Source organism: Paenibacillus sp. J22P169, from assembly GCF_059691995.1.
The window spans coordinates 115,344-173,014 of record NZ_JCAUAO010000011.1; the positions used below are offsets into that span (position 1 = coordinate 115,344).

General features: G+C 46.6%; 46 protein-coding genes and 1 riboswitch. Of the genes, 32 read left to right on the plus strand and 14 right to left on the minus strand.

Annotated elements, in window-relative coordinates; translation table 11 throughout:
• Positions 1-72: 72 nt before the first annotated feature.
• Positions 73-1,269 (plus strand): aminotransferase-like domain-containing protein, encoded by a 1,197-nt coding sequence (locus AC58QG_RS31450; protein ID WP_497365976.1) that lies wholly within the window; start codon positions 73-75, stop codon positions 1,267-1,269.
• A gap of 524 nt (positions 1,270-1,793) precedes the next feature.
• On the opposite strand, the gene AC58QG_RS31455 is transcribed toward AC58QG_RS31450, so the two are convergent.
• Complete coding sequence (locus AC58QG_RS31455) at positions 1,794-2,480, minus strand: putative endonuclease domain-containing protein (RefSeq protein WP_497365977.1); 687 nt, start codon at positions 2,478-2,480, stop codon at positions 1,794-1,796.
• Between the two features lie 220 nt (positions 2,481-2,700).
• Here AC58QG_RS31455 and AC58QG_RS31460 point away from each other — a divergent pair, with 220 nt between their 5' ends.
• The 5 genes from AC58QG_RS31460 (at position 2,701) to AC58QG_RS31480 (ending at position 6,598) form a co-directional block, all read left to right on the plus strand.
• Positions 2,701-3,537, plus strand: a complete 837-nt coding sequence (locus tag AC58QG_RS31460; RefSeq protein ID WP_497365978.1) for a VanW family protein — start codon at positions 2,701-2,703, stop codon at positions 3,535-3,537.
• A gap of 128 nt (positions 3,538-3,665) precedes the next feature.
• Positions 3,666-4,121, plus strand: a complete 456-nt coding sequence (locus tag AC58QG_RS31465) for a DUF2269 family protein (protein WP_497365979.1) — start codon at positions 3,666-3,668, stop codon at positions 4,119-4,121.
• A 186-nt stretch (positions 4,122-4,307) separates the two neighbouring features.
• Complete coding sequence (gene leuB / locus AC58QG_RS31470; protein WP_056835930.1) at positions 4,308-5,387, plus strand: 3-isopropylmalate dehydrogenase; 1,080 nt, start codon at positions 4,308-4,310, stop codon at positions 5,385-5,387.
• A gap of 274 nt (positions 5,388-5,661) precedes the next feature.
• Positions 5,662-6,210 (plus strand): peroxiredoxin, encoded by a 549-nt coding sequence (locus AC58QG_RS31475; RefSeq protein WP_028554012.1) that lies wholly within the window; start codon positions 5,662-5,664, stop codon positions 6,208-6,210.
• A gap of 79 nt (positions 6,211-6,289) precedes the next feature.
• Positions 6,290-6,598, plus strand: coding sequence for a glycine cleavage system protein H (locus AC58QG_RS31480; RefSeq protein ID WP_497365980.1), 309 nt, complete (start codon positions 6,290-6,292; stop codon positions 6,596-6,598).
• On the opposite strand, the gene AC58QG_RS31485 is transcribed toward AC58QG_RS31480, so the two are convergent.
• From AC58QG_RS31485 to AC58QG_RS31505, 5 genes are all read right to left on the minus strand, one after another.
• Entirely contained in the window at positions 6,595-6,891 is a 297-nt protein-coding gene (locus tag AC58QG_RS31485) for a hypothetical protein (RefSeq protein WP_497365981.1), read from the minus strand. The genes AC58QG_RS31480 and AC58QG_RS31485 overlap by 4 nt on opposite strands.
• Before the next feature lie 294 nt (positions 6,892-7,185).
• The gene (locus AC58QG_RS31490; RefSeq protein ID WP_497365982.1) at positions 7,186-9,147 is read right to left on the minus strand and encodes a glycoside hydrolase family 15 protein; all 1,962 of its coding nucleotides are present in this window, start codon (positions 9,145-9,147) and stop codon (positions 7,186-7,188) included.
• A gap of 179 nt (positions 9,148-9,326) precedes the next feature.
• The gene (locus AC58QG_RS31495; RefSeq protein WP_497365983.1) at positions 9,327-12,359 is read right to left on the minus strand and encodes a 1,4-alpha-glucan branching protein domain-containing protein; all 3,033 of its coding nucleotides are present in this window, start codon (positions 12,357-12,359) and stop codon (positions 9,327-9,329) included.
• Positions 12,356-12,922, minus strand: coding sequence for a DUF4912 domain-containing protein (locus AC58QG_RS31500; protein WP_497365984.1), 567 nt, complete (start codon positions 12,920-12,922; stop codon positions 12,356-12,358). The genes AC58QG_RS31495 and AC58QG_RS31500 overlap by 4 nt, the downstream gene beginning before the upstream one ends.
• Before the next feature lie 263 nt (positions 12,923-13,185).
• The gene (locus AC58QG_RS31505) at positions 13,186-13,398 is read right to left on the minus strand and encodes a KTSC domain-containing protein (RefSeq protein WP_056609144.1); all 213 of its coding nucleotides are present in this window, start codon (positions 13,396-13,398) and stop codon (positions 13,186-13,188) included.
• Positions 13,399-13,590: 192 nt separating this feature from the next.
• On the opposite strand from AC58QG_RS31505, the gene AC58QG_RS31510 reads away from it, so the two are divergent.
• Entirely contained in the window at positions 13,591-14,013 is a 423-nt protein-coding gene (locus AC58QG_RS31510) for a hypothetical protein (protein WP_497365985.1), read from the plus strand.
• A gap of 72 nt (positions 14,014-14,085) precedes the next feature.
• On the opposite strand, the gene AC58QG_RS31515 is transcribed toward AC58QG_RS31510, so the two are convergent.
• Complete coding sequence (locus tag AC58QG_RS31515; RefSeq protein WP_497365986.1) at positions 14,086-14,859, minus strand: LytR/AlgR family response regulator transcription factor; 774 nt, start codon at positions 14,857-14,859, stop codon at positions 14,086-14,088.
• A gap of 186 nt (positions 14,860-15,045) precedes the next feature.
• Between AC58QG_RS31515 and AC58QG_RS31520 the strand changes: the two genes are divergently transcribed.
• Positions 15,046-15,675 (plus strand): hypothetical protein, encoded by a 630-nt coding sequence (locus AC58QG_RS31520; protein ID WP_497365987.1) that lies wholly within the window; start codon positions 15,046-15,048, stop codon positions 15,673-15,675.
• On the opposite strand, the gene AC58QG_RS31525 is transcribed toward AC58QG_RS31520, so the two are convergent.
• A complete protein-coding gene (locus AC58QG_RS31525) occupies positions 15,646-16,287 on the minus strand; it encodes a helix-turn-helix domain-containing protein (protein WP_497365988.1) in 642 nt (213 codons plus the stop codon). The two genes, AC58QG_RS31520 and AC58QG_RS31525, sit on opposite strands and share 30 nt — an antisense overlap.
• 311 nt (positions 16,288-16,598) lie before the next feature.
• Between AC58QG_RS31525 and sigI the strand changes: the two genes are divergently transcribed.
• The 5 genes from sigI (at position 16,599) to AC58QG_RS31550 (ending at position 21,753) form a co-directional block, all read left to right on the plus strand.
• A complete protein-coding gene (sigI, locus tag AC58QG_RS31530; protein WP_497365989.1) occupies positions 16,599-17,387 on the plus strand; it encodes an RNA polymerase sigma factor SigI in 789 nt (262 codons plus the stop codon).
• A gap of 19 nt (positions 17,388-17,406) precedes the next feature.
• The gene (locus AC58QG_RS31535) at positions 17,407-18,810 is read left to right on the plus strand and encodes an anti-sigma factor domain-containing protein (RefSeq protein WP_497365990.1); all 1,404 of its coding nucleotides are present in this window, start codon (positions 17,407-17,409) and stop codon (positions 18,808-18,810) included.
• 63 nt (positions 18,811-18,873) lie between these two features.
• A complete protein-coding gene (locus tag AC58QG_RS31540) occupies positions 18,874-18,996 on the plus strand; it encodes a hypothetical protein (protein ID WP_497365991.1) in 123 nt (40 codons plus the stop codon).
• Between the two features lie 25 nt (positions 18,997-19,021).
• Complete coding sequence (locus tag AC58QG_RS31545; RefSeq protein ID WP_497365992.1) at positions 19,022-20,035, plus strand: aldo/keto reductase; 1,014 nt, start codon at positions 19,022-19,024, stop codon at positions 20,033-20,035.
• Positions 20,036-20,244: 209 nt separating this feature from the next.
• Positions 20,245-21,753, plus strand: coding sequence for a leucyl aminopeptidase (locus AC58QG_RS31550; RefSeq protein WP_497365993.1), 1,509 nt, complete (start codon positions 20,245-20,247; stop codon positions 21,751-21,753).
• 110 nt (positions 21,754-21,863) lie between these two features.
• Here AC58QG_RS31550 and AC58QG_RS31555 read toward each other — a convergent pair whose 3' ends face one another.
• Entirely contained in the window at positions 21,864-22,418 is a 555-nt protein-coding gene (locus AC58QG_RS31555) for a hypothetical protein (protein WP_497365994.1), read from the minus strand.
• A 129-nt stretch (positions 22,419-22,547) separates the two neighbouring features.
• On the opposite strand from AC58QG_RS31555, the gene AC58QG_RS31560 reads away from it, so the two are divergent.
• The 3 genes from AC58QG_RS31560 to AC58QG_RS31570 all read left to right on the plus strand — a co-directional run bounded on the left by AC58QG_RS31560 (position 22,548) and on the right by AC58QG_RS31570 (position 29,556).
• On the plus strand, positions 22,548-23,825 hold the full coding sequence (locus AC58QG_RS31560) for an MFS transporter (protein WP_497365995.1): 1,278 nt from the start codon (positions 22,548-22,550) through the stop codon (positions 23,823-23,825).
• Between the two features lies 1 nt (position 23,826).
• The gene (locus AC58QG_RS31565) at positions 23,827-24,750 is read left to right on the plus strand and encodes a Gfo/Idh/MocA family protein (protein ID WP_497365996.1); all 924 of its coding nucleotides are present in this window, start codon (positions 23,827-23,829) and stop codon (positions 24,748-24,750) included.
• Between the two features lie 378 nt (positions 24,751-25,128).
• Positions 25,129-29,556 (plus strand): OmpL47-type beta-barrel domain-containing protein, encoded by a 4,428-nt coding sequence (locus tag AC58QG_RS31570; protein WP_497365997.1) that lies wholly within the window; start codon positions 25,129-25,131, stop codon positions 29,554-29,556.
• A gap of 106 nt (positions 29,557-29,662) precedes the next feature.
• Here AC58QG_RS31570 and AC58QG_RS31575 read toward each other — a convergent pair whose 3' ends face one another.
• Positions 29,663-31,762: an ATP-binding protein gene (locus tag AC58QG_RS31575; protein ID WP_497365998.1), complete on the minus strand. Its 2,100-nt coding sequence runs from the start codon at positions 31,760-31,762 to the stop codon at positions 29,663-29,665.
• Positions 31,763-31,908: 146 nt separating this feature from the next.
• Between AC58QG_RS31575 and AC58QG_RS31580 the strand changes: the two genes are divergently transcribed.
• The gene (locus tag AC58QG_RS31580; protein WP_497365999.1) at positions 31,909-32,184 is read left to right on the plus strand and encodes a hypothetical protein; all 276 of its coding nucleotides are present in this window, start codon (positions 31,909-31,911) and stop codon (positions 32,182-32,184) included.
• 231 nt (positions 32,185-32,415) lie between these two features.
• Positions 32,416-34,878, plus strand: coding sequence for an S-layer homology domain-containing protein (locus AC58QG_RS31585; RefSeq protein ID WP_497366000.1), 2,463 nt, complete (start codon positions 32,416-32,418; stop codon positions 34,876-34,878).
• 79 nt (positions 34,879-34,957) lie between these two features.
• On the opposite strand, the gene gcvPB is transcribed toward AC58QG_RS31585, so the two are convergent.
• Genes gcvPB through gcvT form a run of 3 tightly spaced genes read right to left on the minus strand, consistent with a single transcriptional unit; the run spans position 34,958 to position 38,900 of the window.
• The gene (gene gcvPB / locus AC58QG_RS31590) at positions 34,958-36,415 is read right to left on the minus strand and encodes an aminomethyl-transferring glycine dehydrogenase subunit GcvPB (protein WP_497366001.1); all 1,458 of its coding nucleotides are present in this window, start codon (positions 36,413-36,415) and stop codon (positions 34,958-34,960) included.
• The gene (gene gcvPA, locus AC58QG_RS31595) at positions 36,412-37,767 is read right to left on the minus strand and encodes an aminomethyl-transferring glycine dehydrogenase subunit GcvPA (protein ID WP_497366002.1); all 1,356 of its coding nucleotides are present in this window, start codon (positions 37,765-37,767) and stop codon (positions 36,412-36,414) included. Before gcvPA ends, gcvPB begins: the two co-directional genes overlap by 4 nt.
• A 35-nt stretch (positions 37,768-37,802) precedes the next feature.
• Positions 37,803-38,900 carry a glycine cleavage system aminomethyltransferase GcvT gene (gcvT, locus tag AC58QG_RS31600; RefSeq protein WP_497366031.1) on the minus strand — a complete coding sequence of 366 codons (1,098 nt, stop codon included), beginning with the start codon at positions 38,898-38,900 and terminating at the stop codon, positions 37,803-37,805.
• Between the two features lie 211 nt (positions 38,901-39,111).
• A riboswitch (glycine riboswitch) is annotated at positions 39,112-39,208 on the minus strand.
• 155 nt (positions 39,209-39,363) lie between these two features.
• On the opposite strand from gcvT, the gene gcvH reads away from it, so the two are divergent.
• The 11 genes from gcvH to AC58QG_RS31655 all read left to right on the plus strand — a co-directional run bounded on the left by gcvH (position 39,364) and on the right by AC58QG_RS31655 (position 51,394).
• Complete coding sequence (gene gcvH, locus AC58QG_RS31605; protein WP_497366003.1) at positions 39,364-39,753, plus strand: glycine cleavage system protein GcvH; 390 nt, start codon at positions 39,364-39,366, stop codon at positions 39,751-39,753.
• 40 nt (positions 39,754-39,793) lie between these two features.
• A complete protein-coding gene (locus AC58QG_RS31610) occupies positions 39,794-40,390 on the plus strand; it encodes a sulfite oxidase-like oxidoreductase (RefSeq protein WP_497366004.1) in 597 nt (198 codons plus the stop codon).
• A gap of 298 nt (positions 40,391-40,688) precedes the next feature.
• Positions 40,689-40,916, plus strand: coding sequence for a spore germination protein (locus AC58QG_RS31615; protein ID WP_477587593.1), 228 nt, complete (start codon positions 40,689-40,691; stop codon positions 40,914-40,916).
• Between the two features lie 119 nt (positions 40,917-41,035).
• Positions 41,036-41,281 carry a hypothetical protein gene (locus AC58QG_RS31620; RefSeq protein WP_497366005.1) on the plus strand — a complete coding sequence of 82 codons (246 nt, stop codon included), beginning with the start codon at positions 41,036-41,038 and terminating at the stop codon, positions 41,279-41,281.
• A gap of 415 nt (positions 41,282-41,696) precedes the next feature.
• Positions 41,697-43,541, plus strand: coding sequence for a cache domain-containing sensor histidine kinase (locus tag AC58QG_RS31625; protein WP_497366006.1), 1,845 nt, complete (start codon positions 41,697-41,699; stop codon positions 43,539-43,541).
• Positions 43,513-45,081 (plus strand): response regulator, encoded by a 1,569-nt coding sequence (locus tag AC58QG_RS31630; protein ID WP_497366007.1) that lies wholly within the window; start codon positions 43,513-43,515, stop codon positions 45,079-45,081. The genes AC58QG_RS31625 and AC58QG_RS31630 overlap by 29 nt, the downstream gene beginning before the upstream one ends.
• A 521-nt stretch (positions 45,082-45,602) precedes the next feature.
• Positions 45,603-47,234: a type 2 periplasmic-binding domain-containing protein gene (locus AC58QG_RS31635; protein ID WP_497366008.1), complete on the plus strand. Its 1,632-nt coding sequence runs from the start codon at positions 45,603-45,605 to the stop codon at positions 47,232-47,234.
• 40 nt (positions 47,235-47,274) lie between these two features.
• Entirely contained in the window at positions 47,275-48,207 is a 933-nt protein-coding gene (locus AC58QG_RS31640) for an ABC transporter permease (RefSeq protein ID WP_497366009.1), read from the plus strand.
• A gap of 15 nt (positions 48,208-48,222) precedes the next feature.
• Positions 48,223-49,095 (plus strand): carbohydrate ABC transporter permease, encoded by an 873-nt coding sequence (locus tag AC58QG_RS31645; protein WP_497366010.1) that lies wholly within the window; start codon positions 48,223-48,225, stop codon positions 49,093-49,095.
• Positions 49,096-49,176: 81 nt separating this feature from the next.
• Positions 49,177-50,769 carry an extracellular solute-binding protein gene (locus tag AC58QG_RS31650; RefSeq protein WP_497366011.1) on the plus strand — a complete coding sequence of 531 codons (1,593 nt, stop codon included), beginning with the start codon at positions 49,177-49,179 and terminating at the stop codon, positions 50,767-50,769.
• Between the two features lie 100 nt (positions 50,770-50,869).
• Positions 50,870-51,394 (plus strand): DinB family protein, encoded by a 525-nt coding sequence (locus AC58QG_RS31655; protein ID WP_497366012.1) that lies wholly within the window; start codon positions 50,870-50,872, stop codon positions 51,392-51,394.
• A gap of 546 nt (positions 51,395-51,940) precedes the next feature.
• On the opposite strand, the gene AC58QG_RS31660 is transcribed toward AC58QG_RS31655, so the two are convergent.
• Positions 51,941-52,372, minus strand: coding sequence for a VOC family protein (locus AC58QG_RS31660; protein ID WP_497366013.1), 432 nt, complete (start codon positions 52,370-52,372; stop codon positions 51,941-51,943).
• Positions 52,373-52,599: 227 nt separating this feature from the next.
• Between AC58QG_RS31660 and AC58QG_RS31665 the strand changes: the two genes are divergently transcribed.
• From AC58QG_RS31665 to AC58QG_RS31675, 3 genes are all read left to right on the plus strand, one after another.
• The gene (locus tag AC58QG_RS31665) at positions 52,600-54,423 is read left to right on the plus strand and encodes a cache domain-containing sensor histidine kinase (RefSeq protein WP_497366014.1); all 1,824 of its coding nucleotides are present in this window, start codon (positions 52,600-52,602) and stop codon (positions 54,421-54,423) included.
• Positions 54,407-56,029 carry a response regulator gene (locus AC58QG_RS31670; protein WP_497366015.1) on the plus strand — a complete coding sequence of 541 codons (1,623 nt, stop codon included), beginning with the start codon at positions 54,407-54,409 and terminating at the stop codon, positions 56,027-56,029. Before AC58QG_RS31665 ends, AC58QG_RS31670 begins: the two co-directional genes overlap by 17 nt.
• Before the next feature lie 140 nt (positions 56,030-56,169).
• Positions 56,170-57,564, plus strand: coding sequence for an ABC transporter substrate-binding protein (locus AC58QG_RS31675; RefSeq protein ID WP_497366016.1), 1,395 nt, complete (start codon positions 56,170-56,172; stop codon positions 57,562-57,564).
• Positions 57,565-57,671: the final 107 nt, after the last annotated feature.

The following is a 57,671-nucleotide window of genomic DNA, read 5'->3' on the forward strand; positions in this document are numbered from 1 at the left end:
CCCGGATAAGCACCTCACCTCCACGATTCGAGGAGGGGTGCTTTCTACAAATGCGAAAGGATGCGTCCCTGTATGAAATATCGATTTTCTAAATCGTTGGAAGGCTTCTCATCGTCGGCTGTAAGAGAAATTCTTAAGCTGACACAAGGGAGCTCGATTATTTCCTTTGCTGGCGGATTGCCTGCTGAAGAGTTTTTCCCGTTAGACGCTGTCAGTGAAGCGTTCACAAGAGTTATTGGCGGTGGTAAGTCTGCGCTGCAATACGGTTTGACAGAAGGCTACAAGCCGTTGCGCGAATCCTTATGTAAGCGGATGGCAGCGAAGAACATGCTGGTTACCCCAGACGAAATGCTGTTGACGACAGGGTCGCAGCAAGCGATTGACCTTTTGACACGTGTATATATTGACGAAGGCGATGTTATTCTCGTTGAAAGCCCGACGTATTTGGCAGCGATCCAAGTGTTCCAAGCCAAAGGCGCGAAAATATATTCCGTTGACAGCGATAGCGACGGGATGATTCTCGATGATTTGTCAGCTAAAATTGCGAAGCATAATCCGAAAATGGTTTATGTAATTCCAACTTTCTCCAACCCTGCGGGTCGTGCATGGAGCTTGGAACGTCGTCAAGGCTTGCTGGATATTTGCCGCGGCGCTGATGTGCTCATTCTGGAAGATGACCCGTATGGGGAAATCCAGTTCGACGAGAGCGAAAGCTATCCGACTGTGTACTCGCTTGGTGGCAAAGCTGAGGGTGGTAACGTTGTTTACACGAGCACCTTCTCCAAAACCGTAGCCCCTGCTTTCCGTACGGGTTGGGTGATGGGCGACGAGTCACTTATTCGTCAGGTTGCACGCTTCAAGCAGTCAGCGGATCTGCACTCCAGTACGATCGATCAGCAAACGCTGTATCACTTGCTTGAGCATTTCAATCTGGACGCTCATATTTCCTTAATCCGTGAGCAGTATCTGGATCGGATGAAGTTCATGTCAGGGCTGCTCACAGAGCTGAACTGGCCAGGTCTGAAATGGGAAGAGCCAAAGGGCGGCATGTTCATTTGGGTTGAGCTTCCTGAGCAAATTAACGCAGCGGACTTGTTGAAAATCGCGGTCAAAGAAGGCGTTGCCTTTGTTCCTGGTGCTACGTTCTACGCGGAGAATCCGCAGTACAACACGATGCGCCTGAACTACACGCACACTGATCGTGAAACGACGATTCTGGGTATGAAGAAGCTCGCGAAGGCGATGGAGTCGTATTTGCAAAACGCATAAGCTTGAGATGCAGCACCCAAGGCCGTTGGCTTTGGGTGTTTTTTTTGTGGCGCGGTCTGGCGTGGATAAGGCCCGAAAAGGGCCTTAAAGGGCAGCGCGCAGGCTGCGTCGTGCGGGAACGGATGAAATAACGCCCTTTTTGGGCCTTATTGCCAGTGATCCGTCGCCAGTGGGCGCGGATAAGGCCCGAAAAGGGCCTTAAAGAGCATCGCGCCTATTGCGTCGGGCGGGAACGGGAGGAATAACGCCCTCTATGGGCGTTATTGCAGTGATCCGTCGCCCGTGGGCGTGGATAAGGCCCGAAAAGGGCAGCGCGCTGACTCCGCCGGGCGGGAACGGATGAAATAACGCCCTTTTTGGGCGTTAAAGCAGTGGTCCGCCGCCCGTGGGCGCAGATAAGGCCCGAAAAGGGCCTTAAAGAGCAGCGCGCCGACTACGTCGGGCGGGAACGGGAGAAATGACGCGTGGGCGCAGATAAGGCCCGAAAAGGGCCTTAAATCACTGCTTCAAATCCCCTCGCCCCCTCATCTAACCATCTGGATGGCAACTGACGGGTGTAATTGATAGAATCTTATCCGCTGCTGCCCTTCAATCGCGGGGATGAGAAGTCGTTTCTCTTTCATCTGGTGAAGGATCTTCCTGGATTTCTTAATTCCGAATTGAAAAAGTTCAGACACATGACGAGGAGAGATCGTTTTTCCATGTGATAGTGCTAGCCGACAAATCGCTTTTTCAATGATACTTAACTCCCCGTACTGTTCTTGCACCCCATGTTGCTCGCTGAAATACTTCCCTATAAATTGCAGGAGTATCTGCTCGCACATACGAGGACGATTCTTCACATCATCATAGGAAAAACACAATATTTTCCATCCATCGATCATCAAGTGATTTTGACGAATGAGTCCATCAGAGAATTGTGTGCGACTGATCTGGCTGGCGTGTGTGGTGTACCCATCAATTTCGATAGCAAGCTTCAGCCCCTGTCGAATGTAGGCAAAATCGATATAACGGGTGCCATCACGGAAATCCTTGACCTCAAACTCTGGATGCAAATATAGAAACTCACCTAAAGCCTTCCACCACACTTGTTTAAGAAATAATCGCTCGGCATGACTATGCCCTTCTATTAATCTTCGTAGTCGTTCGCCTTTACGCCTATCATAATGCCCCTGCATGAATGCCTCATAAGATTTATCGAATGATGACAAAATCCAATCTCGCCCCTTTTTCAGAAAATAAAGAAGCCGCTTCCTAGCATCAGCAAAGGCTGAACTAGAGAAGCGGCGTGTTCTTCACTGCCATTTTTTTACATTATAACACGAGTATAAAGGAGTGATCAAACTTGGAGGCGGTTTTGTGTCCGTTGACTTGGGATTATTTTGAAATTAAGATAGGAACAAGGAACTGAGAAAGGGGACTATTTGACGGATGAATAAGCCGAAACAACCCTTAAAACCGATCCACAGAAGTCGTGCTAGGATTTATCTTGGGATCAAAGCATTCCGATTGAAACGATACTTGGCCTGGTTATTCGATGGCAAAACGTATGCCTCCCATAAACAGAGTGCGATACTTCCTCACCTTGCTTTTACGCATCGTACCCCTCTTTTAAGACAGTTGAAAGATGTAGATATGTGGCTTCAGCATAATAAGGTCATAAATTTGAAACTCGCTGCCAAACAGTTGAATGGCGTGATTATCCAGCCTGGTGAGACTTTTTCCTATTGGCGCTTAATTGGCAGTACAACCCGTAGAAAGGGATATGTCGATGGGATGGTTCTCTTTCATGGGAAGGTGAAGACGGGAGTTGGGGGCGGTTTATGCCAACTTTCGAATTTAATCTACTGGATGACCTTGCATACACCGCTTACCGTAACGGAAAGGTATCGTCATAGTTATGATGTTTTTCCAGATGCGGGAAGAGTTCAGCCTTTTGGGAGTGGGGCAACGTGTTATTATAATTACTTGGATTTGCAATTTCGGAACGAAACGATGGAAGCGTATCAGCTCATCATTCATGTCACGGATACCCATTTGATAGGGGAATGGCGTTCACTCAGCCCTGGCCTTCATAGCTATGAGATTTATGAAAAAAGTCATCGGATTACACGGGAATTTTGGGGCGAGTATGTCAGACATAATGAAATCCATCGAAGAGTAATGAATAGAGAAGGGCAGCTCGTAAGGGATGAATGGGTGACGGATAACCATGCGATTATGATGTACGAACCTTTGCTGACAGCTGGAGAGAGCAATAAAAATTGATGAAATTTTAATCGAAATTATGGTAAAAATATCCACTATTGGTGGTGGACATCATAGAAAATTCTTCCTCTAGATTGTATGTTATAAACTGTGTTGTTTATATATTACGAGTTGAGAGGTGAATTGGCGTGAAGTTCCTTGTTCTCATTCATGTTCTGTCTGCCATTATCGGGGTTGGTCCAACGTTTTTTGCTCATGTGCTGCTCAGAAAAAAACAAACGCTTGAGGAATTGCGGATGTCCTTACGTGTAGGGAGCCGGTTGGAAATTTTCCCGAAAATCGGCGGCACCCTTGCCGTGCTAACGGGTCTATTGTTGATTTGGTTAGGCGATTACGGCTCCATCATGCAAATTTGGCTGATCGGCTCACTTGTGGCTTATGTGATCATTCAAATTATTGCCATCGGCTTCGCAACTCCTAATCAGAAGAAACTCGGAGGCTGGGTATTGGATCCTTCGAATCAGAAGGCGACTACGCTGCCAGGAGAGCAGCTGTTGCAATGGGTGAGGGCGCGTAATTATTTCTATGCGGCATCTACTGTAGGTGTTATTTTGTTCATCTTCATGATCATCAAACCAAGCTAAAGCGCGAACCCTTTCTTGCTAAAACCAAGAGAGGGTATTTTTCATGAATGGTTATAGGAATAAACTATCAAAGCGATAGCTTTTATATCTAAAGTAGGGTGTCATCTTATGGTACAATGAGTTCAGGATATAACGATAGGAATGCTAACAAACTAGGTTTGCTAAAATAAGGAGTGAATGATTGTCATGGCTGATGTTAAAAAAATTGCGGTAATCGCTGGGGACGGTATTGGTCCAGAAGTCGTTGCAGAAGCAGAAAAAGTATTGAAACGTACGGAAGAATTGTTCGGATATCAATTTGAAACAGAACACGCGCTTTTCGGCGGTATCGCGATCGATGAGAAAGGGACACCGCTTCCGGAAGAAACGTTGAAAGTTTGTCAATCCGCAGACGCTGTACTTCTTGGAGCAGTTGGCGGCCCGAAATGGGATAACAATTCCAAAGAGCTTCGTCCTGAAACAGGTCTTCTAGGCATTCGTAAAGCACTTGGCTTGTTCTCGAACATCCGTCCTGCTTTCATCTTCGATTGCTTGAAAGAAGCTTCCACTTTGAAACCAGAAGTTCTTGAAGGCACAGATTTGATCGTTGTTCGTGAGTTGACTGGCGGTATTTACTTCGGTGAGAAATTCCGTCGCGAAACTGCAAATGGTCAAGAAGCGGTTGATACTTGTGCATATAATGTAACTGAAATCGAGCGTATCGCGCGTCAAGCGTTTGAAATTGCGCAAACACGTCGTAAGAAGCTTGCTTCCGTTGACAAAGCAAACGTACTTGAAACTTCCCGTCTATGGCGTGAAACGGTTAACCGTATCGCGGTTGACTACCCAGATGTTGAACTTGAGCACGTATTGGTTGATAACTGTGCGATGCAATTGCTTCGCCGTCCGTCCAGCTTCGATGTTATCGTAACAGAGAACATGTTCGGCGACATCTTGAGCGACGAAGCAGCGATGCTGACAGGCTCCATCGGGATGCTAGCATCTGCTTCCCTAGGCGAAGGCAGCTTCGGCTTGTACGAGCCGGTACACGGATCTGCGCCTGATATTGCAGGTCAAGGTATTTCCAATCCAATCGCAACAATCCTTTCCGTTGCCTTGATGTTCCGTTTGACTTTCGGCTACCACGAAGCAGCGGATTCCATCGAGCGTGCTGTGAAAGAAGTGTTGGACGCTGGTCATCGTACAGGCGACATCGCAGTGGATAAGAGCACAGCGATCGGTACGCTGGCAATGGGTCAATTGATTGTTGACGCTATGCGCAAATAATCAAAATAATAAGCCCGCACTTTCGAAGCAGGATTGCTTCTGGAATGCGGGCTTTTTTTATACAACGAGGGCAATGATGAGCAGTATAAGTCGAATTGGCCGCGAATCTCAGTATCATAGGTTAATCGAATCGGATTCTTGCTCGATATCTTCCTTGGATTAAAATAATTATTATCTAGTACACGATCTAATTATTGACTTTCAAGTAGGGGGATGATACCATTTTATACGGATAATATAGAATTTAGATAGATTTTGAGGAGGAATTATACCCATGGCAGAACGTTTAGTTGGTAAACAAGCTCCTGATTTTACAATGGAGACAGCTACAGGTGACGGTACAGCATTTGGTAAAGCATCTTTGTCCGATTACAAAGGAAAATGGTTAGTTCTTTTCTTCTACCCATTGGACTTCACATTCGTATGTCCAACTGAAATCACAGCACTTAGCTATGCTGCTGACCAATTCAAAGCATTGGACACTGAAATTCTTGGTGTTTCCATTGACAGCATCCACACACACAAAGCGTGGATCAATACACCGGTTAACGATAATGGTCTTGGCAAATTGGCATTCCCACTTGCTGCTGACATTACGAAATCCGTTGCTCGCGATTACGGTGTTCTAATCGAAGAAGAAGGTATCGCGCTTCGCGGTCTTTTCATCATCGATCCAGAAGGCGAATTGAAATACGAAGTTGTTAACCACAACGACGTAGGCCGCAGCGTTGAAGAAACTCTTCGTGTGCTTCAAGCGCTTCAATCCGGCGGATTGTGCCCAATGAACTGGAAACCAGGCGACAAAAACTTGGTTGTTAAATAAGTTTTAACTACATAGAAAGGCCCCTCGGTAAGCATGCGAATGCGGGCGGAGGGGCCTTTCTTCATAAGGAGAACAGACGATGGATAGTATAACGACGGAAGAATTATATTGGATACGTAAAGAAGGCGATGAAGCGGTTATTGGGTTTACTGAGCATGCCTTAGAGAAGTGGGGAATGATTCTGTTCATCGAGCTGCCAGAGAAGGGCGCCGAGTTAACTAAAGGGGCGTTCATGAGCACACTCGAAACCGCTGTTGATGAATATGACTTATTTTCCCCTGTGGCAGGGAATGTGATTGCTGTGAATATGTTGGTAGAACGCGCCACCATGCTGCTGTATGAGTCGCCCTATGATAAGGGCTGGTTGTTTCGAGTAGCCTTGGCTTAGTCCCCGCCGCCGCCATCGCCACCACCAGAATCCCCGCCTCCACTCCCGCCACTATCATTGGAGTGCCCGTGATCGCTATGACTGCCATGACTGCCATGACCGCCATGATGATGACCACCATGATGACGATGATCCTCGTACAGCGAGGAATCGCTAGCAAAGCCGCTATAGCTGGTGTCATGGTTGTCATGTCGGCGTCTGCGCCGATTCCTATTGCGAGACTCATGGGAAAAGGCTGAAAAAAGGAATAGAACAGCAATTGCGAAAATAAAAAAGGTGATAAAAGTACCCATCTACACACCTCCTCGATAAATAACTGGATTTTCTCCCGCTAATTCTGATTATTCCAAGCAAGATTGATGAATAACTGTATACTCTACATCTAATCCCCAATATTTACCCCATAACCTGCCGAATTGCTAAATTTAACTGTAGGAAACCCATCTAATCTTCAAGTATACATAAAAATCCAGGGATTAGATGTATATTTTCCATTTAAAGGACTTCTAGCTTAGGTGGCTACTATAATGGGACTTGCCTGTACTGGAAAAAAGCCGTCCCCCTTAGAGAACGGCCGACACAATTTACTATTTGGCAAGGAGCTTAAATTTGTTCAGATATTTGACCACACTCAGTACATAGGTCGCATGAGACCATGTAAGTGGAGCAACGGACACCGGCTCGCCGGAGAATGGATCTAATTGCTCGGATAACACGCCGCTTTCCATGGCATGTTTGACTACCCACTCCAGCGTTTTGCGCGGAGCTTCGAGATCAGCAATCGTTTTGGCGTACTCAATTTCCCATTCAGCAATCCAAAGTGTACAAATAATCCAAGGATTCCCTGGCACTTTCTCAATATCGGTGGAGCGTTGGAAGTAATAATCATGATGATAACGGGCAGAGCCACCGACTTCGGTTTTGATCATAAGACCTTCTTTGTTCGCTTGCATCGTACTTACCACACGCGGATCGTCAGCAGGCAGTACGCCAAATTCAAAAATACCGTACACGGAGCTTTCCAAGGTCATATCCTTGACCCATTGACCGTCTTCCATATATAAGCCGCGAACGAATCGTTGTTCACCTTCATCCCAAAGATGCTTCAGGATACCTGATTTAATTTTCTCAGCCGTATGCTTGTAGCGATTGCTTCGCTCCTCATCCCCAAACAAGTTGCTGAAGTTCGAGGCAGCGATCAGACCACCGTATACAGCAGAGGCTGTAAAGGTATAGATCCCGTAGCGCTCTTCCCACAGATCGTAGCTCGGCTTCGGTAGATTCAGTTCTTGATCAATGTAGGTGGACATAAATCTGGCCGCTCTACGAATGAGATTGCGATATAACGATTGGGCAAATTCCAAGCTTCCATTTTTCTGGAAATCCTGCCAGAGGGCAAATAGGACAAGCGCCGTTTCATCTTCCTGAATTGGGAGCTGCACGCGACCGGAATGAATGTACGGATGCCAGCTTGAGCCTACGGTGCCGTCGGGGTTGTATTTGTGATGCAAGTAACCTTCAGGCGACAGCACGTTCGCACAGAAGTTAAAGAACGGAATAATCATCCCTTGGTAGCCAGCCATCGACATGGAATAGGCGATTAACGCGCCATCGCGCGGCCACATGTAGCTGTAATGATCTCGGTTGCTTTGCATGATGTCGGAATCATTCGCGGCAATGATTGCACCGTTGACATCGGTTTGCGTGCGGACGAGCAGGAGGCTTTGTTTGAAGAGACGTTGCACTTCAGGTGTGAGATCGAAGTAATCACGATCGATTTTGTTCGCCCAACGCTGCCAATACACCGTCACGCGGTCAAGCAGCTTGCCTGGGTGGCTGTCTTTGACGTAAGAGTCGAGCTTCTTAACTTCCTCCAAATTCTTGCCTGCGCCCATCCAGTAGTAGAGTGTTTGATTTCCGTTAGGTGGGACGAACAGTCGGAAAGATATCGTACTATCGACCGACCCTTGTGCAATGGCATTGCCCATCAGATGGCCATCTTCAGCATCCCGCCATGTGCCTTCGGCGTTATAGAACCTTTTGACACCCGTAGAATATTGATAAATACCCTCCGTGCCGGTACTGCCGTTAAACATGAAATAACGATCCTTTTTATAATGAAAGACGGTATTCGTTGAAGGGTAGTAAGCGGCTGTATCGCCAACCTCTGTCTCATTAATGAGCAGGTCTTGGTTGAAGAACATACGTACTTCACGAACCGTATTCGTGTGATTGGTAATGTGAATTCGTTTCAAATAAATATCCTCACGCTGGTGAACGCCGTCATTCATAAGCAGAGTAACACCGAGGCCGGGATGTGTAGCAGTCACTTCTGTGACGAGGGAATCCTCCACATACGCAAGCTTGAATTGCCACTCAGGGGCATTCAGCCATGCGAAGTTCCCATCTACCCATACACCAACACGGCACTGATAACCGCCAATATGGTTAAGCTGGCCTACGAAAGGATAGTACAGATCTCGCATGTAGGAATGCTGATCGAGGTTAATAAGGAATTTTCCATTTCCGATGACCAGATGTCTTGGCAATACAATCACTTCCCCACTCTTTTGTTTGATCGCGCATTCAGATCAGGCCAGGAGGACTGAACGATGGAGCACAAGTCTTGCCAATAGGTTACCTAATTATGACAAAGGAATCAATGATTCTTTGAAAAAATTCTGAAAATTCTTACTGGTCACGCTTACATTTGGAGGAGATATCCAAATTATTTGATTATTTCCTTTTGATGCGGGGAATGACTGGTTGGAGCAGCCAGATTGGATATTAAAGTCTCGTAAACCTGAGTTGTCAAAGATCCGATTTTCGCCCAGTCATAATGGCTATGAACGTTTCGTAAGGCGGTGGAAGCAAGCTTAGACGCATACAGCGGTTGCTCTAAAAGCTGAATGATTTGTGCGGCTAAAGCATCTTTATCGCCAGGAGGACATGTATATCCATTAATCCCGTGGCTAACGATCTCGGTAAGTCCACCAGTATCAGAGACGATGAGCGGCGTCCCGCTGGCCATTGCTTCCAATGCGACCAAGCCAAAAGGTTCATAGAGACTTGGGAAGATACAAAGCTCTGCCGAGTGTAAAAGTAAGCTTTTGTCAGCATCATCAAGAAAGCCTGTGAAGCTTACCCGATCTCCTAGGCTAGCAGCGAGCTCCTCCAAGGCATCACGCTCAGGACCCGTACCGGCGATGACGAGCTTGGCATCCGGGAATTTAGCGAGTACGAGCGGCATCGCGGCTAGAAGGGTGTGTACACCTTTTTCATAAACAAGTCGTCCTAGAAAAGCAAGAATGCGCTGCGGCATTTCATGAGCAGAAATGGAGTTTGCAAGCTGAACATTCATTGTTGGCAACGAGGGTTCAGGATTCCGGAAGGAAGCAACCCCGTTGGGAATGGGCGATATTTTGTGAATAGGGATATGAAAGAGCGCCTTGATCTCCTGCTGCATGAATAGACTGCAAACGATAAGATGATCGGCCGCTTCTGTTAATTTTCCTTCTAAGGTATGAATCCGCTTCTGTAGTGGTGACTCGAGCTTTCCTAGATTACGTCCTGTTTCTGTCGCGTGAATCGTTGCTAGCAGCGGGAGACACAATTCTTGCTTGGCAATGTGAGCTGTGTAGTAAACAAGCCAGTCATGCGCATGTACCAAATCGAACACGAGGCCCTGCCGTGATAATCCCAACATGAGATCGGTGAACGCCATATTCATTTGGAATACGCGATCCAAGAAATGCAGGGAGTCCGTCGCTGGGAGTACTTCCGCACGGTGAATATGGACGCCTTCTGAAACTTCATAGGGCAGACATCCAGGAGATGCACAGGTGATGACATGAACGGTGTGGCCATCGGAAGCAAGTTGTTTGGATAAATCGCAGACGGCTCTTGCAAGACCGCCTATGACATGTGGCGGGTATTCCCAAGCGAGCATGAGAATGCGCAGCTTAGATGTCTGGCTGCGTTGTACTGCTTCTGTGTAAGAGGCAACGGCAACTTCATTTAATGGGATTACGGTATCTACACGTGATGATGAGCGCTGAATGGCATGCTGAGCAGAAGATGACTGAAAAATGAGATAATGAAGTTCTGGTAAAAAAGGAGATTTCCGTTCTAAAGCATGAACCAGCGTAGACAGCTCTTTATCAGGGACCGCTTTATCTAAGTTGTTCAAAAGGTGATGAAACTGGGATAAATGCGTCTCGATACGCTTCTTCGCATATGAAGTGACTGTATCCGCATCCAAAATGAACGTCCAGTCGCTGCTCTGCGCGAGCATCAGCTCCCGTGCGGCTTGATTCAGCGCGCGTAGCTGCAAGCTGCTAAGCGCTGCCGGGTCAGGGTGCTTCTGCGCAGCCAGCACCATACGATCCTCCGCCGCGTGCAGCCGCGGCGTAACCCACTGGCTGCGCGGCTGCAGCCAGACCTCGGCATAGCCGCCGCGGCCCCAGCTCGACACCGGAAGCGCAGCGATGGTGGTCGGCGGATGGGCGGCGGCGTAGCCGCCAAGCGTAGTCGTCTGCACGACTACGCTTTCATCGCTGCGCGCGGCAAGGCCGCGCAGCACGGCTTCCAACCACTGGTGGCCTTCGTACCACCAGTGCCCGAACAACTCGGCATCGTATGGACATACGATGACTGAGGGCTCTTCAGGCGCAGAAGCACCTTCTGCGCTTAATGCTGTGCGCCGCTCCGCGAGGCGGCGCACCTGCGCGACCCGGCTAGCGATGAAATGCTCAGCGTGCTGCTGAGCTTTCTGAGCGGCGCGCGCCGGGTGGTAGGGCACTTTGGCGTCACCGTCGCCGGTGACGCTGTAGTACTTGAAGCCCGTGTTGATGCGTGCGCCATCTGGCAGCACGTAGGGCTTCAAGTAAGCCCACTCGGCCCCGCCTTCGCGGCCGAGATCATGCCCGATATCGCGATAATACTCGCGATAGTCGGGGTCGCCGGGATACCCGGCCTCGGCGCTCCATACGTTGGCGCCGGCCTTAGGATCCCTGGCGAATGCGCAAGCGCCGCCTGGCGTTCGCAGCGGCAATCCTTCGATGTCCGCATTTCCCTCGATATCCGGCTTTCCGTCGCGGCGTGCTAAGGTGTGCGCATGCGTTTCTACGACGAAATAGCGAAGATCTAGCGCTCGCAGGTGAGGCTCAAGCGCAGGGGAATAGCCGCATTCTGGCAGCCAGATGCCTGCAGGCGCGACGCCAAAATGCCGGCGGAATTCCTGCACTGCCGCTTCGAGCTGCGCGCGTAATGTGGCATCGTGCTTGACCAAAGGCAAAAATGCATGTGTAGCGGCACAGGTTATTAATTCTAAGCAGCCTGAGCTGCTGAGGCTGCGGAACTTCGCAATGAGATCGCCGTGTAAGCGATCATATAAGAGGCTGAGCCGGTGATACTGATCAGCATACAGCTTGGCAAGCGGGCCGAGGTCTTCGTTGCCCCACAGGCGAATAACTTCCCGCTGTCCCAACTCGCATAGCGAGGAAAGGTGCTTGCGAAGTCGCAGGTGCAGCCGTGAATCCTCCAGCATGGCAAGCAGTGGCGGAGATAAGGACAGGGTAAGACGGAAAGGGACATGATCTTCAATGAGTCTCTCCATCATGTCGATGAGAGGTAGGTACGTATCGACAACCGCCTCGAAAAACCAGCGTTCTTCCAACGTAATTTCAGATGCATTATGGCGAACATAAGGGATATGGGCATGCAAGAGCAAAGCAACAAAGCCTTGTACGTTAGTGCTCAATCAGTATCGCCTCCGGATTCCATATCTACAAGGTAAGTGTTCTTCGGGACATACACCGAATAGGCCGAGAAATACGCATGTGCATCGGGCGTTACTTGCGTTAAAAGATGAGATGTCAGCTGGTAGATGTAAGGCTGATCAGATTCGGCTGGATGCTGCGTATTAGATAAGTTTGGCGCTGGAATTTGAATGGTATTGGAATGTAGAAGCGGTAGAAAATAGCCTTGTTCATTCCGGATACCCAGACTTGCAAAGTACGATTGGCTGAAAGCTAACCCGCTTAGAAAGCAGGAATCTCCTGGGGGAAGTAATAGCTCTGAGACCCGCTCGACGGGTTTCCACAGCTCGGTGAAAGACTTGCTGGGAGATGGGACGCTAACTTCATGAAACCGGAGTGTGGGAGTTAATGACCGCCAGTCCTTCTGGAAGTGCTCCTGAAGGAGCATTTGCTTACTGGTTGAGAGCTGCCAATAAATAAATTGAACGCAAGGGGATTGTGCCAGTAAATAAAGGGTATCGCGATCATAGGCAAAGGGACGTGCTTGGATAGAGATCAGACTCACCTTTTCTAGAAATATCAGAATTCAGAGTTCACATAGGAAGGCGTGTATGGCATTAGTCAGAAGACAATTCGTATTAGGGTAACCGAAAAACGTATACTTGCTTATGTTGTAAGAAGGAGTAATTGTGTTAATCCTATGTTTTATTGTAGCATATGCGCCATATAAACCAAAAATCTCCACCCAGTTAGAAAGGGGGGAGATTGCTTGTGTACCACTTACGGTTGCTCATCATGATTGGCCGAGGGTAAAGGTGATCTAATGCCTTACTTGGTCGAGATGTTTTCTTCCATGTACCTACTCTCCGTAAGTCTCATTAGAGAATCATATCGATTCGCCGATGTGAAAATCAAGAGATACTCATCTTGTTTTACATTGGTGTAGGAGGCTCTGAATCCGGTATGATACTGAACTGTCATGCTGGAGGATTGATCGTCATACTGCACAAAGGCTATCTGTCTGGAAACACTCGGAATCATGTTCACGCCGCTCTCCCCTTCATCTTAAGAATTCGGAAAACACGTAATGGATCGATCATTACTATAATTATGCTTATTCAAACACATTTAGAATGATTTGACATAAGCTAGCTCTCTTATGAAAAAGGAATTTCACACATTTGTAACGAATATATTAAATTAATCCGGGATCGACGATTAGGAGGGAATTCCATGAGTTTTTGCTGTGGAGCCAGTATGATTGGAACTAAAGGTACTTTGAAGCACATACGTACACAAATTCACAATGTGCCCATTCTCTTCTGCCCGGTATGTCACCATATTGAGGTCCATTATTTGGTGGAGAACGAATACGAAATTCTCGCTGAATACGCCCATGGGGATGGAGCAGCTGAAGTAGATTTTTTAGAATACGTAGATGGCAAAGATCATTTGCTGCACGACAATTGTGTAAACCACGAAGGTGAAGAGCCGCTCGATATCGTTCGCTGTCAAATTGACATGGCGTTAGATTTACTGGGCTTCGCCAAAACCATTGCCGATCAGGAATGGGAAGATCAGCTTATGAAACGATTGAAAATGCTTAGCGCACGCCGCGACAAGCTGAAAAATAAAAAGACCTCTAAGAATTCCTAGAGGTGTACATTATAGAATTGTCGTATATGTCAGCTCAAAATAAACGCATCCGTCCATGTAGACGGGATGCGTTTATTTGACTTCCTGAAGCAGCTTAGCGAAATCCTTCTGCAGGTCGCGGCTCAAGGGAATCTTGACGGAGGTATGCCTCAAATGAATTATGAATCTCCGAGAAGTGGGAAACCCGCTTTCCTTTACGAAGGAAACGACATGCCGAAGATTGACGAGATAGCCCTTGAAAGGGCTGAACATGTGAGGCGAACTTTGAGCCAGAATCTCAGATAAATTAGAGCTGGATTCCATTTGCGCACCATTCACCAGATGGATTCTGGAAAGACGCTTGTCTTCCTTTTCAACAAAGAGAATGGCGTCTTCGGAAATCGGGAGCTGTGATTTCTGATTTTTCACTGTAATCCATGTTGCTGTGGTAGGCTGTGGTTCTAGCGATATGCGGCTTCGCTCCAGCTGAATTTCAGCAATGGTTTTGCGGATCGCTGCTTGAAATTTCGGCAGTATGACAGGCTTAGAGAGAAAGTAGACAGAATCAAGTTCATGGAAGGCTGTCAAGATATGCTCGGTATTCGTGGTCCCGCTAACCATAATTACCTTCATTTGGTATCCAGAAAGGCGTAAGGCTTGAACAACGCTTATACCATCCAAATTACCTTCAAGGCCAATATCCATGAGCAGTATATCTGGTTGCAGCTTATCGTAATCTCGTAGAAATTGCTCTCCGTCCGACACGATCGAAATGACCTGCAATCCGCATTGCTGACAATAGCTTTCAAGTAATTGACCTACCCAATAGTTATCTTCTACGATGGCGACTGTAAAGCCGTGCTTCATTTGCTGATCTCACTCCAATCCTTTCTAAAAGAATAGCAGGAACTATGTCATCTTGTACGCTTTAACAGCCAACTTAGTCCACATTGAAGGAAAAGGTACGAATATCTTGTATACTTCTAATTGTATTTGGAATCATCAGGATGCTTAAAGAATGATGTCGTCGGATAGAAATGAGGGAAAGCGCAATTGTTTACATGGGTGAAATTGATACTAGGCATTATTCATTTTGTTCCCATGCTCTTATTCTCCTTATTGCTATTTCGGATTCGAATAAAGCCATATTGGAAACAAATAACGCTAGCTGTACTCGCAGGCGCAATGTCCACAATGGTCATTGACTCGCCTTTAATATTGGTTTGCATCATATGTATTTTACTTATGTGTGTCTGGAAATATCGTTTTGTACCCGCATTACTCATTGCGCTCTCTGGCTACATTATGCCTGTACTCGTGTCTACGACTGTCATTGTTTGCGTCAATTTCTCGCAAGAAGAAGCCTATACCGTTGTGAAAGATGACTTCACCAATACGATGGTGACCCGATTCTTAATTGTATTGGGAAAATTCATATTCCTTTATACGCTTTACAAACGGAGATTAGGATTTACTTTTCTTACACATTATACAAGAATTCCGTTCGCTCGAGAAAATGCTGTGGTTTATCTCTACATGATCGTAGTTTTCATCGGAATGATCTACCGACATGCATTTAGGGATAATATGTTCAGTGCAGTGATGCCCATTCAGATATTGAGTATGGCTACGATTCTCTTTATTTATGTCATGTTAAGTAAAGAACTGGGTCTTCAGCGATGAGGGACATCGATGACCCAATGATTCCACTGCGTGTCCATTATTATAAGCGACATAATCAAGAATTGTTTGATGATACTTCTTCTGTGGTATTGCTGCGGCAATAATGAAGGGTGCATTTTCATAGGTATCAAAATAAAGTTTGCCTTCTGAGGAGGCATACTTTTTTATTTTGTTCAGATTTACGAAAAGATGCATATCCAATTTCACAAAATGGTGTTCAGTTAATGTCTCAATAAAGTGTGTAAAGGCGACGAGAGATTCGACCTGCTCTTCTTTCATGCCATCTTCTGAAACGTAGAGAATCGTCTGAATGCCGAATTCAACATACCAGATGTCATCTAGATTCACTTGAGCCGGTTTCGACCAGGTGGAAGTTTCTTCTAGATATCCTGCCTTTTTTAGTAAATCAGTATACGGATATTGATATGCTTGTGCCAACTTCCTTAACGTCTCAGGAGATGGCTTAATGACATCATTGGTCGTTCGATTACGACCGAGCTCCAGATCCCTGATATATGCATGTGATAGGCCGCTTTTGTTAGCTGCTTTGCGCAATGAAGCTTTGCCTCGTAACGTTTCAAGAAACTTACCGAAATGATTGTTTGCTTCCATATGAAACACCCCCCTGTCTTACCTCATAAGATTAGTTTAAGTTTCCAACCTTCGAAACCGTCCATCTCATTGGTAATAAAAGTTACCTCTGTTTGCAGTCGCTCATCTGAGATGACATCGATAGAGGTTTCCTTAATATTATAAAGGATTGATAAAGTAATTGAAACCGTAACCAAGGGTTTATTTGCCAGTAGGTGCTCATTTAGAGATCTATGTTATAATGAATCAGCAAATTATTTGTGATTTTCATCATATGTACCCCCCGAATTGATATACATAAGGACGAAACTACTATACTGTGAGGTGGAAAGGTGCTACTGGTACTATTCAAAAAGTTTCTGGGTAAGAATGAGACCCACGGAAAAAATGAACCGCAAGCCTCTTCACTTGAGGTCACTATACATCAAATCCAATCAGGAGACCTACGACTAAGGAATCAATTTATTTCAGACTATCAGCCGTATGTAGCTAAAGTAACGAGCAGATTTTGCAAGAGATTCATTGATCCCGCACGGGACGATGAATTTAGTATTGCATTAGCCGCTTTTAACGAAGCTATTAACCAATACTCTTCGGTTATGGGAAGGTCTTTCCTTGGTTTCGCAGAGACGGTTATCAGGCGTAGGCTAATTGATTACATTCGTAAGGAACAACGCTTCAAAGGACAGATTCCTTATAGCTCTTTTGATCAGGAAGATGATGAAGATAACTTAATGAATCCGATCGAGGTTCATCAAGCGATTGAAGCCTATGAGAAGCAAAAGGGCTTAGAAGAAAGACGAAGTGAAATTATTGATTTTAATCGCTGCTTAAGTGATTTTGAAATTAGTTTCTCGGAGTTGACGGATGCCTCTCCGAAGCATGACGACTCAAGGCAGATGCTGTTCGGCATTGGCCGTACACTTGCACAGGATTCAGAGCTTATGCGCACTCTGTTGACGAAACGACAGCTGCCGATTAAAGAGCTGCTCGAGCAGGTTCAGGTCTCAAGGAAAACCTTGGAACGAAATCGTAAGTACATCATTGCAATTGCACTTATTTTTAACGGTCCTTATCCGTATCTACGGGATTACTTACATATTCGTGATGACGAAAGTTGAATGAAAGGAAGAACAGCGCATGAACAAGGGGATCGTAATGGAATTAAGCGAAAGCTCCATTATTGTAATGAATTCGGAGGGTCGGTTTGATAAGCTGCCAAGAGGGAAACGCAGCTGTGAGTTGGGTGAAGAGATTCTCTACGCACCCGTGAAGCGTCGGTTACAGGTGCCGCAAATGGCTATCGTGTCAGCATTAGCTGCAGCAATTGTCGTATGCTTCGTTCTGGTCTCAACCTTATCAGGAGGTGTACCAGGCAATAGTGTTGTTGCGTATGTAACGATTGATATTAATCCAAGTATTGAAATTGGCATTGATAGTCAAGAGATTGTTCGTGATCTTCATGGACTCAATACAGACGGTGAGGATTTGATTCAAGCCTTAGTGTTTGAAGGTAAATCCTTGGAGGATGTCACGTCTGCTATTCTTGATAAAGCTGAGCAAGGGGCACTGGCTAAAGGTGAAGGAGATATTATTATTTCCTCAACCGTTGTAGAATCGAAAACAACGATTAGTGATGAAGCCATTGCGACGAAATTGAAAGCACAGGTAGCTAAGCATATCGAAGATAGCCATCCGGACCGAGTGAAGAATTACGAAGTGCAAGCATTTGCTGCCCCGCAAGAGGTAAGGAAGGAAGCACAAGCGAGTGGTGTATCCGCAGGGAAATATGCGATCTATTTAAATGCCGTTGATAATGGTGTGAAATTATCGCTGGATGACATCAAAACGACTTCCATTCATCAACTTGCGAAAGACAACGGTGGTATTCAAACGTTCTTGAAACCAGATAAACCGATTGATAAGTCTTCTTTGCAAAGATTACTTGCTGACGAAAAGTCAGGTAAACTAAGTGAGCGCGCACAACAGACTTCAATTGCTGCCAAATCCGGTTCGGGCAATTCATCCAATAAAGATGACGATAAAAACGGTAAAAATAACAACGGCAAAGGGAATAACTCAGGGAGTAATACCCCGGGCAAAGTAACCAATAAACCAACGCCGACGTCATCATCAAAGAATGATAGAGACAATAATAACAAGAATGACAATAACGGCAGAGATAACAACGGTAGAGATAATAACAATACTAGCAATAATAACAACGCTAAGAACAACGGGAATGATAAGAACAATAACGATAACAACAATAAGGATGATGGTAAATCGACCCCAAAGCCTGATCGTAAGGACGATGACGATGATGATGGGAAGAAACCGACTGTAACGAAGAAACCAACCTCTACGCCGAAGGCTACCCCAACACCTAAGGCTACCGTAAAGCCTACAGTGAAGCCTACAAGCTCAAGTAAACCTACGGTGAGTCCGTTTTCAAATAATAACGGGAGATTCCCAGGTATAAATTGGGGTTGGGGAAACAACGATCGGGACGATAACAATAATCAAAATGAGGGAAGACGATAAAGTCTCCTGAATGTGTATTGAGTTTGGAAGGAAGAGCACCTGAGGCAATCGTCTCAGGTGCTTTTGCATGTAATCCATCTGTCGCACAACATGGAAAGTGGAACAGACTTGTATTACAATATTGAAGTGAAGAATGAAGTTCATGCGGGAGAGCATGATGATGAGCAAGTTATGCTGCTAATGTAGCAGCAAACCTAAGGGGGAATAGGGCTTGAGATATTCGACGTTTGGAAAGTCAGGATATAAAGTATCGTCACTAGGATTCGGCGCAATGAATCTGCCAGGTGTACCACTAGAGCAAGCAAGAGAAGCGCTTAATTATGCCTTGGATCATGGCATTAATTATATAGATACGGCAGCTGCCTATAGGAATAGTGAAGAAATTATTGGGGAGTGCATCTCGCATCGGAGACAGGAGTATTTCTTGGCTACGAAAACGGGAGCACGCGATTACGCAACTGCGAAAGCGGAAATTGAGAGAAGCTTGGTGCGTATGAAGACCGATCATGTTGATTTGCTGCAAATTCACTATGTGAATAATGTGACAGAATACAAGAAAGCGATGGAAGTCGGTGGCGCGTACGAGGCTGCGTTAGAAGCTCAACGAGAAGGGAAAGTACGATTTATCGGTATTTCTGGACACCGGCCAGACCTTCTTGTGAAATGGATTGCGAAAGGGCAATTCTCGCAAATTTTATTCCATCTGAATTTGGCGCAGCCCTTCGCACTTGATGAACTGATTCCCCAAGCAGCCGAGATGGATTTGATGCGGGTAGCGATGAAGCCTTTATCAGGCGGATTCATTCAACCCGTAGATCGGGCGATCCGTTATCCGTATAGCCAAGATGTGCATGTAACCATCTCAGGGATGGTTAGCGTCAAAGAAGTGCAAGAGAATTTAGATGCCCAAAATAAGGAAGTCGGGCCCGAGGAGCGCCGGGAGTTAGAGCAGCTTGCCCTAGAGCTAGGTGAACATGATTGCAGACGGTGTAATTATTGCTCATGCCCATTGGAAATACCGATCCCTGATGTGATGATCGCCAGTAAGTTCAGGGAGAAATTCGGCTTGCTGCCGAAGGGGGATGGATTTTTTGGGCGGCATAAGGAAAAAATAACAAGCTGTGCAGACCATGACCCTTGTAAGGTAGTACCGCTTTGCGAAGCCAAGTGTCCATACCAACTGCCGATGCAGTCAGTTGTGCAGAAGGCCGCTTCGTTTTATTAAGCGTGTAAGTTGTGGGATAACTGGAAAAAATACAGCTAATTTAATCAGATTTCCTCACTTAGGTGGAATAGATGGATTATATGTAGTTAATTTGCCGGGTTTGCGTAGTAAACGAATAGAATGCCAGAAATAGCTGGAGTTTTTCCAGTTAATTAGTAGTGCAGCTGGCAAGAGACTTGAAATTCGGATGAGGGCAGGGACAATTTCCTATGTTTACAAAAATAACAAACATAACGACGGGGGTTTACACCTCTTTGCTAGATAACACCACAGGGGCAGACGTGATTCTTGTCTGCCTCACAGAAGCAGAGCTGCGTCAGGACGGCGTCCTCGGCCTGCCGCAGCTCGACCAGGCCCTTGAGCGCATGCGCGCAAAGGGCTTATTCACGGGCGCCTCAGGCGAGCTCGAGGCGCTGCCGACCCACGGGCTGCTGCCGTACGCGTACGTGCTGGTTGCGGGGCTCGGCCCCGCAACCACGCGCGATACGCTGCGCGCAGCCGCGGTCTTTGCAGCGCGCAAGATGCTCGCGCTGCAGTTCGAACGCTTGGCGCTGAAGCTGCCAAGCGGCATTGAGACCAGGTCAGCCGTCACGGCGCTGACCGAAGGGCTGCTCCTCGGTACGTACCGCATCGCGGCGTACCGCAAGAACGAGCCTGCGCGCGCGGAGCTGCGCCAGGCGGTGTTGCTGACAGAAGCGGCTGCGGATGCAGCGCTTCTGTCAAGTGCGATCGCAGCCGCCGAGGCGGTTGCGGAGGGCACGAACTATGCCCGGGATCTCACGAACCTCCCGGGCAACAAGCTTGTGCCGGCTTCCATCGCAATGGAAGCCATGCAACTCGCCAAGCACTATGGCTTCGCCTGCGAAGTGCTTGATGAGCACGAAATCACCGCCCGCGGGATGGGCGGCCTAGCAGCGGTGGGCGCGGGCAGCGTCCACCCCCCTCGCATGATCACCTTGCGTTACACAGGTGATCCCGACAATGTCGACGTGCTGGGCCTCGTCGGCAAGGGCGTGACCTTCGATACCGGCGGCATCTCGATGAAGAAGCCCGACGGCATGGAAGAAATGATCAGTGATATGGGTGGAGCCGCCACACTGCTAGGAGCTCTGCACGTCGTTGGTCAATTGAAGCCGAAGGTGAACCTTATTGTGGTCATTCCGGCAGCGGAGAATATGACGTCGGGTAGCGCCTACCGCCCAGGAGATATCGTCAAGATGCTTAGCGGACATTCTGTGGAGGTGTTGAATACCGATGCGGAGGGTCGTATTATTTTGGCAGAGGGAATCACCTACGCGAAAGCGCATGGAGCGAACCGTCTGATCGACGTTGCCACGTTAACGGGAGCGATCCTTATCTCATTTGCAGATATTGCGACAGGGGCTGTAACGAATGACGACGAGTTCTTGAAGCCATTATTGCAAGCCGCATCAGCAGCAGGAGAGAAAGTCTGGCAGCTACCTAATTACCCCGAATATCGTGCGATGCTGAAGAGTGATGTAGCAGATATCAAAAACGCGACCTCCTCAGACCGCTGGGCAGGCGCGATTACGGCAGGTCTATTCATTGGTTACTTTGCTGAAGAAACACCTTGGATCCATCTGGATACCGGCGGTACAGCTTGGCTATGGTCGGCCAAAGGCATTGAACCCAAAGGGGCAACTGGTGTGATGGTTCGAACGTTAGCTGCGTATTTGTGCGGCGAGCAGCTCGCTTAGTCATTTTTTAAAATAAAAAATCACCCACGCTTGAGTCGTCTCCTACCTACTTGAATGCGAGTAGGCGGAGATCTCAAATGTTGGGTGATTTTATGCTTTCTGGGGGCCCGTTAAGCGCCGACCTGTTGGCCCATGGAAGCAGGTTGTTTGATGCTGGTTTGCTGCAGCTCTTGAATATCAGAAATACGAATAATTAGACGATTTACTTCATTGGTTGTATAGGAGAGTTGTTCCGTACGTTGTTGCAGCTGTGATAAGGAAATACCGATCCAATTCTTTTTGCGGCGGTGCGGAAGCAGATCGTATTTCAGAACAGTAAGCGTTGCCGCAAAAGGATCTGGCTTTACATACACATCTTTCCTATTATCCGCCAAATTGAAGAAAAGCTTGCCGCCATTCCATTTGATATTGCCTGGTTCAAAAAGGATCACAAGAAATTCAGAGTCCCCGCTGTCCTTACTCTCCATTGATATGACGCGAATAGCGCCGTTAGCTTTGGGCTTAATATATTGATTTGAGCGAATATCAGGTAGAAAAGGAACGACTAGAAGCGGGCAAACACTAGCGATATACAAATAAGTAGTTGACTCAAACTTGATAGAGAGTACAATGAAAGTCAAAAAGAGCAACAAGGTTGCGAGTAGACCCAAAAGTTTAGGTTTCATAAGTTTACGATGATCCCGCCTGACATGATAGATTAGGTAGTCACTACTATTTTACCATAAGCGCCCCATAGGTTGTAAACTATTAGATCCTGCTAACCTTGCTAGACAGACAAAAGGAGGTTTATGCCTATGAAATTATTCGATCCGAACGCGCGTAAGCCGAAGAGAAAGATGTCCACATACCGTAAAAGCTTATTCGTCGCGACATTCGAAGGCTTCCCTGCTGTTATTATTTTTCAGCTGTTGGGTGGTCCGTTCCTGACGGGTTATTTGATTTACTTGGGAGCAAGCTCAACCGAGATTGGCTTTATTCTGGCCATCACAACCGTCGTAAATATCGTACAAATTGCGATGGCGGTCATCATGCAAAAATTCCGTAATCGAAAACGTATGCTCATTATTTTCGGATCTACGCATCGAATTCTATGGGCTTGTGTAGGCCTTATTCCTTTTGTCTTACCGCAAGAGTACTGGGTTATCACGTATATGATTCTGTACACGGCCGCTCATCTAGGGAATGCCGCAGGGGGGATTGTGTGGACCTCCCTCATTAGTGATGCGGTACCTGGGCCGATTCGGGGACGTTATTTTGGACTGCGGAACACCATATTGGGGGGAGTAAGCTCGCTGGCTCTTTTCGTAGGCGGTCAGATTCTCGATAAATATCCGGGTGAGCAGGGCTTCACTTATATTTTTATGATCGTTAGTGTATGTGTGGTGCTCAATGTCATTGCGTACTTTATGTATCCCAATCCGCCTTTCGAGCCATCAACGGCTTCGAATCCGGTGGGTATGATCCAGAAGCCTTTAATGGACCGCGCTTTTCTAAAAGCGATTATTTTCTTGGCCGGCTTCCTCTTCGTTCAAGGGCTGACCGTGCCTCTTTTTTCCTACGTTATGTTGAAGCTGATGAACATTTCCTACGGGACGGTTTCCTATATAACAGTGGTACATACTTTAGTGATGATGGCCAGCTATTATGTATGGGGGAATTTGAACGCGAGATTCTCGGCTCAAACCTTGCTATTGTGGTCATTGCCGATCATTGCCTTGGCCTGTCTATTGTGGGGAGCGATCGCCTTCATTCCAGCAGTCGCTGTGCTGTTTGCTGTTCATATTGTGCTCGGCATAGGCTTAGGCGGCTTCAATCAAATGGTATTCGCTTTTACAATTGGGGATACTCCGAAGAGTGAGCGTCCGATGTATATTGCGACGTACTCGGCGATCACGGGCTTCGCGGCTTTCTTAGGACCTGTTGCAGGCGGGAAGATTTATGCCCTAATTGCGGATCAACCTGAGTGGGTGCAGGTATATGGTGTATCCACATTAGTTGGTGCAATCTTGCTCATACTTGGCTTATGGGTAGGACGTTATGTATTACGAACACAAATAAGGAGTGGCGTTTAACATGTCTAAAAAGAGAATTGGCCTTATCGGCTTAGGAGATATTGCGCAAAAAGTATATTTACCGCTGCTGTCCGTCAATGAACAAGTGGAACTCGTAGGGATTGTGAGCTCTACGCCAGCAACCGTTGAACGGATGAAAACGAAGTATCGGGTGCCGTTCGGGTCGACGCAGTTGGATGAACTATTAGCGCTTGGGTTGGATGCTGTTTTCGTACATAGCCCGACATCAACACATTTCGATATTGCGATGAAATGCATGGCTCATGGCGTAGCGGTCTATGTGGATAAACCACTTTCGTATACGTGGGCAGAGTCGGTGGAAATGGCTTCGTACGCGGAACGAAAAGGTGTATTGCTCGCAGCCGGCTTCAACCGTCGCTATGCGCCACTTTATATGGAGGCGAAGCAATGGTTGCAGGAGGCTGGAGGCTTTGATGTGGCATCAGCCGTAAAGCATCGCACCAAGCTGCAAGGACACAGCGCCAAAGAAACGTTGTACGACGATTTGATCCACATGCTGGACACGTTACTTTGGTTGGGAGAAAGTTCTTATGAGGTGAAAGCCTCCCATCAGCTGGTGGATGACAGCGGTAAGCTGCTGCATGCATCGGGTACGCTTGGCTTCGGTTCTGCAATTGGCTCCTACAGCATGGTGAGATTAGCCGGCGTAGATTTGGAAAAGGTGGAGCTGCACGGCAGCGGAAGATCCGTCGAGGTGACGAATTTGGAGTCAGCGTTCTTCTACGATAAAAATGCTGCTCCGCGCCTGCGCACCTTCGGCAGCTGGGATACGGTGCTGGAGCGCAGAGGCTTCGCCGGCGTGGTTCAGCATTTCTTGAATTCACTGGATGATCCGAATGCTTGCGGCATTCGGGGGGATCTAGTACTGGCTTCGCATCAGTTGGTGGAGAAGCTGTCGGTGTGAGAGTGTTGGCAGGACTCGAGTCTGACCACGAACCTGCCCCTGAACTCGGACCTGAACTTGAACAAACCTGAACGTGACCCGAAGCCCTCATCTTGTTTAGACAAGGTGTGGGCTTTTTCATGATTTTTTTAGCGTGCAAAAAAGTCCAATGATAGAATCTAAGATTACATGTAGGCTGAAGGTGATAGAGTTCATATAAGTAGGTATTGTTCACCCTGTAAATGAAGTATTGTTCAGTGTTAAACGGAATGTTGACTACACAGGAGAGGGCTTTAGTTCTAACATATAAACAAGCAGTGATGACATCGCTTTGCGAAATTCAGCGTACGGGAGGATACAACACTCATCACTCAACTCAACCACAAAAGGAGACGGAGCATGATGCATAAAAAGCACAAACTGTTAGGATGGTTTTTGCTGTTGATAGTCATTACATCTCTTAATCTCACCAAACAATCGGAAGCTTTAGCCGCGCCAGCAGCACCTACGACTTACTTCCAGGATGATTTCTCGGATGGTGATTATACGACCAATCCTGTATGGACAGCAACCTCTGGAACATGGAAAGTGAATACGGATCCCACAGATGCGAGTAATAAAATGTTAAATCAGACGGACGCTGGGGAAGGTATCATTACCGCAGGGGATTCTACGTGGACGAATTCTACCGTTACCATGCGTTTCTATACAGGTGCCGGTGGAGCTTATCCGGGTATTCTGGCGCGAGTTCAGGACTATAGAAACTTTTATTATTTTCAAATGCAAACGACCACTGCCTTGGTTCTTTCCAAAAGAATTAACGGTACAGATACAACGTTAAGAAGCTTCAGTTATCCCATGAACAAAAACACATGGTATACGCTAAAAATGGTTACGGTCGGCAATTCCATTCGATGCTATATCGTAAACAATGGCGTTGATAAACTAATTTTTGATGAGTCGGATACGACATTTCCAAGTGGTAAAATCGGAATTCGGAATAAATGGCAAGCCATTTATTTGGATGATGTGAAGGTAACAGACGCACCGGCTGTCAACACTTCAGTGGTTCAATCCAACACCCAAACCAACTCCACGATATCCCTGAATTGGCCGCAAGTAGACGGGGCAACAAGCTACAATATTTATCGTTCAACGACGGCAAATAACGGGTATACCTTTGTATCCAATAGCACAACCAACAGCTTTGTGGATACCGCGTTACTTTTTGATACCGCGTATTATTATAAAGTAGCCTTTGTGTATGGCGGACTGACGGAATCGCAATGGTCCACCGAAATAAGTGTTCGGACTATGCAAGCGCCACCTGCAGCACCTACGGGACAGACTGCAACAGCTGTAAACTCCTCGAAAATCAATTTGAGCTGGACAGCGGCAGTTAAGGCAACCGGATATCGGGTGTATCGTTCTTCTGATGCGGGAAACACGTTCACTCAGGTGTATGATGGGACAGCCTTAAACTATGTAGATACAGGGTTAAATCCTAACACAGCATATAAGTATCAAATCACAGCGTATAACACGATTGGTGAATCACCAGCAGCCTCTGTTCAGGCTACTACCTATCGCTACGATGCCCCTGGAAATTTCCAAGCAGCTTCCGTCACGGATAACACAGCTGCATTAACCTGGGATGTTGTGCAAGGAACAACCGTTACGTATCAATTAAGCAGATCCTCAAGCGCGACTGGAACTTATAGCCAGATATACAGCGGTACGAATACCGTGTTTATTAATACTGGCTTAACGCAAGGCACAGGGTACTTTTATAAACTAGTTGCCGTAATAGATGGGGTAACATCTGCCTTATCAGATCCGTTGGGCGTAGGTACCTTGAGAACTGCCATTACAACTGGTACGGTATGGTCAGATCTCAGTGGTAACCCTATTGATGCTCATGGGGCAGGTATCATGTTTGATCAGCAAACACAGAAATACTACTGGTATGGTGAGTACCACAAAGGAGCGTGGCCTTCAGCGGGAGTAAGAGTGTACTCTTCCACGGATTTGTACAATTGGAAAGATGAAGGCATGGCACTCTCGATGGTCAAATCGATGGATGATTTTACGAGTGATCCGTTCATTTCCACGCTGTATGCGGGTAGAACCGATACATTAAATATCTGGGCAGATATTAGAGCGGGCCGGATTATTGAAAGACCGAAAGTTATTTATAATGATACAACTCATAAATACGTGATGTGGGCTCATATTGACGGCGATAAAGACCCTTATAATAACAATGCCAATTATGGAAAAGCGCAAGCTGGGTATGCCATAAGTGATTCACCTACGGGCCCATTTATCTACCAAAAGAGCTACAGAATGGATCAATCTCCACCAGGTCAGGTTGATTACCAGCCTGGCAACCCGGGTATGGCACGCGATATGAATCTGTTTAAAGATGATGATGGTACGGCCTATCTCATCTATTCCAGCGAAGAAAACCTAACAATTTACATTTCCAAGCTGTTGGAGGATTATTCAGACATTGCAGGCTGGCACAAGGATGGGAATGTAGACGTGAATGGCAAACCTGTCCGGGATACAAGTTACAAGTCCGTTTACGGCGTTGATTATGTAAGAGTATTCCCAGGTACCCAGCGTGAAGCCCCAGCCATATTCAAATTCAACGGAAAGTACTACATGTTAACTTCGGGAGCTACGGGATGGTCTCCGAATGAAAATAAATTCAGCGTTGCGGATACGATATTTGGTCCATGGTCAACACCGGTTAATCCATTTGTCCGAACATCGACATCCGATCCTGACCCAATGACAGCATTTAAATCTCAAACGACAGCAGTCATTCCGGTTGACCCTGCGAAAGGAAAATTCATCTATGTGGGGGATGATTGGAATGGTGGGCAGTTTACTACAAATGGCGGTGCCAAGTATATTTGGCTGCCAATTGAGTTTGGTCAAGGTACGGATATCTCCATAAGATGGTATAACAGCTGGACCACAGATTTACTAAACAGTATGGGGAAAATGGACACCAAGTTGAAATTACCTGAGGTCATTGCGACGGGGACAGATTTGGTTTTACCTAATCAGATTGAAGTTACGCCAAGTGGAGCTGCCGTTGCAACGACAACAGCGGTTACGTGGTCAGTCAATTCACAGTCCATAACGCCGAACACATTTAGTCTTCCGGGTGTCTACACGTTACAGGCCGTTCTTCCACAGTTTAATAATAAAGCGTTGCGTTTTAAAATCTACGCAATTCCTGATAAGACCATCTATTTTGTAAATAGCAGTGGTTATGCGACAAGTGACTACAGCCTGTTGACCTCTTACCTTCAGGATACACTGGTGAATAAGGACGTAGTTGAACAGGCGTATAATGCAGCCGATCCGGCTCCTTGGGGCTATGTAGGAACGAATTCAAATTCAGCAGGTTCAGCTAGTGGGGATATGTTCTCAACACTCCGATATTTGAATGGTGGAAATGTTAGTAATTCTCCTGCGGGGACGGACCTGACCTACAAGTTCAATGTGAAAAATGGTTCCTACACGGTGTACACAGGCTTCAACGATATATGGAATAATGCCTCCAGAAAGGCAGACTTGTATATCAATGGGGTTAAAAAGAATGCCATCACGTTTATATCCAATACGGTCTATGGTCATTCGGTTGATGTGACGGATGGCACGATCACGGTGACAGTGAGAAATACCGCATCACAGGATCCATTGATCAACTGGCTGATGATCGTTGATCAAACGCAAATGCACGATCCTTTGATGGGACTTCAAATCGTTTCGATACCATCAAATTCTGCTGCATTAGCTTGGAATAAGGTGATCGGAGCTACTAGTTATACACTGTACAGATCAACAAGTGTAGATGGCTCCTATACGCCTATCTATCAGGGAGCAGTAACGACCTTCACAGACAGTGGCATTGACCCTGCTGTACGCTATTACTATAAAGTCACGTCTAGCAGTGTAACTGTCGAATCGGCAATGTCAGATTCAGTCTCTATCCTTTTAGATCAAACGAAGCCCGTTACCGAATTTGCTATGGCAGGTGCGGTTACGAATGGCTGGCACACGACGAATGTCGTATCGCTGAATGCTACCGATGATTCTTCTGGCGTAGCTAAAACAGAATACACATTAGGGGATGCGGTAGATTGGAAGTTGTATTCAGGGGCGATTACACTACCCCAAGACGGTACTTATACAATCCAGTACCACTCCGTGGATCGGGCAGGCAATGTGGAAGAAGTGAAACAACAGACGATCAATGTGGATGTAACACTTCCTAGCTCTAAGCTTATTATCAATGGCAATGAGTTAAAGGATGGAGGCTCTTTTGATGACAATCTGCCTCTAACCTTTCAAGTATCCGATAATTTATCAGGTCTAGCATCTGCTCAGATCAGCGTTAGTGGTTCTGTATATGCGGTTGATCTGACAAAGGGACCGAGTGTGGTTATTGATTTCGTTGGAAAGGTTGGCAGCTATGATGTGACCATTACCGCGAGGGATAAAGCTGGTAATCAACTGCAACAGAATCTCCAAATCCATGTAACGACCAGTGTAGCATCCATGAATCAGTTGCTTGATCGTTATAATGCTTCTCTAAGCAATTCATTAACATCTCAGTTGAGCAATGCCCTTAAGCAAGTGCAGCATAAGCTGGATATGAACCGACCAGATCAGGCAGCCAAGCATATGGAGGATTTTGTGAAACACCTGAATAAAGCAGCTATCGGAAAAGATATTGATAACAGCGACGTTAAAGCTATCTTTCTTGGAGACGCGAATGCATTGATCAAGCTATGGTCAGGTGAGTAAATTCTTGTTGTTATCTTAAGCAAAAACACCGTTTCAGCTGGCTGAATGCCAACATGAAACGGTGTTTTTTAGGTTTATATAAGGCTCAGCAGTCAAATTGACTTTGTTAATTCGGCTGCTTTGGTGTGAAGGCGGGACCAGCAAATAGGTCATTAGCCAATTGTCCGATCCCCTTCTTTAAATATCGATAGTATGTCGTTATCGGAAGACCAAGACGTAAAGCAACCGTTTCATGGGAACCGATCTGGTCTAGGTAGAAAAGTCGCAAAATCCGTTCTTGCATTTGCTCCTGAAATTTACCATCTGCCAAACGTTCAAGTGACTTTTCAGTTAGGCCAACCAATCTCTTTGCTGCAATTTCGTCCGAGAGCTTAGGTGAATTTCCAGGGTGCAATCTTCCAATCGTATCCAAAAGGTCGCTTTCCCGAGATAGTGTATGGTATCGTTCCAACACTTGTTTAATCAGCTGTATACGAGTTTCCGGAGTAATGACCTGCCCGATGTCCCCGACTTCAGTGGGATGTATATGATTGAAAAAGTCCTCTTTCCTAAGGTCAACTCGGCAGGCTTGATAGTGCAGTCCTCCGGGAGAATGGAAATCTGCCCATGGCAAACGCTCAAATCCAAGTTCGCACATGGAGTCAACGGGTCCCTCGAATGGAATCGTTGTAAACACTAATTTGCCCGTCATGCTATGACAAAGAATATGTTGGATGAAGAAACTCATAGCGTCTAAATGGAATTCTGGTGCGATGGCACCTATCCAGTTCAGATATTCCAATTCCATCGGTGGAGATTTCTTTAAATAATTGTGGAGAATGCCGTTCTCAGCTAGTATTGCCCTCATTTTTTGGTTTAAAGGTAAACAAATATGAAATCCAGCCAGTTTGTCTTCATATTGAAAGACGCTCAACGAAGACGGTTCCTCTTTCCAAATAGCTTCGATAAAGGCATACTGCCCAGTGTCGTCTGGCAAATAAGGCGGGAAAGCCACATGGGCTTGCTGATAGATCGGGCCTAAGAGGGGGATATCCTCTTTCCTTGCAGGTCTGACTTCAAAGCCTTGCCCGTCTCCAGTAAAATAATAATTTTGCAAAAAAGAGTTGGAAAGCAGGAACAATTTCTCGAATCGCAGTTTTATTTTATACGCCTCATCATGGTTTGTATGTTCTATCCAACGATTTTCCACTGCGGCAATAGCCCTTTTTCTGTAAAGGGTGTAGGTTTCAGGGGCGCGATGGGTGAGCTCAGCATTCATCCATTTACGGACAGCATCCAGAATGCAATATCCGCCTTCCCGAATGATGGTTACATAAGGCAAATTGCAAAAATCGCTAAACATACGTTGAGGAATCTTCTCGCTGAGAATGGACTCCAGCATGTCTTGATCAAACCGCCACACGAGTGACGCGGCAGCTAGTAACCGTTTGTTCTGTGAAGGTTCATCTCCGGTATAGAAAAATGCACGATCTATTGAAGCGATGATGGCTTTGGTCTGTCTCCCCTCCAAGAACGAGGTTTCTCCGTTTTGTAAGGCAGATTCGCACGCCAAAGAAAGTGCAAGTGGGATCCCGCCTGAGAATCGCTCGATGGCGTCGCGCAATTTATCACTGGTGATACCGTTTGACGTCATAAAACTAGCAATCTCTTTTTTGTTTAATGGTGAGAGTTTGATACATCGAACGATACTGTTCCAGCCTGTTTCGGTCAACAAACTTTCATCCAGTGGATACCTTCCAGCCGAACAAACTTTAACTCGTAAGTTCAATAGAGGCAGCCAACAGTCCCGCAGCCATGTTTCGACCGCTCTGCATCGATCCATACTATCCAAAAGCAGGACGACGCCCCTGTTTTCCTCCCCAATTCGGTTCAGCGCTTCTGCTTCACATTCACCTATACGCATATCTTCCTCAGTTTTGTCTACAGGAATAGAATTTTCTGCGAGCTGGATGCGAACCGCGTCTAGAAATTGAGCTGGATGCAAGTAAGAGCGTCCATCAATTAATAAAATAAGCCGATCTTGTATTGTCCTTTGGAAGGCCCTCAACAGGGCACTTTTACCGATTCCACCAGGTCCATAGATGTGAAGCATCCGCCAGCTGTCTTCATTGGCACACAACTCCTGCTGCATAATGCTGAGTTCTCTTTCTCTGCTAACAAAACGTCTTTGTTGCAATTCATTCAGCAGTTGGCCAACCTTCTTCATCAGGAATCACTCCCGGCAATATTGGTAGTGGAATGGTATTGGTTATGGAAGTTTATACCTTGTATTATACAAGTGAATATTCTCGTTCATGATAGGCCTTTATGATTAAAAATGGCTATATTTTCGGAGAAGAGGAGAGTGTGTAGATGGACTCGTCGCCTCAGCCTAATGAATCTGGAGATCCAAGTAAGAACGGTGCAGCAACGACTTCCTTGGTCTTAGGGATTGTAGGAATTGTCCTATCGTTTGAACCGATTTTTGGAATTCCTTGTGGCGTAATTGGCTTAATCATGGGAATCAAGGGGAAGAAGTCACGTAAGGTTGGCTTTGCAAACGCTGGTTTTATCATGAGCATTGTTGCCCTTGCCCTATCGGCTATTGCAGTATTTACTGTCTCGGATCCTTATTATTACTGGTACTAGATTCTTTACTATGAATACCATTTAATTGAGCTAGACTCAGAAGCCCTTGATATCTCAGACTGAGATATTTAGGGCTTTTTTACAGAGAGATGAGCTTATTTACCAAGCTTAACTCCCAAGAAAAGTGAGAGTAACTTGGGATTGTGTGTGATAGTGATTCACTTCTATGATCTTGATTGGAAGGATCGCTGGTGATGCTTATCCTTATCAATCGAACAGAGGTGTAATCAATTGAGTAGAAGCCGCAAGTCACTGATTTGGACATCGCTCTTTCTACTGATGTTCAGTTTGTTTGCTCCAATACTTGTGTCCGCCGAGAGTGTAAACAATGGAACCCAGTCGACTCCTTTTAGCGACATTCAGGATCATTGGGCTTTCAACGAAATTACGGAACTTTCGGGGCTAGAGATCGTATCCGGTTTCGAAGACGGAACCTTCCAGCCATCTGGCAATGTGACACGGGAGCAGTTTCTGAAGATGCTGGTTGTGCTGAAGGGGCTGCCCCAAACGTCAAGCGACGTTCCATTCAAAGACGTTGACAAGAGCCTGTGGTCAGCGCCGTACATCGCTGCTGGTGTAAAGAGCGGCATATTGCTCGCTTCGGAATTTCCAGACGGATTCAAACCGAGCCAACCAATTACACGGTATGAGATGGCAGTCTGGATCGTTCGTGCTCTAAAGATCCCGCCAGCAACGGGTGAGAAACGCCTAGGGCAATTGAAAGACCAAGCGGACATTACCAAAAATCGTGACTTGATCGAAGCGGCGCTTGAAACTGGTATTATTCAAGGGTACCCGGATGGGACGTTCAAGGGAGGGAAAAATTCCACTCGTGCGGAAGCGACTGTCATGCTCGTTCGTGCCGTTCACTATGCTTCGAAGACCACTCCCGATAAAGATGATTCGGGGAATGTCGTTGAATATCAGTCTTCTGTCAAGCAAGGCACCAGCACCCGTTATTCTCAAAGAAGCAAAGATGAATGGGTGATCAACGATTCTGAACTGAACTTGACCGTCGGAGATGTGTTTGTACTGCCTCCGAATGAGGAACACCCCTTTGGCGTTGCGAGAATGGCGACTTCCATCGGGAAAGACATTGGCGGGATGATCGTGAAAACGTCCACCCCATCATTGGACGAAGTGTTTGCTAAAATTGATATCTCGGGTGAAGTTCCATTTGATCCCAAGCAGTTTATTCCTATTCACCCTTCGGTTAAAATTGAGCAGAATGAAGTTGCTATGCAGGCCACTACTAGTAGGATCTTTGACGCATTCTGCGTATGTGTTGAAGAACTCCAAATTGGTCCGGTTCAACTTAATGGAGGCATACATTTCAGTGATTTCAATGCGATTACAGATATTCAAATCACAAATGCTTCAATTGATTATACCAAACTCGAAATTATCGGAGATATCACGACGAGTGTGCAACTGAATGTCGATCCGGGCTCTGCAGGCTTAACACAACCGATCCAGATCCCGCTGGCAGAATTCAATATGCCGATTTACGCGCCTTATCTCTTCCTGCAAGGCGTACTGTACTTGAAGATCGAGCCTAATTTAACAAGCAAACTTGAAATCAAATACGAAGATCGGCTGCATATCGATTCAGGGTTCGAATATTCAGATGCCAGTGGCAATTACAAACAGATCAATAATAATGTGAATCCTCCAGCTACTTGGGAAGCAACTTCAGATAAGGATGCAAGTATTGCAGTCGGTCCTGATTTTCAATTGAGGCTGTCATTCATTGACGTTGCTTATGCTGGCGTAGAAATCTACCCAGGGTTGAAAGCCGGCCTAGATAAGTTCACTCCTGATGCTGCTGAACCGGAGAATTGCGATAGACTGTATGTCGATGCTTTCTTGAAAGTATGGGCAAATTTAGGCATCCATGCCCCTAGTTGGTTGGCGGAAGAAGTGCCTGATTGGAGTCTTTTTGATTTAAGTTTACAAGATTTGGTAAGCGATGTTTTAGGATGGATCGATTGGCACGAATCATTCCTGTTGATTGACTTGAATAAGAATCTCTGGATGAAACATCTCTGTGCAGATCCTCCAGTGGATGTTATTGCACGAGCCGGTAATGCTCAGGTTTACTTATCCTGGAATAAGATAAACGAAGCACAGAGCTATAACGTGAAACGTTCTGATTCATATAACGGTCCTTACGCAACCGTGAGCTCCAAAGTACCCGGTACTACGTACACCGATAAGTCGCTAGTTAATGGAAAAGTATACTACTACGTCATTACATCGTTGAGTGCGAATGGTGAAAGTGCATATGCAACGGTTGCTAGCGCAGAACCTAAAGCATCCATATTTGTCGTACCAGTAAATGATAATATTCCGGTAATTCCAAATCCAATTCCAAATCAAATTCCAAATTTGATAGTAACTCTGAAGCCGCCTACTGGTGTGAGCACCACCGCTGGTGATGGGCAGGCGACGTTGAAATGGAATGCGGCGTCCGGAGCAACAGGCTATCATGTGAAACGTTCGGAGTCGAGCAACGGTCCCTTTACATCAGTTGGATCTATTGTCACTGACACGACCTTCACGGATAAGGGACTTGTGAATGGTAAAGAATACTACTATGTCATTAGCTCAGTGAATGCGAAAGGTTCAGAAAGTGCCAACTCTGCACCGCCAGTCCAAGTTGTTCCGAAAAAGGTATTACAAAGAATGAACTAACGCATTGCGAAAAAGAAGGCGCTTGGGCCAGTTTAGTCTGGTTCAAGCGCCTTCTTTTTTGTCTTCTAATGTCACTCATTTACCCGCAAGTACAATTCAAAACCGGCTTCCGAGCGGCTAACGCCTCATCCATCCGACTGACGACAGTGGTGTAAGGGGCATTTTTGACCAACTCCGGATTCTCTTCGGCTTCCTTAGCTATGGCAATCATCGTAGCGATGAAGCTATCCAAGGTTTGTTTGCTCTCGGTTTCCGTCGGCTCAATCATGATGCACTCCTCCACGCTGAGCGGGAAGTAGATGGTAGGTGGATGATAACCGAAGTCGAGTAATCTTTTGGCAATATCGAGTGTACGGACACCTAGTTTCTTCTGCCGATTACCAGAAAGCACGAATTCATGCTTACAGAAGCGCGGATGAGGTACATCGAAGTAAGGTGTTAACCTTGCAAGCATATAGTTGGCGTTAAGGACGGCGTACTCGGATACCTTACGCAAGCCTTCCGGACCCAGCGTACGAATGTACGTGTAGGCACGAACAAGGATGCCGAAGTTGCCATAGTAGCCTTTGACGCGACCGATAGACTGTGGATAGTTGTAGTCAAAATAGAAGCTGTTATCTTCACGTTTGGCTACAAGTGGCGTCGGCAGAAAAGGAATCAGCCGTTCTTTGACCCCAACGGGGCCTGCACCAGGTCCGCCTCCGCCGTGCGGGGTGCTCATGGTTTTGTGCAGGTTGAGATGGACAACATCGAAACCCATGTCCCCTGGCCGTGTGATGCCCATAATGGCATTCGCGTTCGCCCCATCATAGTAGAGCAGGCCGCCTGCGGCATGCACGATTTCGGCGATCTCGACGATTTGTTCTTCGAACAAGCCGAGCGTGTTTGGGTTTGTCAGCATGAGAGCGGCAGTGTCAGAGCCGACAGCACGGCGCAATTCGTCGAGATTCACGAGACCGCGTTCATCGGATTTGATCGTGACGGTTTGGAAGCCGGCAACGGTTGCACTAGCTGGGTTGGTGCCATGCGCCGAATCCGGGCAAATGACCTTGGTACGGTGCTCACCGCGACTTTCGTGATACGCACGGATCATCATGAGCCCCGTCCATTCGCCATGGGCGCCAGCCGCAGGCTGTAAGGTTACGCGATCCATTCCCGTGATCGCTTCAAGATCGTGCTGGAGATTGTACAGCAGCTCCATGGCGCCTTGTATCGATTCTTCCGGTTGATACGGATGAATATGAGCGAAGCCGGGGAAGCGGGCGACGTCTTCGTTGATTTTGGGATTATATTTCATCGTACACGAGCCTAGCGGATAGAAACCATTATCCACCCCGAAGTTGCGACGAGAAAGCGCCGTGTAGTGGCGGATGACATCGACTTCATACACCTCGGGTAGGTCTGGCTCTTGCTGACGCCGAAACTTGGCTGGAAGAAGCTCAGCGATGTTCACGTCTGGAACATCCGATTCGGGTAAGGAATACGCGACGCGTCCAGGATGGCTCATTTCAAAAATGAGTGCTTTTTCGTTGTTCATACGAGTTCCTCCAATGCAGCTGCGAAGCTATCGATATCTTCGCGTGTACGTTGCTCGGTGACGGCGATTAACATATGGCCGGCTAGTTCGGGATAGTCGCGACCGAGATCGTAGCCGCCGATGAAGCCCTTGTGAAGGAGCTGACGATTCAGCTCCTCGATGTTCGTGCCGTCCGGCAGCTTGACGGCAAATTCATTGAAGTAGCTGCCAGTGAACGACAGCTCTAACTTGGTTGACGCGGTGAGACGATTCGCCGCGTAATGGGCCTTCTGGACGTTGAGCGTGCCAACGTCTTGAATGCCCTGCTTGCCCATCGTGGACAAGTACACGGATGCGCAAAGCGCGAGCAGTGCTTGGTTGGAGCAGATGTTCGACGTGGCCTTCTCACGTCGGATATGCTGCTCCCGCGCTTGCAGCGTAAGCACGAAACCGCGCTTGCCATCGCGGTCCACGGTTTGGCCCACGATGCGCCCCGGCATGCGGCGCATCCAGCTCTCCGCGACGGCGAAGTAGCCGCAGCTCGGCCCGCCCAGCGCAGCTGGGATGCCAAGCGGCTGGCAATCGCCGACGACGATGTCAGCGCCGAGCTTGCCCGGCGCTTCGAGCAGCCCGAGCGTGAGCGGATTCGCGCTCACGACGAGCAGTGCGCCCGCGCCGTGCGCGAGCGGCTCCACAGCCGCGATATCCTCCAAGCAGCCGAAGAAATTCGGCGATTGGAGAATGACAGCGGCTGCGTCGCTCTCGAGCTTGGACGCGAGATCGTCCAGATCCGTGACACCTTCGGGGGTCACGGAGATCTCGACGACTTCCAAGTTGAGACCGCGGGCGGACGTGCGCAACACAGCGCGCGCCTCCGGGTGCACCGCGCGGGACACGAGCAGACGGCTGCGCTTCGTCGCGCCGCTGGCTAGCGCGCCTGCTTCGGCCAGCGCTGTTGCGCCATCGTACATCGAGGCGTTCGCTACGGCCATGCCGGTAAGCTCACAGATGTACGACTGAAATTCAAAAATCGCCTGCAATTCCCCCTGGCTGATTTCAGGTTGATAAGGCGTGTAAGCGGTGTAGAATTCGGACCGCGAGATGACATGATTGATCACCACCGGAAGGTGATGATCGTAGATGCCAGCGCCCAGGAAGCTGGCGTAGCGCTGGAAGTCGGCGTTACGCCCCGCTAGCTCACGCATATATCTTAATAAGCCTTGCTCGCTAAGCGCCTGACCAACTTGAAGTTCACCCTGAAACCGCACTTGCTGCGGGATATCACTAAACATCTCTTCCATGGAGGAGATGCCGATCGTTTCTAGCATTTCTTTTTGATCCTGCTCCGTAATAGGTAAATAACGATGCTTCATAGCAAAGGGTGCTCCTTCCGACCCGGATTCGGGAATTATTTCTCTTTTTTATGAAAAGGGGTAGAGACAACATGAGCTTTCACTTGTGCGCCTCTAATTTCAACGAATACTTCCGTACCTAGCGCGCTGTGCGCGGAATCGATAAGAGCCAAGCCTACATTCGTTTTGTACGTTGGAGACTGCGTACCTGTTGTTACCTCACCAATCTGTTTACCCTCGGCATATACGGCGTAATGCGGGCGAGGAATGCCGCGTTCTTGCATTTCAATGCCGACGAGCTTACGTGGCACTCCGTTTGCCTTTTGCTCTAACAGGGCATCCCGCCCTATGAAATCACCTTTACCCAGCTTCACAAAAAAGGAGAGTCCCGCCTCCAGCGGCGAAATTTCGGAGGATAGCTCCTGTCCATAAAGGGGGAGCCTCGCTTCGAAACGCAGCGTATCTCGTGCACCTAAGCCAGTAGGAATGAGTCCATGCTCGGCACCAGCCTCCAGCAGTTCCCGCCACAACGCGATAGCATCCTTCTGGTCGACATACAGCTCGAAGCCATCTTCACCTGTATACCCAGTGCGGGAAAGCAACGCTGTCACATCGCCTACTTTCACGTCAGGGAGGAAATGGAAGCTTTTCAATGTCTGAATAGGTGCGTCTGTCAATTTAGCTAAAATGTTTAATGACTGCGGACCTTGCAAAGCCAGCAAGGCAGTCTCTTCAGAAACGTTGGTCAGTTCGACCTGACCTGTCAGGTGCTGCTGGAGCCAAGCGATGTCTTTGTAGATGTTAGAGGCATTGATAACTAGCATGTAGTCATTGTCGCTCAACTTGTAAACGAGCAGATCATCAACCACACCGCCATTGGGGTAACACAGGAGGCTGTATTGGCATTGACCTGGGGTCAGTTTGGCCACATCATTCGTCGTAAGACGTTGGAGACATGCAAAGGCATCTGGGCCTTGAATACGTACCTCGCCCATATGCGACACATCAAAAAGCCCTGCCTGCTGCCTGACGGCGTCATGCTCCTTTTGAATGCCCGTGAACTGCACAGGCAGTTCCCAGCCGCCAAAATCAATGATTCGCGCGCCATACTCCGCGTAAATCGGGAAGAGCGGTGTTCGTTTCAGCATGCGTATAACCTCACCTTCAATCGCTTATTGTCCGTCGGTACTTTTGCAGAAATGCCAAAAAAGGGCAAAAGGTATGCAACACAAACATACCTTTTGCCCCTGTCCTTTGTACCTGAGAGTTGCCTAGAACGGATGAACCTATACGCTCAACCGTTAAGTTTCCCCTTGGGTGTCCGATATCTCGTGATTAACGAGTCATCGAAGCTCTCCAGAGTCGCGTCCGATACAGGTCCTTTTGCCTGAGAGATTCACCACTTTGGGCTTACTCCTTCGGCGCTGCAAACATGCTTCGCAGTCTCTCCCTGTATCCTCATTCGCCAATATTTAATTAGCCTTATTATATTCATTATGCGCCTAAATCGGTGTGAATTGTCAACAGTAACTTTTAGGAATGACAGCCATCTTGACTTTGATGTTCAGAGTAGATTAAGCTATAAGCAAAATTTGTAAGTAAGTGAGGCGTGGACTGATGAGTAACGTACAAGCCAATTTGTTATACACCAAAGAACATGAGTGGGTAGAGAAGTTATCGGATACAGTGGTTCGCATAGGGATTACCGATTTTGCACAAGATCAATTGGGAGATATTGTATTCGTAGAGCTTCCGAAAGTTGGCGCTTCTGTTACAGCGAATGAGAGCATTGGCAGCGTGGAATCGGTCAAAACGGTTTCGGATATTTTCTGCCCCGTATCAGGCAAAGTAACGGCTGTGAACAACACGTTGGAGGGGTCTCCAGAACTCGTGAACAACGCGTCCTTCGGTGAAGGCTGGATGGTTGAGGTTGAAATCTCAGGACCAGAGGCATTGGAAGGCTTATTGAGCGCTGCGGAATACGGCTCCTATATCGGTAACGACTAGTGGTTGCTTCGTTTTAAGTAGAATGGATGGAGGGTGTTCCATGCAATTTGGGCAAAAGCTGCCGCAGGATCCGAATGATCGTGTTCCTCCTGGGCAAACACTGACACAAGGCTGGCCTGTGCTGCATTATGGGTCCGTTCCCTACTATAACGACATGAGCAAATGGGATTTGCGCTTGTTCGGTTTGGTGGAGGAAGAGTTCACCATCTCATATAAGGATTTTATGGCGCTGCCGCGCAAGGAATTTGCCAACGATATACATTGTGTGACCACATGGTCCAAGCTGGATAATGCGTGGGAGGGTATTGCTGTTTCGGAGCTCATGAGCAAGGTGAAGCTGAAACCGGAGGCAACGCATGTGATGCTGCATGCTGAGCATGGATGGACGACGAATCTTCCGCTGGAAGACTTCCTGCTGGAAACATCTTTTCTGGGCATCCGGCATAATGGCGTTCTGTTAACACCCGATCATGGCGCGCCCGTGCGGATGGTCGTTCCGCATCTGTATTTCTGGAAAAGCGCCAAATGGCTGCGAGGCATCGAGTTTATGGCGAAGGATAAGCCTGGCTTTTGGGAGCGGAACGGCTACCATATGTACGGTAATCCCTGGAAAGAGGAAAGGTACGATTTTGATTAACGGTTCAGTAATAAGTTCACGAAAGCTCACTCAAAGTCATTTGAGTGGGCTTTTTGTGGTTGTATACGCCAATACCCTCCTACCTTCCAAAGTATCCGGATGTAACGGTGAAAACACGCTTACAGCCCCGAATCCGCGCCGAATGTGCAATCTCCCCACTGTAGTGTTGACATTTATCATGTCTAGGCCCCAGTGCAGCTTGCCCACACCCGTCACCCACTTCTATCTTACCGACCAAGTGACCAATAGGCACTCGAACACATACAATGGTTAGGAGTTGGAAGGGAGTGGCCGGAGCATGCCTGCAATCATTAATGGTGGAATCAAAATCCTCAATGTCGCCCAGGGCTCCAATGTCCAGATTGGCGATACCTTTGCAATCAACCTCACAAGCAGCTCCAAAATCTTTGCGGGAGCCAACTCGTTTTCGCCAGGTGACAGCTTTGGAAGTGTTCAGAATGTGCTCAATGGAAGCACGAATACGGTTGATCCTGATCTCGTGGATACGCCGAATAACACAATTTAATTGCCGATTATCCACTTCCATAAATTGGACGACTCCCAAGATGAAATCGACGGTCCTAAAGTGAAATGGTGTTGCGAAAGATATACGGAACATGAAACCATTTTAGGGGATAGAGCAGCTTGTTAAAACGAAAAATGATTCGGATATATATTGGAAATCTAATGTGGTTTCTTCCAGTCCTAATTTTGATCATGGGGGCTAATCCATCTGTCGCAGGCAGTTTTTGGTGGAAAGTGCTGGGTTTCATGCTCTTTGCGGGGATTGTTGCCGTCTGTGTGAGTTCATGGCTTGAAGTGAACCGTGAGCAGCGTAAAATCGATAAAGAGCGATATGATTATGAATCAGTTGTATACCGTCAGTTCTAATAAGAATGGCTGCTTTAGCCTAGAGGTTCTAAAATAAATTAAAAAACGAAGCCCGCAACTGCGTGGCTTCGTTTTTTTTGTTCCAATGAGCTGAATGCCCTTACGTTCTACGGCTTTGAACGGCACGACAACCTGACCGTCGACAACTTCGTAGCTGGTATTGGCAGGTGGGGCAATACCTTTTTCTACCCATGCGCTCAAATCGGTTAATCAAGAGATTCTGGAAATTATGGACGTGTTCGAATCTAGTTTGAAATATGGATTGGCTAATGTAGTCGCTGGATATGATTGTATAGCACCTAAAGATCGTATCCGTTTTTCAATAATAAATAGATGTCAGCCTATAAGGGATGTATTACACTAGAGGGTATATAACCGTGGAGAGATTGGGCAATACTCAGGAGGCCATCTGTAGATGAAGCATCGTCAAGTGCTCCAGTACATTAATCAGCATTTTAAAGTGAAATTAATTTTGACACTGTCGATTATTATCATTCTTTGTTCCCTTGTTACGGGGTACATTTCGTATCGCATTTATTTAAATTTGTTTGAGAGTGAGATCAGCAAGCAGTATCTAACGACAAGCGAACAGACGATGGAGCAGATTGGTTTCAAGATCCAAGATATGTATCGGATTACCGATTTTATTATTTTTCATCCGCGTGTTGAACAAATTGTGCAAGGGATCCGTGCGGAGCCGCCATCGGGGGAAACGAAAGCGTACCGCAGTTTCATTTTGGAACGCGAGTTGTCGGAAATTTTGCTGCCCTTGAAAAATGAAACACCGCAGATCCGTGCGTTATATATTGTTGATCTGGAAGGAAACAATTACTATTTCAGCCATACGAATCCGTCGATGCAGATCACGTTTCCTGACTTTTACAATAAGGTGAAGACGGGAGCAAGCCAGACCTCTGCGGAGATCGTGTGGCAGCGATTAAATATTCCGGATTCCTCCGATCCTTCTGGTGAGAAAAGCAATCTGGTCGCGACGCGCTTGCTCAAATCGACGAAGCAGCAAGCTGCGTATGGCATGTTGGTTATGATTGTGGATGAGTCATTCCTGACGAGTCCACTAGACAAGCTGATGGCTGGCAGGACGACAGGGGCTTATATTTTCGATCAGTATAATAAGCTGCTGTACAGTCGAGAGCCGCAGGGTCGGGCAGGGATTATTCCGGCTTGGGAGAGTCAGGAGCGGTCATTTATCGAGCGGAATGAGAATGAGGATTATTTGTTTGTGAAAAGTACCTACGATGCCCGTTCTTTCAAGCTGGTCAGTGGTATTTCTTTAGCGGATATTGAGGAAAAAGGCAGGATGGTCTATCAGGTTGCCGTCATTTCTGGTCTCGTCAGCGTTCTGATGATGGCCGTCTGTGTCTCGATTTTTAGCGGTAGGATGTTGAAGCCTCTACACGGATTGGTATCCGCCATGCATCAATTGCGCAGAGGTAATTTGGAGGTTGAAATTCCCAAAACGTCGAATGATGAGTTTGCTTTTCTTGCGGAAAGCTTCAATCGGATGGTCGAGAACATTCAATCTTTGATTAAGGAAGTGTATGTCAGCAAGCTCAGTGAGCAGGAAGCAGAGCTGAAGGCGCTCCAGGCGCAGTTGAATCCGCATTTTTTATACAACGCACTAAATTCGATTTATTGGAAAATCATGCTCCTGTACGACGATGTGGAAACGGCATCCTTGGTGACAAGTTTATCTGATTTGTTGCGGTATTCGTTAGAGTCGGTGTCTACGCCAAGTACGTTGCAGGAAGAGCTGACTCAGATCCGAAATTATATGACGATTCAAGAGGCGCGGCACGGAGAAGGGCTCCATGTATCCATCGAAGCAGAAGATGAGTTGATGGCATGCGGGATGCAGAGGCTCCTGCTTCAGCCTTTGGTTGAAAATGTATTCGTCCATGCGTTTCGTAATCAGCCGGACAACAAGCGTTTATGGATTCGTGCTTTCCGTCAAGGGGCCGATTTACAGATTGAAATCGAGGATAATGGATGCGGCATAGATGAGGAAACCCTGATTAGGGTAACTGAAGAGCAATCAGTCTATGATCACCAGAGGGAACGGGAGAGTATTGGGGTTCGGAATGTCTTACGGCGTATTTATTTGGTCTATGGCGATCCTTACCGCTTAGAAATCGAACGTTTACCGCAGGGAACGCTAATGCGCTTGATTTTACCGTGTGAACAGATGATGTCCTTCAAGGAGGGAATGGTGGATGAACCACATCTTATTAGTGGAGGATGAGCCTCTATTTCGCAAAGGGCTTGCCAAAATGATTACGGGATCGGAAACCAACTGGCATGTGTGCGGTGAGGCGGAGAACGGGCAGGAGGCTGAAGTCCTCATCGCTGAAAGATTGCCTGACCTTGTTATTACAGACATTCGTATGCCATTGATGGATGGTTTAGAGCTTCTCAAACGGAGTAAAGCCAAGTTCCCACATATTGAGTTCATCGTCATTACTGGGTTTCAAGATTTTCAATATGCCCAGGCCGCGCTTCGGTACGGCGCCTTGGATTTATTGATTAAGCCATGCGGCAAGCAGGATATCTTTGATGCTTTGGACAAAGCCGAGGTGCGCGTATTGGAGAAGCAAGCGAATCTGCGCAAGTCGGAAACCGAGCACGCCCTGTTGCTGGAGAACACCTTAAGAGGAATCTTGCTGCGCTTTCCCTATCGCACCGAATTAGCTTTGGAGCTAGAGAAAAGCTTTGTAGACTGCAAACTGACCTTATTTCAGATCATGGACTACATGCCGTCTCATAAGCAATATGCGAAGCGGGATGTGCCGCTGCTGCAGTTTGCCGTGCTGAATATGATCAGCGAATTGACGGATATGCATGGCACCCAGGGCAGATTGTTGGTCGTCGAAAATGGCCAGTTCGCTTTACTTTATCAGGAGACCGATGATGAAAAGCTTGTTTGCGAAGCGGTCTGTGAAACGGTGGAACGATTACTTGGCTTACAGATGTCATCTTATTGTGCTGGGGCAGCAACTGGTGTACAGCATCTCGCTGATCTATACGAGGCTGGGCGCAGGATGCTGGGCAGCTCAGTGGATGCGGCGGAGGTCACAAGCGATATACAGATCGATAAACAGTTATCGACGAATCGTGCGAAGCAGCAACTTATTAGTACGCAGACGATTGCATTTATTTTAGCAGGGCAAATTGAGCCGATGAAGACATATCTAGCCCAGCTGATGAAGGAAATCTACGGATTACCCCTGGAAAATGCGAAGGTGGAAGCCTTGTCGTTCAGCTTCGCCTTACAAGACACGGCACGCAAGCAGTTTGAGATGGCGTATGAACAACAGTTATTAACAGATCGCATCGCGCTGCTGCATGCCTGTGGCACGAATGACGAGGTCTCTCGTTGGACGGGCATGGAATTGGACCGCTTCATGAGCAGCTTTACGGCATGGCAGGAGAAGTATAGTGAGAATGTGGTGTGGAAGGCGGCACGCTATATGGAGGAGCATTATGCGGAGCAGCTGCCGCTTCAGTTGGTAGCCTCGCAGGTGCATTTGAATGCAACGTACTTTAGTCATTTGTTCAAAAAAGAAACAGGCCGCAGCTTTGTTGATTATTTAATTGAACTGCGGATGGAGAAAGCGAAAGGTCTGCTGGCTAACACGGATATGAAAATCACCGAGGTGTCGAGCGTAGTCGGGTACGATTTACCGAACTATTTTGCTAAGCTATTTAAGCAAACAACGGGCCTTTCGCCAAAGGATTACCGCAAAATGGTTCGACCTGATCCAATTAGCAGCGCAAGGAATTGATAAGTTTGCTGTACCGTCCCCCATTGTCCGAATCAGATGATGGGGGATTTTTTCTGTCCGTGGACGGGGATAGTGCTTACGCACGCGACATTCGCCTATTGAAGCTTTGGTGAGTAGCGGCTTGCTAGGGATCCAACTGGAAAATATACAGTTAATTCAGCGGAATTACGAGGATTAATAGGAATAACTGTATTTACTACATTTAATTTAGGAATTCTCCCGGATGAAGCGAAATGGGGGAATTTAGCTGTATATGATCCATCTAAATTTGAATGTCAGCCGAATCGTGAATAATTAGCTGGAGTTTTTCCAGTTAATGTTGTGGCAGAGTTGAGACGCCCAACTCTAGTGTAATTACCAACCATAATCTAAAAATCGTATCTGTTTTCCCATAAATCGTAGATGTTGCACGGCCCTTATTTTCTTACAATTAACTACATGATGGTATGATAAACACAATGACAACGAGAGGGGGAAGCACTCTGCGTAAACATATCCAACGAGCTTGCCTTCCAATACTGATGACCACTGTGGTGATCATATCCATTATGACAGGCTGCTCTACCCATTCTGAGAACTCACCTGAACACGACGCGCAGAAGTCTGCGAAGCGAGGCAAAATTACGGTCACGATTTATGATCGTGGCAATATTCCTTCCGGTCAGGGAACGATTGAAAATAATCTCATGACAAAATGGATTAACAAAGCGGGTCCCGTGGATGTGACTTTCATTCCTTTGCAACGGACGCAGTCCGATCAGAAGCTGAACACGTTATTTGCTGGTGGTGGCGCGCCAGATCTCATTCTGGAGTATGCGCCGCAAATCAAGAATCCGTTGATCGATCAGGGGCAGCTGCGTCCCATCGACGATATGATTGATAGCTACAGCACAACGTACAAGTCACTGCTCACGAAGTATCCGGCACTCCGCAAAGCAGGCACGGGAACCGATGGCAAGCTGTACCAATTCGGGCGCATTAACGAAACGATCCCTCAGCGCGGAGTATTTATTCGCAAGGATTGGCTCAATAAGCTGAATTTGAACATTCCGCAAACGACCGAGGAGATGTATCAGGTTGCCAAAGCATTTACCGAGCAAGATCCCGATGGGAATGGGAAAAAGGATACCTATGGACTTGCCCTTGCCTATAGCGCTGTCGCTACACTGAACGAAATGTTCGGCGTTACGTACCCTGACTTTGTTGTGCAAGACAATGAACTTATTCATGGCTGGGAGAATATTCAAGCCGTTACGGCCTTCAAAAAAAGGCTGTACACAGAGGGATTGGTGGACAAGAATTTTTACACCGATAAGAACGGCTCCAAAGCAAAGCAGGATTTCTTGAATGGGAAAATTGGGATTTATATGGAGCAGTTTAATGTCCCTATCACCTTTTATAACGATTTCTATGTGGGCTTGAGAAAGAATGTGCCCGATGCCGAGCTTGCTATCATGCCGTATCCGAAAACTCCTGTGGGTCAGTTTAATCCGATATTCGTGAATCCCATCCAAATGACAGGTGTCGTAAATGCCGAAGCTAAGGATCCAGAAGCGGTTATGAAATATGTGGATTTCGCAGCCGCCGAGACGTTTATGAAAACGATGTACTACGGATTCGAAGGCGTGCACAGCAAGACCTTACCTGGTCAATGCCCGCAGGTGACGGACTTGAATAAGTGGAAAACGGAATTCAACTACGCATCTGGAGATTTCGGGATGCTAGCCTCACCAACACTTGCCGGTAAATGCTATTTTGGTGTGGAGAAGATGGATACGAAGGATCCTCTTCAGCAGGAAGTCAAGAAGATGTTCGAAGCGAACTCTTCCTTCATCAATTTTGATTTGCAGATGGCAGGCCCAACACACTCCGAGCAAATGCCGCAGCTGCCTAAGGATCTTCAGCAGATTCTCACAGACACAATGAAGCAGGTGGATGTTGGCGATGGCGACATATGGATGAAGGCGATTTTGACACCGAATTATTCGCCAGAGCAAGCAAAAAAGGATGCCATTGCTGCTTGGGAGAAAGCGGGGGGCAAACAGGTGGATGCGTGGTATAAAGCCTTTTATGAGAAGGACAGGGATACAATTATTTTGTCTAAAGATATTTACGATATTTTCAAGCAACAACGTGCGCTTCAGAACAAATGAGAGGCGTACATGACACTCAGAAAGGTGGTGGCGAATCGGTATGGCATCTGAGACGGCTAGGAGTAAGACGCAGCTTGCTATGCGGTACATCAATAAGAAGAAATATTTGTACATCCTATTGATTCCAGCTGTTGTGTACTTTCTTATTTTCAATTATGTGCCGATGTACGGCATTATCATTGCGTTTAAGGATTTTAATTTCTCCAAAGGGATTCTCGGAAGTTCCTGGATTGGCTTTGAGAATTTCAGATACATGTTCGGACTCAGTGACTTTTACACGGTGTTCTGGAACTCGTTGTATTTAAGTTTCTTGCGACTGGTCTTTGGGTTTCCGTTTCCAATTCTATTGGCATTACTGCTCAATGAGATGCGCAACCGCACCTATCAGCGGATTACGCAGACGATCATCTATCTGCCGCATTTTATTTCTTGGGTTGTCATTGGCGGAATTCTTGTCAACTTCTTATCCCCGTCATGGGGAGTCGTGAATATTTTCTTGAAGCAATTTGGCTTCGAGCCTGTATTCTTCTTAGCGGATACGAATTACTTCCGACCGTTGGTGATCCTCAGCAGCATGTGGAAGGAATCAGGTTGGGAAAGCATACTATACTTGGCTGCCATGGTCGGGATCAATACTGAGCTATATGAGGCTGCTAGTATGGATGGCGCGAACCGGTTTCAAAGAATCCGATACGTCACGCTGCCTGGGATCAAATCGACGATCATTATCCTGCTGATTTTAAGGCTTGGTCATATTATGGGGAATGGCTTTGAACAAATTTTTGTATTACAAAATCCGTTGAACCTCGGTGTTTCCGAAGTGTTTGAAACGTATGTATACCACGTCGGTTTGATTGGCGGAAGATTTTCTTTCGGAACAACCGTTGGGCTGTTCACCTCCGTAATCGGGTTAATTTTCCTGCTGGCCAGTAATCAGATAGCCAAGTGGATGAAAGAAGATGGGATATGGTAAGAGGAGGTTATAAGCGTGGGTATTCGATCGTTTGGCGATAAAGTTTTTGATGGTTTGAATTATGGCATTGTGACACTGTTCGCAATCATTTGCTTATTTCCTTTCTTTTATGTGGCTGCATTCTCGATCACCCCTTACTCTGAGTATTTGGCGAATCCCTTGAAGCTCATCCCCTATCACATTGAGCTAGCGGCCTATAAGCAGATTTTGCAGATGCCGCTCATGTGGACCGGGTATAAAAATACGCTGCTCATCACGATCATCGGGGTTGCCCTTAATATTTTCCTGCTTCTCATTTCTGCTTATCCGCTATCCAAAACGGACTTAAAGGGTAGAAATACGATTATGGTTCTGATCACATTCACGATGTTCTTCAATGGTGGCTTGATTCCTAACTTTTACTTAATCAAAACGTTGCATATATACAACACGCTATGGGCTATGATTTTACCGGGCGTCTTGGGAGCCTACAATTTGATCTTAATGAAGAACTTTGTAAGCGCTATACCAGCGAGCTTAGAGGAATCGGCTTTTATCGATGGGGCCAATGAAATCAAGGTTTTATATAAAATTATCATTCCGCTTTCGAAGCCAGCCATTGCCACATTCGTTATTTTTCATGCGGTTACCCAATGGAATACATTCTTCTCGGCCATTATTTATACATCTAAGCGTGGCTTATGGCCTCTGATGCTCATCCTTAGGGAGATGGTTGTTGATGACGGGGGCATCGCGAAGGATGCGATGGATATGAACAATAGCGGTATTACGGTGTTTACGATCAAAATGGCGATCATCATATTTGCAACACTCCCGATCCTGCTCGTGTATCCTTTCCTGCAAAAGTATTTCATGAAGGGTGTACTCGTTGGTTCGATTAAAGGGTAATTTCGTCAAAGCAAGGCTATGCCTCGATTAAATCTGCAATCCCGCAGTTTAATAATAGCGATCATAAAGGAGATGTTGGTATTGAAAGGGTCAGTCAAAAGCATCGCAAGCAGTCTGATTTGCATCGGGTTACTGTCTTCCATCGTTATGGCTTGTAGTTCTAACACGGATAATACGGCAACTACAGCGGCTACGACAGCGCCGAGCACAAGCACAGTGTCAGCAGCACCAGCCAAAGCAGCGCCTGTCAGCATCAAAATGTTTAACCGGGTCAATGCGAACGTGGTCATTGATAACAATCCCGTAATTGCTGAAGCTGAGAAGCTGGCCAATGTGAAGCTATCTGTTGAGGCGCCGCCGATTAACAACTACGTTGAAAAGCTTCAAGTTCTCATGGCATCTGGTGATCTGCCAGATCTTGTGTACAACTGGGGCGGGGCAGATGCGAATCTTGAGAAATGGTCCAAAGACGGTCTACTGACACCGCTCGATGACAAGATTGCGAAATATCCGAATTTAACCAAAAACATTACGAAAGAAATGTGGGACGCCGTTAAATCCATTAACGATGGAAAAACGTACATTATTCCTAGAACGAACGTTGTGAATCACTGGGGATATATGGTCAACCAGCAATGGCTGAACAAGCTGAATTTAAAAGCACCTACAACATTGGATGAGTTTACGAATGTGTGTAAAGCTTTTACGAATAATGATCCAGATGGAAACGGTAAGGCCGACACCTATTGTCTGAGCTTGTCCAATCCTAGCCTTGGCAGCAACACGGTGTGGAATTCCACCTTCTTCTTGGCGTCTGCTTTTAATCTTCCGATCATCAATGGGGTCAAGGATACCGATGGTGCTTATAAAATCAAAGAGAAAATGTCCGGTTATATTCCTTTCTTGACTTATCTTAGAGACCTAAATGAACAAAAACTCATCGATCCTGAGTTCCTAATTAACAAGATTTATGTGGATCAAGAGAAGCTGAATCAGAATCGCGTCGGCATCATTTATTCCCACCAATATGCGGTGATGGCCAACTTAGCCAAAGATAAGGAATCTGACAAAAAGTACTCGTATCAACCTGTCTTAAAAGATAGCAAGGGTGTAGCTACGGATCTTGTATTACCGGCAACATGGGGCGGTTGGATGATTCCGAAATCGTCCAAAAACGTGGATGGCGTGTTAAAATTCCTAGACTGGGGAAATACGACAGAAGCAAACACATTGTTCCAATTAGGTATGAAAGGGTTAACTTTTGACAGCTATGATCCTGCTACGAAAAATATTTCTCGTACAGCAGACCAAGCAACCAAACTTGCTGCCACAACGAGCACGTATATGACACTTGCGAATGCGATTGATGGCAACCCAGCTATTATCGAGGGTGCGGATACGGTAGAGAGATTGAATACGTACAAAGCGCAATTGGATGCTGCGATGAAGCAAATGACCGTTGTAAACGTGCCGGCCGTTCGCTCACCTAAAATCTTGAACCTAAATACAGCAATTCCGGATCTAGTGAAGAAAAAAGATGATCAAGAATTGAAATACTTGATGGGCACACTTACTCTCCAACAGTTTAAGGACTTCTTGGAGAAAGAATGGTACCCAGCTACAGCAGATGCAGAGAAAGAATACGTGGACTACATGAACAAGTTAGGTAAATAGAAAAAGGTCAACAACCCTGACAGGATGCTGTCAGGGTTGTTGTTGTACAATAAGGGTATAACTGGAAATAACGATATTCTAATCGAAGGAGTCGATTTTAATGACACAAACGGCCGATCGCATGTATGACTATCATGTATGGGCGAATCAAACGCTGATTAACAGGTTGAAAGAGCTTCCTCAGGAGGTGTACCGGCAAGAGATTCAGAGTGTGTTTCCGACGGTATCGAAAGTGATTGCTCATATCTACCTCACAGATCGCGTTTGGTTAGACATACTTGGAGGGGTGAGTATGCAGGCAGCCATGGCAGCCTCTTGGCAGATAACCGAAGCAACAGAGAGCAAAAGCTTGGATGAACTAGAGGCCATGTATGCCGAGTTGTCGCTGCGATTTAAGGCATTTCTGAAGGAGCAGCCTGACTTGGATAAGAAAATTAGACTCGATAATCCCTATGCAGGAGTAAGAGACACAAGTTTGGCTGAAATGGTTCTACAGGTTGTGAACCACGCTACGTACCATCGTGGCAATGTAACGGCAATGCTGAGGCAAATGGGGTATGCCTCAGTCATGACCGAATTTGCGTTGTTCTGGTATGCAAGCGGGGGAGAAGTCTCCACTAGTTAGACGCATCAAAGATTTACTTCACTAGCACGATCTCTAACTCTGGTGCGGTATCATGTGCAGGGAGCATCAAAACTTGCTCAACCTTCTAGAACTTGTCCCGCCGTCTAGAACTTGCCCTGGCGTCTAGAACTTGCCCCACCTGCGAGCTGATTTCCCGCCATCCACATATTAGATGGATTTTCTGATGTTAATTTGGGCGAAATCAGCTGGGAAATTGGTTTAGATGGATTTTATGTAGCTAATTTTGGGAATTTCCTACGTGTTGGCGAAAAGTGTGGATATTAACTGTAGGAAGTCCATCTAATCAGCCCATTTACGATAAATGAGCCGAAATAGATGGATAATTTCCATTTAATCACTATCGTGGCCAGTAGGTCGGTCAGATGTTCAGTCACTTGCCAAGTCGCCCGATTCAATTTTCACTCAGTCGCAAGTCGGCCGGTCAGATGTTCACTCAGTCGCCAAGACGCCCGGTCAGCACTTCCAGCCTAGCCCAAACAAAAAGGCTCTGTCGCAAGATCTTGCGGACAGAGCCTTTACTACGTATTAGTTCATCGATGCGCCTTCTGTGAATAGGTGGAAGGTCACGCCAAACTTATCTTTCACTTGTCCGTAAGCAGGGCTGAAGAATGCTTCATGCAGGTCCATGATGACCGTGCCGCCTTCTTTGAGCGCTTCGAAAAATTGTTTGGATTTACTAGCATCCTTCGTTGTAATACAGATCGTTACATGATCTCCCTGTTGAACCGGTTGACCTGGGAACGTGTCAGAGAACATCAGTTGACTTTCGCCGACTTGCACCATGGCATGGCCAACGAGCCCTTTATGTTCATCCGCAAGCGGGAATTCAGGGTTGGCAGGCATTTCACCGAAGGTTTGCTTAAACAGCACTTGCGCATCCAATGCTTTCTCATAAAATGCAATAGCTTCAGCAGCAGTGCCAGGCAATACTAGATAGGGAGTTAAACGGATGGACATAAATTAACAGCTCCTTAGATCGAGTTATTTGAAATGTAAAAAGTCTACCCCTTATTATTACCACATTTATCCGAAAAAATAAAGAACATATGTTCTAATTTTTGTGTGGAATCAAGAAATAGTTGCCCTCCCTCTTGAATTTCCCCCCTGCCCTCTGAAAGTGGCCTATACTATAATATAGTTGATAAAGACTATCTTCACACACAGGAAAGGTGCTAACGTCGCCTATGAATAAGCTTGCTATCTGGTCGTGGCTATCACGTATGTTCCATTCCTTTTCACTAAAACAACGCATATGGTTTACTTTTGTCATACTAATCACCGTAGGTCTAGTGGCTACTGGGAGCATCGCCTACCTGATCGCGTCCAAGGAAATTCAGCGCAATGCAATGCAGTCCAGTCAGGATACCGTGAATCAATCCGCACAAATTGTGAATGAAAGACTGAAAAATATCGGGACTGCTGTCCGAGCGCTTATGTTCAGCGATGCTTTCAAACAGCTTATGAAGGATGTTCAGAATAAGGACAGCTCCAGCTACTATAAGTCATTAACTGCTCTGCAGTACGTTTTTTCACAAGTGAAGTTCAACGATACTATGATCGAGAGTATACTAATCGCCACGCCAATCGGTGATTTCTATCCAACCTCCAGTGCACGAAATAATGCGACTTCCTTTTACCAATCGGACATGTTTAAGCAGTTTCAGCTCTTGAAGCGGGGGTTTTGGAGTAAAGGGCATGTCGATCCTTTTTTTACGGATAAGCAGCGGGTGATCTCACTCGTAGCGGAGGGTGTCAGCGAAGATTCCATTATGAGTAACGAGCCAACGAATGTCTATGTTGTCATTAATGTGAAAGAAGACGATCTAAGGGATCTCTTTATGGAAAACTTAACGGATCCCAACAAGCACTATTATTTCGTTGATTCGCAAGGTGAAGATGTCAATTACGCGGATCGCACCCAGGATAGAGCATTCATGCAACGTCCGGATTTCGTGCAGCAATTGACAGTCGATAGCAAGGGCTCCTTTTTCTATAGCGATGCAGATCATGAAGACTATCTCGTGAACTATGCGCGACTTGATGTCAAGGATGATTGGATGATTGTTGGGGTTCAGGCCAAAGATAAATTGCTAGCCAAATTGAATGGCATTAAGCAAGCTACGACGTTTGTGACAATCGGCTTTGTCCTCGTTTCTCTGTTTATCACGAACAATTTAACACTCCTGCTCCTCAAACCGCTGTTCCGACTGCAGAAACTGATGAAGCGCGTTGAAGAGAATGATCTGGATGTTCGATTTGAAAGTGTTTATAAAGATGAGGTCTCGCAGGTGGGATTCCGTTTCAACCGGATGCTGGATGAGATCAAGCAGCTCATTGAGGATGTGAAAAATCGGGAGCGGGATAAACGGAAAGCAGAGATTAAGGCGTTATCTGCGCAAATGGACCCGCACTTTTTCTATAACACACTCAATACGATTTACTGTAAATCGGTTCTGGGTGAGAACGAAGATGTGAATGAAATGATTCTGGCGTTATCGAATATGTTCCAATTGAGTTTAAGCGGGGGCAGGGACCTGATCCCTCTCGCGGATGAGGTGGATCATGTTCGTCAATATTTGGCGATTCAGCAAAGGTCCTATGAGAATTTGTTCGTCTTCCGGATGGAAGTCGAGCCTGAACTGCAAGCTTGTCTTGTACCTAAAATCATGATTCAGCCCTTGATTGAAAATAGTATTTTGCATGGCTTCAAAGACATGACCTCTGGTGGTGAAATTCAGCTCACAGCGCGAGCGGATGGCGATTGGCTGCATATCACGGTGGAGGATAATGGACAAGGACTCGTTCCAGAGCTTCTTCTCCAAAGTATGCTGCATCCTTCAACTTCAAAGCATGGCTATGCTCTGCGCAATATTTACACCCGGCTACAATTGTACTATGGGACTGAACAGCGGATGGAGATCACTACGAATGCATGGGGCGGTGCCCGAATTGAACTGTGGCTGCCACGGTATGAGAAAGAGGAGGATTTCCATGGACCGACTAATTAAGCTCTGTGTGGTGGATGACATCCGAAGTGTCGTGGATATGATTACGAAGAAAATTCCATGGGAAGATCATGGGATCGAAATCGTGGGCAGTGCGACCAATGGTGAGGAAGGCTTTGCGGTGATTCGCGAGACGAAGCCAGACCTGATTCTAACGGACATTCGTATGCCCAAAATGGATGGCTTGGAAATGACCCGAAACATTATGGAAATCTTGCCAACGAGCAAAGTTATTATCTTAAGCGCATATACAGACTTTGATTACGCCCAAAAAGCGATCCAATATGGAGCATTAGATTATGTGAAAAAGCCATTTTCCATAGAACAGATTGTGAAAGCGGTCGTAAAGGCGAAGGAAGTGTGGGAGCAAGAAAACCTCAGCCGCACGCAGCTAATCGGTCTCCAACAGAAGATCAAGGAAAGCATGCCAGCTCTCCGGCAGGAGTACTTATCCCTACTTGTTTACCATCAAACCAATGAATCCGAGTTAGCGCGGTTATCCGACTTTCTGGACATTAATGAGCTGAAACCGCCTTTCGCCGTGATGACGATTCAAATTGATCAATTTACCGATAAATATGGTGAAGTGCCTGTAAAGGAGCTTGAGCTTGTCCGGTTCTCGTTGCAAAATATTGTGGAAGAGACGATTGCCTCCAGCAGGGCTGCCGTAGTGTTCCGAGAGGGATTCAATCGGTATATTTGTATTCTGAATGTAACGAATCAAGAGCCGCCGATTACAGTTGCAGACCAATGCTGTGCGAACATTGCACGCCATACGAAATTTACGATCTCGATTGGCATCGGCCAATGTGTAGAGACCGTGCAAGAACTGCCGAAGAGCTATCAGCAGTCGCTTAGCGCGTTATCGTATCATTTTTACACCGGAGGTAATGGCGCGTTCAGCTATAATTCGGATGCTGCGGTAGTTCCTGTGGAATGGATTTATACCGAGGATAGCGAGAATGAGTTTCTATTCGCTTTCCGTTCTGGCAATCGGGATGCCTGCATCGAATGGGCAATGACCATTTTCACCGAGATGGGGAAAGTGTCCGTCCTCCCTGAGCCTGGTGTCATAGAGCGACTGCTGCAAGGTCTTGTGTTACGGATGCTGCGCGTGTTGATGGAGAAATTCCCTCGTCCTAGTCTCATCGAATTCGAAGCGAAGACGCTTGAAATCAGAGACAGCGGAGCCGCTATCCTGGAGTATCGTGCATGGTTCATTGAGCTGTGCGAGATTGGCTGTCGACTCATTCATCAAGAGCGGGCTAGCGAGTCACAGAAGATTATTCATCGTTCCGCCGACTATATCAAAGCGAATTTGGATCTAGATTTGACGCTGGAGCATTGTGCGAAGCAGGTCAATTTGAGTTGGGGCTATTATTCGAATCTGTTCAAAAAAGTAACAGGGTCAACGTTCCAACAGTTCGTTACACAAGCCAAAATGGAACGGGCGAAATCGATGCTGATTGAGGAATTTCAAGTACAGGAAATTGCGCAGCAGCTTGGCTACGAGCATCGGCGTTATTTCAGTGAGGTATTTAAAAAACAGACCGGTCTTACACCGACGGAATTCAAAGAAATGTCGCTGGGCAAGCCCTCCAAGCCGTGAGGGCTTGCCTGTTTTTTGGGTAGGCGGAAGGGCAACATATAGAAATATCTGCCCTCATTCAAGAGTTGACCACATTATCAGCACGCGCAAATTCTTTTAATATTAAAAGTGTAAACAACAGATTTAAGGGAGGCTTACACATGATGAGAAAATTAGGGACGGTCACATTATCAGTCGCACTCGCAGGTAGCTTAGCAGCTTGTAGTTCAAACAAAACCGAAACAGCAGCAAGCCCGGCGGCGTCTGCGAAAGCATCTACTGCTCCGGCAAGCGCGGCTCCTGCCAAGGCGAAAACGAAGCTCTCCTATTGGACGGGTGACCGTCATGATATGGACTATATCAAAAGTGTTGTACAGAAATTTAACGAAACGAATAGCGATAATATTGAAGTTGAAATGGTTGTAAAGACAGAAGACTTCAACCAAGCGATTGATCTGGCTTTTGCTTCCGGTCAAGCGCCTGACATTATTCGTGTCAAAGAAAATACGATTCAACCTTTTGCAGCAAAAGGTTACCTGAAACCGATTGATTCTTATGTAACAGATGCGATTAAGAAGAAATTCCCAGTCATCGATGATTTCAACCGCATTGGCGGCAAAATGTACAGCCTTCCCAACTACGGGTCGACGATTCGTCTCGTTTACAACAAAGAGCTTTTTGCTAAAGCAGGCATAGCAGCACCTCCGAAAACATTAAAAGAAATGGTTGAAGATGCGAAGAAAATTACTGCAGTTGGTAAAGCGAATGGCTCCTACGGGTTTGCTCAGAACTTCAAGAGCCCGGATAGTGCCCTTGGTCGCTCAGCAAGAGTAATCGCAGAAGCTAGCGGATACGGCGGTTTTGGGTATGATTTCAAAACAGCGAAGTTTGACTTCGCAGGGTACAAAGATATCATTCAGTCCTTCAAGCAAATGGTAGACGACGGCAGCACATTGCCAGGTATGGAATCCTTGGATATTGATCCACTGCGCGCACAATTCGCAGAAGGTAAAATCGGAATGTACATTTCCTTCTCCTCGGAGCCAGGCGTATATGCGAACCAATTCCCAGCGAAGATTGAATGGGCTGCAGCACCTGTTCCAACCATTGATGGAACGATCAAAGGCGCAAATTCATTCCTTGGTGGTCAATGGCTATCCATCAGCAACACGACCAAAAATGCCGATCAAGCATGGAAGTTCATGCAGTTTATGTATGAAGATGAAGTATTGAAAACATATCACGAAAAAGGCTTCGGCTTGTCGATGGTACCATCTGTATCCTCCGTTGCCAAAAAACCAGAGATCAAGGGCATTGAAGGCTTCTTGCCTAATGGAAATGACGGCACATGGCCGCTTCAACCAACCGTTACGGTTGAAGGCATGAAATACAATGATGCATTCTTCAAATATATGATCAGTGGCGGTAATTTGGATCAGATTATCACAGATCTAAGCAAGCGTTATAACGATGCGTTGGATAAAGCAGTCGCGAAAGGCGATGTCAAAGTAGCGCCGAATCCAAGTTTCGATCCAATGAAACTAATGATGAAATAAGAGCTAATTGAAGAGTATCAAAGCGAGAGTGGAGCTGAAACTCCACTCTCGCGTTCTTCTTAGCGTTAACTAGATTGATAGGGCCCCCGGAAAGTAATCGGACTATA

Coding starts and splice junctions, on each gene's coding strand:
- AC58QG_RS31575 (WP_497365998.1), bottom strand. CDS start 31,762: ATGAAGAAGGTTGGCCAACTGCTGAATGAATTGCAACAAAGACGTTTT.
- AC58QG_RS31450 (WP_497365976.1), top strand. CDS start 73: ATGAAATATCGATTTTCTAAATCGTTGGAAGGCTTCTCATCGTCGGCT.
- AC58QG_RS31555 (WP_497365994.1), bottom strand. CDS start 22,418: ATGAAACCTAAACTTTTGGGTCTACTCGCAACCTTGTTGCTCTTTTTG.
- AC58QG_RS31615 (WP_477587593.1), top strand. CDS start 40,689: ATGCCTGCAATCATTAATGGTGGAATCAAAATCCTCAATGTCGCCCAG.
- AC58QG_RS31625 (WP_497366006.1), top strand. CDS start 41,697: ATGAAGCATCGTCAAGTGCTCCAGTACATTAATCAGCATTTTAAAGTG.
- AC58QG_RS31560 (WP_497365995.1), top strand. CDS start 22,548: ATGAAATTATTCGATCCGAACGCGCGTAAGCCGAAGAGAAAGATGTCC.
- AC58QG_RS31655 (WP_497366012.1), top strand. CDS start 50,870: ATGACACAAACGGCCGATCGCATGTATGACTATCATGTATGGGCGAAT.
- AC58QG_RS31665 (WP_497366014.1), top strand. CDS start 52,600: ATGAATAAGCTTGCTATCTGGTCGTGGCTATCACGTATGTTCCATTCC.
- AC58QG_RS31525 (WP_497365988.1), bottom strand. CDS start 16,287: ATGGAAGCAAACAATCATTTCGGTAAGTTTCTTGAAACGTTACGAGGC.
- gcvH (WP_497366003.1), top strand. CDS start 39,364: ATGAGTAACGTACAAGCCAATTTGTTATACACCAAAGAACATGAGTGG.
- gcvPA (WP_497366002.1), bottom strand. CDS start 37,767: ATGAAGCATCGTTATTTACCTATTACGGAGCAGGATCAAAAAGAAATG.
- AC58QG_RS31570 (WP_497365997.1), top strand. CDS start 25,129: ATGATGCATAAAAAGCACAAACTGTTAGGATGGTTTTTGCTGTTGATA.
- AC58QG_RS31510 (WP_497365985.1), top strand. CDS start 13,591: ATGAGTTTTTGCTGTGGAGCCAGTATGATTGGAACTAAAGGTACTTTG.
- AC58QG_RS31670 (WP_497366015.1), top strand. CDS start 54,407: ATGGACCGACTAATTAAGCTCTGTGTGGTGGATGACATCCGAAGTGTC.
- AC58QG_RS31485 (WP_497365981.1), bottom strand. CDS start 6,891: ATGGGTACTTTTATCACCTTTTTTATTTTCGCAATTGCTGTTCTATTC.
- AC58QG_RS31515 (WP_497365986.1), bottom strand. CDS start 14,859: ATGAAGCACGGCTTTACAGTCGCCATCGTAGAAGATAACTATTGGGTA.
- gcvPB (WP_497366001.1), bottom strand. CDS start 36,415: ATGAACAACGAAAAAGCACTCATTTTTGAAATGAGCCATCCTGGACGC.
- AC58QG_RS31505 (WP_056609144.1), bottom strand. CDS start 13,398: ATGATTCCGAGTGTTTCCAGACAGATAGCCTTTGTGCAGTATGACGAT.
- AC58QG_RS31565 (WP_497365996.1), top strand. CDS start 23,827: ATGTCTAAAAAGAGAATTGGCCTTATCGGCTTAGGAGATATTGCGCAA.
- AC58QG_RS31480 (WP_497365980.1), top strand. CDS start 6,290: ATGGATAGTATAACGACGGAAGAATTATATTGGATACGTAAAGAAGGC.
- AC58QG_RS31460 (WP_497365978.1), top strand. CDS start 2,701: ATGAATAAGCCGAAACAACCCTTAAAACCGATCCACAGAAGTCGTGCT.
- AC58QG_RS31675 (WP_497366016.1), top strand. CDS start 56,170: ATGATGAGAAAATTAGGGACGGTCACATTATCAGTCGCACTCGCAGGT.
- AC58QG_RS31550 (WP_497365993.1), top strand. CDS start 20,245: ATGTTTACAAAAATAACAAACATAACGACGGGGGTTTACACCTCTTTG.
- AC58QG_RS31635 (WP_497366008.1), top strand. CDS start 45,603: ATGACCACTGTGGTGATCATATCCATTATGACAGGCTGCTCTACCCAT.
- AC58QG_RS31640 (WP_497366009.1), top strand. CDS start 47,275: ATGGCATCTGAGACGGCTAGGAGTAAGACGCAGCTTGCTATGCGGTAC.
- AC58QG_RS31475 (WP_028554012.1), top strand. CDS start 5,662: ATGGCAGAACGTTTAGTTGGTAAACAAGCTCCTGATTTTACAATGGAG.
- leuB (WP_056835930.1), top strand. CDS start 4,308: ATGGCTGATGTTAAAAAAATTGCGGTAATCGCTGGGGACGGTATTGGT.
- AC58QG_RS31535 (WP_497365990.1), top strand. CDS start 17,407: ATGAACAAGGGGATCGTAATGGAATTAAGCGAAAGCTCCATTATTGTA.
- AC58QG_RS31630 (WP_497366007.1), top strand. CDS start 43,513: ATGAACCACATCTTATTAGTGGAGGATGAGCCTCTATTTCGCAAAGGG.
- AC58QG_RS31610 (WP_497366004.1), top strand. CDS start 39,794: ATGCAATTTGGGCAAAAGCTGCCGCAGGATCCGAATGATCGTGTTCCT.
- AC58QG_RS31660 (WP_497366013.1), bottom strand. CDS start 52,372: ATGTCCATCCGTTTAACTCCCTATCTAGTATTGCCTGGCACTGCTGCT.
- AC58QG_RS31580 (WP_497365999.1), top strand. CDS start 31,909: ATGGACTCGTCGCCTCAGCCTAATGAATCTGGAGATCCAAGTAAGAAC.